This is a genomic window from Myroides albus, from assembly GCF_009711045.1.
GTDB lineage: Bacteria > Bacteroidota > Bacteroidia > Flavobacteriales > Flavobacteriaceae > Flavobacterium > Flavobacterium album_A.
The window spans coordinates 1-57,671 of record NZ_WMJX01000014.1 but is presented as its reverse complement, the minus strand read 5'-3'; the positions used below and the strand labels follow the sequence as shown (position 1 = coordinate 57,671).

Genomic DNA, 57,671 nt, shown 5'->3' with positions numbered 1-57,671 from the left:
AAGAAAAGATTTTAGTTGCTATATATCAAACGACTTACTCACAATCTATTGTAAATCACCTAAAATTGGCCATAATTAGCTATAATCAGGGATAACACAGCTCTCTTTTCAATAGACTTGCGTCCATTTACTCCTAAAAACTGCCTAAATCAATTTTACATATCCTTCTTAAAAATACCATAACAGCGATATTCACTGTCATTCTTATATAAAACAAACTCGACATGGTCACATTATTATCGGGTGATGATACCATAGTGGTCGCATGAAAATTAGGTTAAATCATGTGATCACTATGCGATCACTATGCGACCACTATGCGACCACCTCGAAAAAAAGCTGTCTCGTCCTAATATAGCTGTACAGTTATTGTTTATAATCCTATTATAACTATACAGGTACTTGTTGTTCTTTTTTGTTGGTATAGTAATTCTTCCATCTCTTAGTTAATATCCCACTCTTAAGATGTGCTTGTTCAGGAGTTAGTCTATCACAACTATCGTGAGGTCTGATTTCATTATACAACTTTATACTTCTTCTTATTTTTTCTTTGGTTTTCTTATAACCTAAGCTTGAATAGTTTAAATCAAACTCACCTTTAATTATTCCATTTACTCGTTCTGCTACTGCATTATCCTTAGGATTTCCATTCTGAGTTGTGCTTATTGCTATATTATTATCTTTTAACAATTTAGTGTAAATCTCGCTACAGTATTGACTTCCTCTATCTGAGTGATGGATAAGTTTTTCATTGTAGGCTCTATTACTTAATGCCATTCTTAGTACCTCTAAACATATGTCTCGTCCTAATATAGCTATACAGTTATTGTTTATGATTCAGTTGTTAATTATACCTTTTCTTTCGAGTTTATAAATGCAACATATAGGGAATACAACCTTGCCTAAAAAACCTGAAAGTCATTCTATACTCAACGAAATAGTAAAGCAAAAAGGTTATAAAAAAACTAAGCGAGGTGAAAGACATAAAGTTATTTGTTATCTTATACATAAAATAATTAAAAAAGAATACCCTATCTGATTCCTTTGTTTGCTACCTTGTCAAAGCTTTAATTATATTAATCCCAATGAACTTAAAATCACTTCTCATACAATCCAAAAGCAACATTACTTTCGATATACTTACCCAACTCGATTTTACGCTTTCAACAAAAGATGTAATAGATGAGTTAAAAGAAGATTTGCTTCAAGCAGCGTTTGACAACCAGATCATACTTGATATTGGCTGGTATCCAGAGTTTGATATCAATGGACATTTTAGCGTACAAGTTATTGCTAACTACAACTGGGAAGCACCACTGTATAAAGAGAACTGTAAGTCCTTTACCTGTTTAGAAACAGCTGTTATCTCTGCATTAAGGTACTGTCAGTAAACATACATTATGCCACAAACAGTTTATGCTATTAGCAGAGACTATTCGTTTCTTAATTTTAATAGATTTTCATGTGAATGCATCTCTCTAAACCACTGTTAGTACAGAGTAAATCAAGTTTATAATATACGATACGTAATACAAAAAAAGCGAAAGGTCGGAGAGTTCTCCAACCTTTCGCTTTTTCATATAATTGTAACATCTATACAATTATTCATCGAATGAATTCCATGGTATTAATACTCCAGTATTTTCTATTAAATCATATTCTAATTTATACATAGGAGTATACAGCTTTCGGTAACCTGCCTTGCTAATAATAGGATCACTACCTTGTCTAACTCTTACATCTTTAGGATCTGATTCAAAACTTAAGACTGGCATTTGCTCTTTTCCATCAAGCATGTTTACAAATCGTTTATCATTCTTTGGATCTATCACCATTTGCCCTCCTTTATACACTTTAATTGTGATTTTAGTTGGAGCAGTTAGTGGGGTAGAATTACCATAGTCAGTCCACCTTGCAGACATACCGAACTCAAACTGAGTAGAACTTTCAGGATACCCTTGTAAGACTGTATTCAAATTAGGAATATCGGCATAAGGATTTTCACCTCCACTTACTCTATCATCTCCTGGATATACTAATAAAGTCTTATTGTCTACTATCAGCTCATTCAAATAAAAGTAACCAACAACCTTCCCATCAATTTTAGCTACATTTGTTTTCATTAATTCAGTAGCAGAATCAATATCTGTTTTACCTCCGTCACTTGGTGGTGTTACATATCCATACTCCATAACCAAATAGTCAAATGGAGGTAGTAATCTATAATTAGCATTTTGCTCTACTACTATAGTTCTCACAATTTCAGGTTGATCAAGATGACGAACTTGTATATTACCACGTACAACCCCTGTTGCTTTAGCAACTCCTAACTCGAACTGAAGATGGCCATTTACATTTTTAGGTTCTTTCGTCCAATTGAAAGCGTTTCGATCATAATCGAATACTTCCCAGTTAGCACTTCCTCCTCCATAAGCCGTAACAATACTCGATGAATTTATTGCGCCATCTACACTACCAGACCCAACTCTTATGATTGGTTTACTAAGTACTAAATTCAAATTACTCACTTTTAATTGTGTGAAAACCTCAGGCTTATCAACCAATTTAAAAGTATAAATCTCATCACCAAAAACGGTCTCGCTTCTTGTAAATGACAATGTACTTACTTTGCCGTTTGTAACACTTTCAAATGTAGAAACAATGTCTCCTTCAACACTTTTCTCCCATGCTAAACCATCTTTTTTAGCCGTCAATGTCACTTCCCCTGTTGGGCTATTTTCCCACAGAAATAGTTGATCTGTACTAAGTGCCAATTCTAATATTTTACCTGGTCCACCAATAAAAACCCACGATTCTCCATCCCATGCATAAATTCCCTTTCCTTTACCATCTTGCAAATCTTCATTCACATTATAAACAACCAAGCCTGCGTGAGCCTCATCCTGAACACTTTTATCATAACCAGGTTCAAACATAGGATACAGCATCTCCACATCTGTTAAATCCACTCTCGGTAGACCAAGTCCTTTATTGGCATTTGCTTCTTCCCCTGTTTTATTCTCTAAGTTCTTTAACTCTAAAAGAGACCCTTCTACAGCAGGTTCACCAGTACCAATCGTAACCTGAGCTAATGCGCTATTAGTTATGACAAACAACATAAGCAAAACGAAAATGCATTGTCTTAATCCATGACATAGTAATATTTTTCTCATTTGTTTTTGTTTTTTTGTATTCTTACAATTCTTCTTCTTTACAAATATCGTTAAAATATCAACAATTAACCTATAATAAAACACATTAAATTATATATGAATAAAATAAAAACAAAAATTAACTATCAAAAATCAATTATTAACAATAATTAAATTTAAATAGAAGCTAAAACAATGAAATTCAGTTACAAAATTGTCAGATTCTTATTTATTAAATAATAATCAATATTGGAAAATACTAAGTATTTTAATCTTTTATAACTAATCTGTCCATTCAGAGAAAGAGCAAACCTAACATTACAGGTAAAAATGTTTATAGAATTAACTTTGGTTTATATATAACTCATTAATTTATAATTTAAATTAGCAAAAAATAAACACTATGCCTTTAGACAAAATTACGTTTCAGAACGCGGGCTATTTTTCAAAACTAATGGTAGATTACCTCAATCAAGAGGCTAATCTAAAACACTTATATAATCACTTCCCTACTATACAGAACTTCAAACAACAGATAGATGAAAAACGTACTAACTATCCGATAGAACACAGAAGTGTACTCTGTCAGGCGTTGTTAAGTCAATATAAGGACACGAAGACTTCTGAAAAGACTTTAGAGCATATAAATGCATTAGCAAAAGAAAATACATTTACAGTTACGACTGGACACCAGTTAAACTTGTTTACTGGTCCACTGTACTTCTTGTACAAGATTATATCGGTTATTAATTTAGCCAAAGAACTGAAAGCTAAGTATCCCAACGAAAACTTTGTCCCTGTATACTGGATGGCTACAGAAGATCACGACTTCGAAGAAATTAATCACTTCGTATTTGAAGAAAAAGTGATTTGTTGGAACAGAGAGAGCAAAGGACCTGTAGGCCGATTAAGTACTGAAGGATTAGATAAAGTATATGAAGTATTCCAATCACATATTGGTTTAGGTAAAAATGCTATGTACATCAAAGAACTATTTGAAAATGCTTATCTCAAACACGACAATCTAACAGAAGCTACGCGTTACTTAGCAAATGAATTGTTTGGAGAGTATGGCTTAGTAATCATAGATGGGGATGACGCTGGATTAAAAAAACTGTTTGCTCCTCATATCAAAGAAGAATTACTTCATCAGAGTGCTATCAAAGAAGTTGAAAAAAGCTATGATACACTATCAGAATACTTCATACAAGTGAATCCTCGTGATATCAACTTATTCTATATACAGGATAACTTGAGAGAAAGAATTATCTATGAAGATGAGGTATATAAAGTAAACAATACCTCGATCACCTTCACTAAAGAAGCAATACTAACAGAATTAGAGAATCATCCTGAATGCTTCAGTCCTAATGTGATACTGAGACCGTTATATCAAGAAGTAATATTGCCTAACCTATGCTATACGGGAGGTGGTGGAGAATTGGCATATTGGTTAGAATTGAAACAAGTTTTCGATTTACACCAAGTGACTTTCCCAATGCTATTACTGAGAAATTCAGTATTATTGGCCACTGCAAAACAAGTGGACAAGATGGATAAATTAGGGCTCTCTTGGCAAGATATGTTTAGCAAACAAGAGCAATTAATCAATGCTAAGACAAAAGAATTTTCAACAATACAGTTTGACTTTGATCAACAACGTCAAGTTTTAGAAGATCAATTCAAAATACTGGAAGATATTGCGCTGCAAACAGACAAATCATTCATTGGAGCAGTAAAAGCACAAAAAGTAAAACAGCTCAAAGGATTAGACAATTTAGAAAAAAGACTTCGCATAGCTGAAAAGAGAAATCACGCAGATAAATTAGAGCGAATTGCCTTACTTCAAAATGAATTATTTCCGAACAACAGTTTACAAGAGCGCATTGTGAATTTTTCAGTATATTACAAAGAATATGGAGAGGATTTGCTTACTGCATTATTCACAAAATTAAAACCGTTAAATCAAGAATTTGACATCATTATATTACAATAAAAAAGGCAGTTTTAAGTAGGTCAGGTACAATTTTAACATTTAACCAATTGACTTATAATATTTTTCATAAACTGTTAATAAATAAGATTTTATAAACTGATAAATAATCGTATTTTTACGACTTAATTAATTTCATTAACAGAATGGGAAAAATCATTGCTGTCGCAAATCAAAAGGGAGGAGTAGGAAAAACAACTACTTCAGTTAACTTAGCTGCTTCATTAGGAGCACTGGAGAAAAAGGTTCTTTTAATAGACGCTGACCCACAAGCGAATGCTACATCAGGCTTAGGCGTGGATGTAGATGCAGTAGAGATCGGAACTTATGAAATTTTAGAGCACAGTTGTACACCGGCAGATGCTATTGTTGATTGTACGGCTCCTAATGTTTATTTAATCCCAGCTCATATTGACTTAGTGGCAATTGAGATTGAATTAGTAGACAAAAAGAATAGGGAGTATATGCTAAAAGAGGCTCTAAAGTCGATTAAAGATAGTTATGATTACATCATTATCGATTGTGCCCCATCATTAGGATTACTAACTCTGAATGCACTAACTGCAGCAGATTCAGTTATCATACCAATCCAGTGTGAATATTTTGCACTTGAGGGATTAGGAAAATTATTGAATACGATAAAAAGCGTTCAAAAAATTCACAATCCTGAATTAGATATTGAAGGTTTATTATTGACGATGTATGATTCTCGTCTAAGACTTTCAAACCAAGTTGTAGAAGAAGTACAAAAACACTTTAACGACATGGTATTTGACACGATTATTCAAAGAAATGTAAAATTAAGTGAAGCTCCGAGTTTTGGAGAAAGTATCATAAACTATGATGCGACAAGTAAAGGAGCGACAAACTACATTAATTTAGCAGAAGAAATTATACTTAAGAATAACTAACAATTAGTTTAGTCGAGAATATAAGAAATTATGGCAAAGGCATTTAAAAAACAAGCTTTAGGAAGAGGATTATCGGCTCTATTAAAAGATCCCGACAACGATATTAAATCAATTGAAGATAACAATGCAGATAAAGTTGTTGGAAACATCATTGAATTAGATATTGATTCTATTGAAATAAATCCATTTCAACCGAGAACAAACTTCAATGAAGAATCATTAAATGAATTAGCGACAAGTATTAGGGAGTTAGGAGTTATCCAACCCATTACTGTACGCAAAATTGACTTTAATAAATTCCAATTAATCTCAGGTGAACGTCGTCTTAGAGCTTCAAAAATAGTAGGACTTGATACAATTCCTGCTTTTATACGCATTGCCAACGATAACGATTCACTGACAATGGCATTAGTTGAAAATATTCAACGCCATGACTTAGACCCCATTGAAATTGCCTTGTCTTATCAGCGTTTAATGGATGAAATAGACTTAACGCAAGAACAAGTAAGTGACCGTGTCGGAAAAAAGAGATCTACAATAGCAAATTATATTCGTTTGCTTCGCCTTGACCCAATTATTCAAACTGGAATTAGAGATGGATTCATTTCTATGGGCCACGGAAGAGCAATCATCAATGTAGAGGACTTAGATGTACAAACAACAATATACCATAAAATCATTATGGAAAACTTGTCTGTACGTGAAACTGAAGCATTGGTAAAACAATATCAAGAAGATCTAAAAGGTAATAAATCCCCAGAATTACCAAAGAAGACAAAATCATTTGAAGTACCAGCTGAGTACTCTAATTCTTTTGGAAATTTCTTTGGTGCAAAAGTAGATATAAAGGTTTCAGCAAATGGAAAAGGAAAAATTTCAATACCTTTCCACTCTGAAGAAGATTTAAATCGCTTAATCAAACTTTTAGAAAATTAGTGAAAAGCAAATTATTTATTTTAATATTACTTTTCTCTATTGTCGGGCAACAAGCATTTGCGCAGAAAAAAGACAAAGAGAAAAAAATCAAATCTGTAACTGAAGCTGAAGCAGATTATAAACCAATTGATCCCCTTGCTCCTGCTCGGGCTTCATTTTTTACGTCAATCGTTCCTGGCCTTGGACAAATCCAAAACAAAAGTTATTGGAAAGTACCTCTTGTATATGCGGGTATGGGTATTCCTGCTTACTTTTGGGCGGATAATCAACGTCAATATACCAGATACCGATCAGAGTATAAAAAGCGTTTACAAGGTATTCACGACAAAGAAGATCCTACTTTCGGTGGTCTAGACAATGAGCGCCTATTAGAAGCTCAGAAATTCTATAGACGCAATCGAGATTTATCAGTAGTCATTACAGTAGGTTTCTATGTATTGAGTATCATTGATGCAAACGTTGACGCTCACCTAACGCAATTTAACGTAAATGAGAAGTTGACTATCAGACCTGTATTTGATGTCAACAACAATTACTTACAACAAAATCAAATGCAACTTCAGTATGCAGTAAATATTCAATACAAATTCTAATCTTATACTTTTATTATGAAAATAGCGTTATTAGGCTACGGTAAAATGGGTAAAATAATTGAGCGTATCGCCTTAGAAAGAGGACATGAAATTGTACTTAGAAAAGGAAGCGAAAATTCATTTGAAGGATTAGAAAAAGCTGATGTAGCAATTGATTTTAGCATTCCTACCTCTGCTGTTGTTAATATAAAATCTGCAATAGACTACCATGTTCCCATTATAAGTGGAACCACAGGTTGGCTGGAGCAATATGATGACATTGTAGCGTATAATCAATTAAAAGGTGGTGCATTCTTATATGGTTCTAATTTTAGCTTAGGAGTGAACGTTTTCTTCAAATTGAATGAATACCTTGCTAAAATGATGAGTCAACTCAAGGAATACAATGTTTCTATGGAGGAAATTCACCATACACAAAAACTTGATGCACCAAGTGGAACAGCTATTTCCTTAGCTAATGGCATTATCGAAAATTCTGCTTACAACAAGTGGACATTGGATCAACCAAAGGAAAACGAGATTCATATCGATGCTATACGCCAAGATAGCGTGCCTGGTACACATAGCGTTTTTTATGATTCATCCATTGATCAAATTGAAATAAAACACACAGCACATTCAAGAGAAGGTTTTGCCCTTGGAGCAGTAGTTGCGGCGGAATGGATTCTTGGTAAAAAAGGTGTTTTTACAATGAGAGATGTATTAAACTTAAATGACAACTAAATAAACCTACTAAACATAGAGATTATGACAATGATGCAATGGTTCTTATTTTTTCTACTTGTTCAAGTAATTCACTTTGCAGGAACATGGAAACTATATATTAAAGCAGGATACAAACCTTGGCAGGCAATAATACCTATTTACAATGCTGTATTGCTAATGCGTATTATCAATCGCCCAGGTTGGTGGGTTATACTGCTATTTATTCCTATAGTTAACTTAATTATGTTTCCCGTAATTTGGGTGGAAACCATTAGAAGTTTTGGAAAAAACTCTACTATTGACACGATTTTAGTAGTGCTTACTTTAGGCTTCTACATCTACTATATCAATTATGCCACAGATGTTCAACACATTAAAGATAGAAGCATTAAGGCAGCATCTGAAGCAGGTGAAACTATGAGTTCTGTTTTGTTTGCAGTAGTTGTAGCAACAATAATACACACCTATGCAATACAGCCCTACACTATTCCATCTTCTTCATTAGAAAAAACTTTATTAGTTGGTGATTTTTTATTTGTTAGTAAATTTCATTACGGAGCACGTACTCCTATGACAACTGTTGCATTGCCAATGGCTCATGATACATTGCCTTTTGTCAAAAAGAAATCATACTTAACTAAACCTCATTTACCATACTTTAGACTACCAGGTTTTCAAAAAGTACAACACAATGATATTGTTGTATTTAACTGGCCTACAGATACTGTATATACTTTTAGAGATCCGTTGAGAAGACCTGCTATAGATAAACCAATAGACAAAAAAACAAACTATGTCAAAAGAGCTGTCGGTTTGCCAGGAGAAAACTTAGAAATAAAGAATGGATATGTATTTATCAACGGGGAACAATTAAAACTAAACGACAGAGCTAAAATTCAATTTGCTTATGTTGTAGAAACAGATGGTCGTCCATTTGATGTTATGTCAGTTGTGAAAAAGTTTGATATAACAGAAATGCCTTCTCAAGCCAATAATGCACCAAAGACATTGTTTATTTTCCCAGCTTTGACTGATGAGGCAGTTGAGTATATCAAAACATTTAGTGCAGTAAAAGCAGTTCACCGCTTTCCTGATCAAGCTATACCTGGATATATCTTCCCACATAATCAACCAAAGTGGACAACAAATAACCTTGGCCCTATACACATCCCTGCAAAAGGAGAAACAATCACCTTAACGGAAGATAACATTCCTCTTTACAAACGCGTTATCACTAAATACGAAAACAACACATTAGAATATAGTAATAATCATTTCTTAATCAATGGAGTTCAAACAAACTCTTATACATTCAAGCAAGATTATTATTATATGATGGGAGATAATAGAGATAACTCAGAGGACAGTAGATTTTGGGGATTTGTACCAGAAGATCATATTGTTGGTAAGCCCGTATTTATTTGGATGAGTTTAGACCCAAACGTTCCTTGGTCTAAAGCACTTGATAAAATACGCTGGGACAGAATGTTTACAACTGTTAATGGAAATGGAGAAAAAATCTCATACTTCCCATATTTTGTAGTGCTTTTAATTGGATACATTGGATATAGCACTTACAGAAGTAGAAAAAAGAAAAAGAATTTATAATTAAATAATAGTAATGAATAATATAGTTATTCACCCTACTTATTTTCCATCAATTAGTCACTTTGTTGCTATGTTGCAATCTGAAAAGATACTATTTGAAGTAGAAGATAATTTTCAAAAACAAACGAATAGAAATAGAATGTACATCTATAGTGCCAATGGAATACAGATGTTGAATATACCAATTAAGCACAGTAATGAACTTCACCAGAAGTTTAAAGATGTAGTAATAGAAGATGCTTTTGGATGGCAGAAACAGCATTTTAAGAGCTTAGAAGCTGCTTACAGAACTTCTCCTTACTTTGAGTTCTTTGAAGATGATTTAAGGCCTCTATTCGAAGAAAAACAAAAATACATGCTTGATTTAAACTTCAAGATACACGAAGTAATAACATCTTGCTTGGGAATAGAACTCCCTTTTGAAAAAACGATTGAATTTCACAAGGACTATTCACATACAGATATACTGGATTTAAGAGCACTAGCGAATGGAAAAAAAGATGTGAATGAATTCGAGCCTTATACGCAAGTATTTGAAGAAAAAGAAGGATTTATAAATAACCTTAGTATACTAGACCTCCTTTTTAACGAGGGTAGACATGCTATAGATTATTTAAAAACTCAATCTCTAAAATAGTAATGAAAAAAGGTAAGCTATTAGCTTACCTTTTTTTGTCATAGTGTTTTGAATAAGAATAATTCCCCTTATTGTAAATAGATGTAATAGTACACAAGCTATTTAGAATCTTACTCAACATTAAGACAACTAAGTAGTTAAAAAGTCACAATAAAATTTATATTTTTAAAAAATATAGGTATAGATAGAAAAGATTTAATTACAGTATATAGCAGAGCAATACAAGTAAATTAAAAGTCAGTAGACAATTCGATAAGCATAAGTATTAACTCGGGCACAGATAACGTCATTAATAAAGTGCTACTAAATACTCTAAGATTTTACTCAATCCCCAACTTTTGTCACTGATCCAAAAAAACTTTATCAGCAAGTACGAATATTCAGAAAATAAAAAAAGTAGGTCAAAGACCTACTTTTTTTACTTTTTCTTTTCATAGCTACTACTAAGTGATTTATCACTAAGTAATTGAACAAAATTATCAAACTCTTTTTCATAGCATATTAGTTCATTCTCTGTTCTGTTCTTTAGACAACCTATTTAAAAAAAGTCACAAATAATTTCAGATTAGGACAAATAAAAAAAGTAGATCAAATAGATCTACTTTTTTTATCTTTTTCTTTTCATAGCATTAGAACAAATTCAATAAATCCTTTTCATAGCATATTCTTATTTTCTTTGTTCTATACTTTAGACAATGCTTTATAATAAAGTCACATATTTTAACACAACTCTAACATGTAGCGTCAGCTTTTACAAACAAATTCAATGTATCTGGAGAAAGAAAAGGAATGTCTAATCCTAATCCTCTAACGATAAATAGCATCCCAAAAATAACAATAACAATAGGGTAATACTTCATAATTGCACTTCGAACTTTGACCGAAAACATTTCCCTAACATAAATCATCATACTCATCAAAGGAATAGTTCCTACGCCAAACAAAGCCATATACAAAGTTCCATAAAGTAGGCTTTGGGTTGCTAAAGCTCCAAAAAGAGCTACATAAACCATTCCACAAGGTAAAAACCCATTAAAGAAACCAATTGTATAAAGAGAGGCAGTAGTTTGCTTCTTGAACTGATTACCTAAAGAGCGCTGAATCTTACTAACAAATTTGTAAAAAGGCATCATAAAATTCAGTTTACCTAATTTACTCTGAGGTATTAAAACAAAAGCAATCATAAGAATCCCAACAACAATAGACATTTGTTGTTGTAAACCTGCTAAGAATAAACCTTTGCCAAAAACACCAAAGACAAGTCCTAAAATAGAGTATGCAGATATACGACCTAAGTGATAGGTCAATATCTGCATAACTTTTTTCGCTTGATTATCTTTAGAAACAGGTAACATTAATGCAATTGGACCGCACATACCAATACAGTGTAAACTACTTACTAATCCAAATATCAATCCTGTTAAAATCACAAGCTAATCAATTATAACTACTACTTTACTACTTTATCGTTCAAATTCAAACTTCCTAAATTTCTATAAGAAGTTCCTTTATATTCCCATTCAATAGAAATATCCCAACGACCGCCCGATCCCAGCTTTGTGTTAGGTATGAGCAAATTGGAAGAAGACAATGATATTGGAATGTCAAAGTCTAATGTCTGGTCAGACGGTCGATATAGAGATATTTTACCTTTTATATTTGAGTAATCAAATTCTTTTGGAAATACAACTAAAATCTCCTTATCATCTGTAATTGACAATTTCAAAGGTGTTTTTAGTTTCTTAGCATTAAGTTCTCTTTCAGCTTTACCATCAACCTCTATCTCTTGTTGATAATAATTCTCAGTCACTAACTGATTATCGTATTTGCTATCTAACTGAACTCTAATGACGTACTGCAAAATGAATATCATGAATATACCCATCGCAATAACGATTCCTGTTCCAAAATTGAATTTCATACCTATAAATTTTATTAATATTATTCCATAATTCTTGGGCCTAAGAAGTTGGTAGAAGTAGTATGAATCAATTTATCTCCATCATACACTTCAATTTTAATCTTAGTACGATGACTCTCTAATACAAGTTCTGGAATCCTAACAAATAAAGATCCTTCTGCATAGCCTTCCTTCTTAACACTAATAATATCTTTACTAATAAGTTGAACAGAACCACTTTCAGGATCTACAACTTTGAAAGTAATATTGTCGAAGTCTTTCATCGTTTTATTAACTACCTTATAAGTATACAAATTAGTAACTTGATCACCCTGGTGTTGATATGTCTGTCCAGCTACACGTAGAATGGTAGCTTCTATATCAGTACGCAAGAACAATAATCCTACTAAGACACTAATTAAAATAAATAATACAGCAGTATACCCTTTTTGACGAGCTGTAAACTTCGTCTTTTTATTCTCAGAGATTTCACTCTCTGAAGCATATCTAATTAATCCTTTTGGCAAGCCAACTGATTCCATCATGTGATCACATTCGTCAATACATGCAGTACAGTTCACACACTCTAATTGAGTACCATTACGAATATCTATACCAGTAGGACAAACATTCACACATTGTTTACAATCAATACAGTCACCAAATCCTTGAGCCTCTCTATCAATATCTTTCTTAAACTTAGCTCTACCATTAGTTCCCTCACCTCTCACATAATCATAAGCCACAATAATTGACTTATTATCTAAAAGCACACCTTGTAAACGCCCATAAGGACAAGCAATCACACAAACCTGCTCTCTAAACCAAGCAAAGATGAAGTAAAATGCACCAGTAAAGATTAGTAGTCCTACAAACTTACCTAAGTGTAAAGCTGGGCCATCTTTCATCATTTGAATTACAACGTCACTTCCAATAATGTAGGATAAAAAGATGTTTGCAATAATAAATGATATGATAAAGAAAATAAACCATTTTAAAAGTCTCTTTCTAATTTTCTCACCATTCCAGTTTTGTTTTCGAAGTCTAGCTTGAGCACCTCTATCACCGTCAATCCAGTATTCAATACGTCTAAAAACCATCTCCATGAAGATCGTTTGTGGACATATCCAACCACAGAAAATACGACCGAATGATACTGTAAATAAAGTTACGAAAACAACCCCAATAACTAAGGAAATAACCACTAAATAAAAATCTTGTGGCCAGAAAGGAAAACCAAAAATATTAAACTTTCTATCAATTACGTTGAATAGTAAAAACTGATTACCATTAACTTTTATAAAAGGAGCCGCAAACAAGAAAGCAATAAGCAAATAACTTACAATTTTTCTCTTGTCATAAAATGGTCCTGAAGGCTTTTTAGGAAATATCCAAGCTCTCTTACCATCTTTATCGATTGTTCCAATGGAGTCACGGAAACTTTCGTCTTTCATTGTAGCCATAGTGTAGTGTTTTAAAAAAAGCAGAGCAAATGAGTACCACCTACTCTGCTTTTATGTTTTTATTGTTAGTTTATAGCTTTTATAAAAAAAGCTACAAAAATGTATAATCTAATAACTATACCATCTTCATTACTAAATAGTTGTCGCTAGTAAGCATGAAGAATTTTTATTAATTATTACTCCTCGCTATCCGCTTCAGGAGCAACAACTTCTGATTCACTTGTCTCACCTGATTCAGGAGCCACATCTGATACAGGTGCACTTTCTTCAGCAGGAGTAGCCTCACCACCTTCTAAATCAGCTTTAGACCAAATAATATCACCTTCAGGACCTTTTGCATCAGCAGGATTAGTTCCGTTTAATGAAATTACATAAGAAGCTAACTTCTCGATTTCAGAAGGTTTGAAGTTATTCTTCCAAGGCACCATTCCTTTACCAGGACGACCTCCTTCAGAAATAGTATGGAAAATATTTTTCACACCACCACCTAAAATCCAATGATCATCTGTCAAGTTAGGCCCAATAGAACCACCACCATCAAGCTTGTGACAAGCCATACAGTTGGCATCAAACAGCTTTTTACCAGCAGCTAAATCAGCTTCATCAGTCAAGTATTTTGCATCATCAGCTGTTAACATATCAGGAGCAGTTTTCTTATACTCCTCAATTTGCAATTGAGCTTCAGCTACTGACTTTTCATATTCAACAATTTGATTATCTCCGTCAAACACGTGGAATCTCAACAAATAGATTACAGAGAATATGATCGTAACGTAGAATAACCCAACCCACCATGGTGGTAACTCGTTATCTAACTCTTTAATACCATCATAATCGTGATCCATCATTACATCAGATTCTTCTTGGATTCCCTTAGTTTTAGTTAATTTGCTCATTAAGCTTTTAACCCAAGGAAGATCAGAAAAACGCTTGTTTTTTTCTGCCACTCGCTCTTCTGGAGTCATTAATCTATCTAAAATCTTATTTGTAGACGCTACTACAATCTCAACTGCAATTAAAGCGAACAAGAACAAACCTAATAAGATTAGTACCTGTGGGTACTCCATAAAGGCTGGTTTTTCACCTTCTCCGCCTACTAACCATTCTACTAAAAGGAAAAACAACCCAAATAGTAGTGGTACTCGTACATATACTGGAAAATATTTTTTCATAATTTTTCTGAATTAGGATCAACATTATGCTCTTCATCATCCATGAATGGCATATTGCTCAATTCTTGAATGGTTTCCTTTTTGTAGGTAATTACCCATACAAAAAGCCCAACAAAGAAGGTAAAGAAGATAATTAAGGAAATAATTGGAAATACTTCTACTCCTCCTATTGTTTCCATAGTATGTTTAATGAACTTTAGCATATTGATTCACTTAATAAATTATTCTTCTACTTTTTTAATATCAGTTCCTAATCTCTGTAAGTATGCAATTAAAGCAACGATTTCTCTATCACTCATTGGCACAAACGTTTCGCCTTTAGCTTCAGCACGTTCTATACTTTGTTTATAAGACTTAATATAATCTGGATCACTCTCTAAGTTTAGAGCTATCAATTCAGCTTGATCAGCAATACTCTCCTTAGCATTTGCAATATCTTCATCAGTATAAGGAACACCTAATGTTCTCATTACACTCATTTTCTTCTCAATCTTAGAATAATCCGCTGCTTCATTTCTAAATAACCATTTATAACCTGGCATGATAGAGTTTGGAGATGTAGATTGAGGGTCAAACATGTGGTTGTAATGCCAGCTGTCTGAATATTTACCACCTACTCTAAATAAATCTGGACCAGTTCTTTTTGAACCCCATAAGAATGGGTGATCGTAAACATATTCTCCTGATTTTGAATACTGACCATAACGTTCAACTTCTGAACGGAACGGACGTACCATTTGAGAGTGACATCCAACACATCCTTCTCTAATATACAAATCACGACCTTCTAACTCTAATGGTGTATAAGGTTTTACACTTGTAATAGTTGGAATATTAGATTTTACAAATATTGTTGGTAAAATTTGAACCATACCACCAATAAGAATAACTACCGTAGTAAGAATAGTAAATTGAACAGGTCTTCTCTCTAAATGAGCGTGCCATCCTTCTCCTTTTAATCTACCAGAAGAAATTCTTTGTAACGCAGGTGCTTCAGCTAATTCATCTTCAACTTTTTGACCAGCAGAAACAGTTCTAGCGATATTGTAAATTAACACGAATACCCCTGCTAAATATAATGTACCACCAATTGCACGCATAATATACATCGGCATAATAGCAGTAACAGTTTCTAAGAAGTTACCATACATTAAAGTTCCATCAGGGTTGAAGTCTTTCCACATCAAGTGTTGAGAGAAACCTGCAACATATAACGGAATTGTGTATAAAATAATACCTAAAGTACCAATCCAGAAGTGGAAGTTTGCTAACGATTTAGAGAACAATTCAGTTTTAACCATACGTGGGATTAACCAGTACACCATACCAAATGTCATAAATCCATTCCAAGCTAATGCACCAACGTGAACGTGAGCTACGATCCAGTCAGTATAGTGAGCGATAGCATTTACGTTTTTCAACGATAACATTGGTCCTTCAAATGTAGCCATACCATAACCAGTAATACCTACAACGAAGAATTTCAATACTGGCTCAACTCTAACTTTATCCCAAACACCACGAAGTGTTAATAAACCGTTGATCATACCTCCCCAAGATGGCGCAATCAACATTACAGAGAACACAACTCCTAAGTTTTGTGCCCATTCTGGTAAAGCAGAATACAACAAGTGGTGAGGTCCAGCCCAAATGTATAAGAAGATTAATGACCAGAAGTGAATAATAGAAAGTCTATATGAATAAACTGGTCTATTAGCCGCTTTAGGTAAATAGTAGTACATCAACCCTAAGAAAGGTGTTGTTAAGAAGAATGCTACCGCATTATGCCCGTACCACCATTGTACTAATGCATCTTGTACCCCTGCGTAAACTGAATAAGATTTCAATCCACTTACTGGTAACTCTAATGAGTTAAAAATGTGTAATACAGCTACTGTCACAAACGTTGCTAAGTAGAACCATATTGCTACATAAATATGACGCTCTCTTCTTTTGATGATTGTCATAATCATGTTTACACCGAAAGTTACCCAGATTAATGCAATTGCAATATCAATTGGCCACTCTAATTCGGCATACTCTTTTGAAGTTGTGAAACCTAATGGTAACGTAATCACAGCTCCAATTAAAATTAATTGCCATCCGTAAAAGTGAAGATTACTTAAAAAATCACTGTACATTCTGGCTTTACATAATCTTTGTAAAGAATAATAGATTCCTCCAAAAATAGCGTTACCAACAAACGCAAAAATTACAGCGTTGGTGTGTAATGGTCTTAATCTCCCGAAACTTAACCACGAAATACCGTCAGTTATGTTAGGAAATATAAACATTACCGCTAATAGTAAACCTACAAGCATACCTACCGCACCAAAGAATATTGATGCATAAAGGAATTTCTTTACAATTTTGTTGTCATAGTAAAATTGTTGCACTTCCATAGTTGTTTATATTTGATTTTCTCTTTGATTTTTATTTAAACTCTCTTTATTTGATTTTTGGGACGAAGGCTCTTTATCGCTAACCTTTATCTCATCGTCAAACAGCATGCGTACCGAAGGTGTATAAGCATCGTCGAACTGCCCATTCTTCACTGACTTGATGAACAAGTACAGAAAAATGCCAGCTACAACTACACTGATACTAATTAAGAAATATATAACACTCATACCTAAAAATTATATGTCAAAATTAACATTATCGAAATTGGTAAAATATGATAATCGTCAGTTTATCGATTTATATGATCCTCATTAAGATTTTTTCTCGCAAAATAATTAGTCATAATCGTCACGAAACTGATGATTGATATCGTACTTGCAGGCATTATAATTGCTGCAACTAACGGCGACATTTTGTTAAACAAACAAACCGTTATACCAATAACATTATACGTTAATGCTAATATATAACTTAATTTAATAATTTTAACAGAATTAATCGAGTATTTAAGAAAATTATCTAAATATGAGAACATATGAGCATCTAAAATCGCATCACTTGCAGGTGTAAAAACATTAACATTCTCAGAAATGGACACCCCTACATTACTTTGAGCCAAAGCTCCAGCATCATTCAAACCATCTCCTACCATCATAACATTTCCACCTTCTTCTTGTAAAGACTTCACATATTCTAACTTTTCTTCTGGCTTCTGATTAAATGCTAAAACAGTACTCTCAGGTAACAATTCTCTTAACACAACAGCTTCCCCATCGTTATCTCCCGATAGAATAACTAATTTATAACCTGACTTGTCTAAACTTTCAAACAAATCAATTACACCTTCTCTATAGTGGTTAGCAAATATAAATTTCCCCTTATACTTACCGTCAACCTGGATGTGTACTGCAGTTTCGTTGATTACTTTGTCATCATGTATACCGACGAGTTTAGGTGAACCTATTAAGTAATTTTTACTGTTAATTGTACCATTTAATCCCAAACCTGGTATTTCTTCAAACCACTCAGGTTTAGCAATAACCTTCGTCTTTAAAAAGCTATATAATTTTCTACTTAAAGGGTGATTTGACCCCCTAATAATATTGCGAATATCACTCTGTTCTTCTCGTGTAAGATCACTACCTACGTACTGAATAGTCGAAGTTGCATTTGTAGTAATAGTTCCCGTTTTATCAAAGACAACAGTATTTACTTTTGCCATTTGCTCGACAACAGTCACATTCTTTAAGTAAAACTTTTTTCTACCCAATATTCGAATTGCATTTCCCAAAGTAAATGGAGCAGTCAAGGCTAAAGCACAAGGACAAGCGACAATTAAAATAGCAGTAAATACATTGAAAGCACTATTAAGATCAACAATCGACCAACCGACAAACCCCAAGATAGAAATAGTCAATAGTACAGGCGTAAAATAGTGACTAATAGTATCTGTAATCGTCTTGTATTTCATATCTACTTTCTTTTGAAATACATCGTTACTCCACAGTTGAGTTAAGTAACTTTGAGAAACAGAATTAACAACCTCTACCTCTATTACATCTCCCACTTGTTTTCCACCTGCAAACAATTTATCTCCAGATTTCTTTTCAACTGGAACAGCCTCTCCCGTCACAAAACTATAGTCGATGAAAGCTGATTCAGAAATTAATATAGAGTCAACAGGTAACAATTCTTGATTTCTAATGAGAAGACGATCGCCTTTTTCTACATCGTAAATTTGGATAGGCTCTTCTACATTATCACTTCCCAATTTGGTAATAGCAATGGGAAAATACGATTTATAATCGCGTTCAAAAGAAAGGAAATTATAGGTTCTTTGTTGGAATAGTTTCCCTAATAACATAAAGAACACCAACATGGTCATACTGTCAAAAAATCCTGGCCCTAAATCGAATACGATATCTACAGTACTGCGAATAAACATAACGATAATACCGAGAGCCATGGGAATGTCAATCGTGTAATTCTTAGATTTAATTCCCTTCCAAGCTGCTATATGATAAGGAGAAGCGGAATAAAAGAAAACAGGAAGAGAAATGATCAATATCAACCAACGAAAGAAATCTTTATACTGACGCATCCAAACGTCATCTATGTTAAAATATTCCGGAAATGACAACATCATAACGTTGCCAAAAGCAAAAAATGCAATTCCGATTTTATATATTAAACTACGGTCAACATTTTGTGGTTTATCATCATAGTTCTTTAAACTAATATAAGGTTCATAACCTATTTTATTAAGCAATAATACAATCTCTTTTAAAGTCGTCTTTTGCTTATTAAACGTGATAGTTGCCTTCTTTTCAGGGAAATTAACTAAAACGCGATAGACCCCTTGATTTAGTTTATTCAAGTTCTCCAAAATCCAAATACAAGAACTACAATGAATATGTGGAATATAAAGAGAAACAATTGAAGTTTCTCCTTCGTCAAACTCGAGTAACTTACTAATAATCTCTGTTTTATCAAGAAAATCATACTTGCCATTTGCTTCTTCTGGGGTTGCTCCTGGCGATTGTTGCATGTCGTAATAGCAGTTCAAGTCATTTTCACTGAAAATTTCATATACTGTTTTACATCCATTACAACAAAACTCTTTTCCATCAAAATCGATTCGATTAAAAGTAGTTACCTCATTACCACAGTGATAACATCCTTTTTTACCCATAATATTTGCTCATTTTACCTTATACAAATTTCAAAGTTTATATTAGTAGAATATATGATATTTATCATAAAAAAAACCTATCTTTGTATAATATTTTAACAGATATAAAAAAATTTATGAGCAGATGTGAGCAATGTATTATAAGGGAATTTAGTTCTTTAAAAGCTTTAACTCGAGATGAGCTTGAAACTATTTCTGAAACAAAAACCCATTTCATTGTAAGAAAGGGTGAAATTCTCTTTTTGGAAGGTGATAACCTAAATGGAGTATATTGTGTTAAATCAGGTTTCTGTAAGTTAACCAAATTGAATTCTAACGGAAAAGACACAATTATTAAGTTAGCGAAAAGCGGTGAATTACTTGGTCAGAGATCAATTATCAATGAAGAAACTTCAAATCTTACTGCTACTGCATTAGAAGATATGCAGGTTTGTTTTATCCCTAAGAAAGAAATGTTAGACTACTTCTCTGACAACAACAAGTTCTCTCTATTAGTAACAAGGGATATCTGTAATCACTTAAAAGATGCCGACAAAGGCCTTGCAGATCACACCCATAAAACTGTAAAAGAGCGATTAGCTATTATGCTACTGAAACTTGAAGAACTTGGTGGTGTTGATCCTGAGACTAAATCTTTAAATATTCAACTGTCGCGTGAAGACCTTGCGAATATGGTGGGTACTGCAACAGAAAGTTGTATCAGACTTTTATCTGACTTAAAGAAAGAAGGAATTATTCAATTATCTGGTAAAAAGATAATTTTAGTTGACAAAGCTGAACTTAAAAATTTAGCACAATAATTACACTCTTTACTTTATTTAACGGTCGTTTATTATGATTTTAATATAAATATGCCTTATTTTAGCATCCAAATTTGTATCACATATCATGATAAATGAAAATAAATTAGAAGCATTAAAATCTATTATTGCCTCTGGAAATAACTTTGTAATAATTCCTCACCGCAATCCTGATGGAGATGCTATTGGTTCAACTCTTGGACTATACCATGTACTTACTAAATTAAATAAAAAAGCAACTGTTATAACGCCTAATGATTTTCCAAACTTCCTTTCTTGGATGCCTGGTACAAATAGCATTGTAAACTTTGAATACCACAAAGATAAAGCCTCAAAGCTTATGCAAGCTGCTGACTATATCTTTACCTTAGATTTTAATGTTCTACTGAGAACTGGAGATGAAATGGAGAAATACTTGTCAAACATCGACAAGCCATTTATCATGATCGACCACCACCAAATGCCTGGCGATTATGCAGAACTAACTTTCTCTCATCCTGAATTTGGCTCTACTTGTGAATTACTATACACTATACTTAGCAAATTAGACTTTGCCAAATACATAAGCAAAGATGCTGCTACGTGTATCTACACAGGTATAGTGACCGATTCTGGCTCTTTTCGCTTTCCAAAAACAAATGCGGCTACGCATAGAGCTATTGCAGATTTAATTGAAAAGGGAATTGACAACCCTCAAATTCACAATAATCTTTTTGACAACAGTAGTTATAATAAACTACAGTTAATGGGAAGAGCGCTTCAAAACCTGATAGTATTACCAGAGTACAACACTTCCTTTATCTTTCTAAAAGATAGTGACCTAAAAGAATTCCAGCACGAAAAGGGCGATACGGAAGGTTTAGTCAATTATGGTTTAAGTATTAAAGGCATTGATTTCACAGCCTTCTTTATCGAAAGAACGGAAGAAAACATAATTAAAATTTCCTTTAGATCACAGGGCAACTTTGATGTCAATAAGCTTGCAAGAGCCTATTTTGAAGGAGGTGGTCACGTTAATGCTGCTGGTGGAAAATCAACCAAATCCTTAGCAGACACAATTGATTATTTTAAAGATATTGTTTCAAAACATAAAAATGAGTTTTATGATTAAGACTTTAAAATTTGCTTTTTGCTTACTTTCTCTATTCACGCTAACCGCTTGCTTTCAACAAGAACAAGCGAGAAAGCCTATTAGCGAAAAAAGAAGTACTGTTATAGATAACTCAATAGACAGAAATAAAAATCTATTGGAAAGTGAAGAAGCAGTTCTTTCGCATTACATTTCATCAAATAAAGATCAACAGTTTTTAAATTCTAAAAACGGCTTTTGGTACGCTTATCAGAACAGACAGATCAAAGACTCTATCCTCCCTCAAAAAGGCGATAAATTGATCTTTACCTATGAAGTCAAAAGTATGAATGACAGCCTGATTTACGACAAAAGTGAAATTGGCAACATTGAATACACAGTAGATCAAGATGAATTACTACCGATTTTACGACAAAGCTTAAAGCTGATGAAGCAAAAGGAAATTTTAAAGGTTTTAACCCCTTCTTCTTTAGCCTATAGCTACTTAGGAGATAAAGACAAAATCCAAAAGAATCAACCGTTAATATTTGTAATCGAATTAAAATCAATAGAAAAATAAAATTAAATATGAAAAATATGACTAGTCTATTTTTAAGTCTTGTAGCTGTCTTTGCTTCATGTACTTCTCAGAAAAGCGACTTACCAGATGGTCTTTATGCTGATATAAAAACCAACAAAGGACACATCGTGATTGAGCTTGAGTACGAAAAGGCACCTATTACAGTAGCTAATTTTGTGAGCTTAGCTGAAGGAACAAATCCATTAGTGGATAAAAAGTTCAAAGGGAAACCATTCTATGACGGATTGACTTTCCACCGCGTAGTAGCGGATTTTGTTATCCAAGGAGGAGATCCTGATGGAAATGGTGCTGGCGGTCCAGGGTATGTATTTAAAGATGAGTTTGACCCAACTTTAAGCCACGATAAACCTGGAACTGTATCTATGGCTAATAGCGGTCCTTTTACAAACGGAAGCCAATTCTTCATTACTCATAAAGAAACACAGTTTTTAGATAATCGCCATAGCGTTTTTGGTTATACTGTAAAAGGAATGGATATCGTAAACCAAATCCAAGAAAAAGATAAAATTGAATCTGTAAAAATCTTAAGAGTTGGTAAAGCAGCTAAGAAGTTTAATGCAGAAAAAGTTTTTAAAGAATACTCAGAGAACGAATCTAAAGCGAAAAAAGAAAAAGAAGAAAAGTTAGCAGCAGTTCAAAAGGAATACGCAGACAAATTTGCTACTCTAAAAGCACAAGCTAAAAAAACTGATTCTGGGTTACTATATGTGATCACTGAAACTAAAGAGGGAGCAAAAAAACCAAATATTGGCAATCAAATAGCTGTGCATTACGCAGGTTTCTTTGAAAATGGAACCCTATTCGATACAAGTGTTGAAGAATTAGCTGAAAAATTTGACATACACGATGCACAAAGAGCTGCTTATAATCAATATATCCCTATTCCATTCAAATATGGTACTAAAACAGGACTATTACCTGGTTTCATAGAAGGTTTTGAACAAATGAAAATAGGCGACAAAGCAGTAATCTTTATCCCTTCCCATTTAGGTTATGGAGAAAGAGGTGCTGGTGGAGTTATTCCTCCAAATACTGACTTAGTTTTTGAGTTAGAATTGGTAAAATAACATCGCGATATAAAATAGAAAAAGGTTAGCTTAAAATAAGCTAACCTTTTTTATTTCCCAAGTAACTAAAACTTACTTAGAGAAACTATTTATGCTTTTTTACTCAATTTCACTTTCAAAAATTCGTAAACAATTGGCAAGACTGACACCACTATTATCAACAAGACAATCTTTGAGAAATGCTCCTGTACAAACGGAATATTACCTAAGAAATAACCTGCCAAAGTTAAACTTAATACCCAAATCAAACCCCCTATCACATTATAAGTCATAAAGACAGAATACTTCATCTTTCCAACACCTGCTACAAAAGGCGCTAAAGTACGTACAATAGGGATAAAACGAGAGATAACAATAGTTCGTTCACCATACTTCTCATAAAAAGAATGTGTTTTATCAAGGTGTTCTTCTTTAATAATTTGCTTTCCAAAAAGTTTCACTCTTGTCAAGCGCATACCGACTTTATTACCAATCAGATAATTCAATGAATCCCCTCCAATAGCTGCTACTAACAAGATAATAATAGCCAGCGTAATACTCAATTCATCTGATTGAGCAATGAGCATTCCTGTTGCAAATAACAGAGAATCCCCCGGTAGAAAAGGCATTACAACCAAGCCAGTTTCAACAAAGACAATAAGAAATAAGATAACATAAATCCAAGTACCATACTGTTCTATAAACAAGTGCAGATACTTGTCTATATGCAAAAGATAATCTAATAATTCCATAAGATTACATAAAAGTGTTTTCTGTTTCTTTCAAAGATAAATATCTCTATTTCTCTCTTAACAAATTTCACAAAACAATAACAAAAAAACTCTTGAAAAGCCTTATAGTATAATATATAAAATAAAAAAGAGGTAAATTACTTTACCTCTCTTACTTTCTATAATAGAAAAACAATTAAAATTCAAATTTAAGCATTTACTTGACCACCTTCTTCTGGTACTTGTTGAACAGGTAAATCTGCTCTTGTCAAGAAAGTAGTAACTTCAGAGTCAATTTCTCCAATTGTCTTTCTAAACAATTCGAATGCCTCAAATTTATAGATCAACAATGGGTCTTTTTGCTCGTGTACTGCTAACTGCACAGATTGTTTAAGCTCATCCATTTTTCTCAAATGTTTCTTCCATGCTTCATCTAAGATCGTCAAAGTAATATTCTTTTCAAAATCCTCAATTAACGAAGCTCCTTCAGTTTGATAAGCCTTTTCTAAATTAGTTACAACGTTGATAGTCTTAATACCATCTGTAAATGGTACAACGATGCGTTCAAAGCTTCCACTGTTATTCTCATAAACGTTCTTAATCACTTTGAAAGCTTCAGCAGCACTACGTGCAGACTTATCACGATAAGCTGTAAACACAATATCGTACTGTTTGTTCGCAATAGCTACAAAATCTAATTTATTAAAATCATCTTCTGAAACTACGGTATTAATTCCAAAGTTGCGAATAATATCTAACTCAAAGTTTTTGTAGTCATTAGCCATTTTGTTAGACTCAACGATACGCTCACATAAGTCATACATCATATTGGCGATATCTACTTTTAAGCGCTCACCGAATAAAGCGTGCTTTCTTCTTTTATAGATAACCTCACGCTGTGCATTCATCACGTCATCATACTCTAACAAACGCTTACGAATACCGAAGTTATTCTCCTCTACTTTCTTCTGTGCACGTTCGATTGACTTGGTCATCATAGAGTGTTGGATAACTTCTCCATCCTCTAATCCCATTCTATCCATAATCTTAGCCACTCTTTCTGAACCGAAAAGACGCATTAAATTATCTTCTAATGACACATAGAACTGAGAACTACCTGGATCCCCTTGACGTCCCGCACGACCTCTTAACTGACGGTCTACACGACGTGAATCATGTCGCTCTGTACCAATAATTGCCAAACCTCCACGATCCTTAACTTCTTGTGATAATTTAATATCCGTACCACGACCTGCCATATTCGTTGCAATTGTAACAATTCCAGGTTTTCCTGCTTCTTCTACAATTTGCGCCTCTTGCTTGTGTAATTTTGCATTCAATACATTGTGTTGAATTCCACGCATCTTAAGAGATCTACTTAAAAGCTCTGAAATCTCAACTGAAGTTGTACCAATAAGTACTGGTCTTCCCTCTTGTGATAATTTAACAACATCGTCAATTACTGCTTTGAATTTCTCACGTACTGAACGGTAAATCTTATCTTCTTTATCATCACGAGCGATTCCTCTATTGGTAGGAATTTCCACTACATCTAACTTATAGATCTGTAGAAACTCTCCTGCCTCCGTTGTAGCCGTACCAGTCATACCTGCTAATTTATTGTACATACGGAAGTAGTTTTGAAGTGTGATTGTAGCAAACGTTTGTGTAGCCGCTTCAATTTTCACATTCTCTTTTGCTTCAATAGCTTGGTGTAACCCGTCCGAGTAACGACGACCATCCATGATACGTCCCGTTTGCTCGTCAACAATCATAATCTTATTATCCATTACCACATACTCTGTGTCTTTTTCAAACAAAGTATACGCTTTTAGTAACTGACTTAACGTATGGATACGCTCTGATTTTACACCAAAGTCTTGGAATAATTTATCCTTAGCTTCTGCCTCTTCTTCTTTAGATAGTTTTAAAGCTTCAATTTTTGCAATCTCAGTTCCAATATCTGGAAGAACAAAGAAAGTTTCGTCACCTCCTTGAGATAAGTATTTAATTCCATTATCAGTCAACTGAACAGAATTGTTCTTTTCTTCGATAACAAAGTATAGAGCCTCGTCTACAACGTGCATTTCTCTATTGTTATCTTGCATATAATGGTTTTCTGTTTTCTGAAGAATTTGCTTAACTCCTTCTTCACTCAAAAACTTGATTAAAGCCTTATTCTTAGGTAAACTGCGGTAAGATCTCAACAATAAAAATCCACCCTCTTTTGTATTTCCTTCGCGAATTAATTTACGAGCTTCAGCTAAATAACCATTTGCTAATTTTCTTTGAATCTCAACCAAACCAGCTACTGCAGGTTTAAGTTCATTGAACTCATGGCGATCTCCTTGAGGAACAGGTCCAGAAATAATCAAAGGCGTTCTTGCATCGTCAATTAAAACCGAGTCAACCTCATCGACAATAGCAAAGTTATGAGCTCTTTGTACCAATTCGTCTGGCGTATGTGCCATATTATCTCTAAGGTAATCGAAACCAAACTCATTATTAGTTCCATAAGTAATATCCGCAGCATAAGCAGCGCGTCTTCCTGGAGAGTTAGGTTGGTGATTATCGATACAATCCACTGTCATACCGTGGAACTCAAACAAAGGAGCTTTCCACTGGCTATCCCTTTTAGCAAGGTAGTCATTCACAGTTACAAGGTGTACACCTTTTCCTGTAAGCGCATTCAAATACAATGGAGAAGTTGCTACTAATGTCTTACCTTCCCCTGTCTGCATCTCAGCAATTTTACCCTCGTGAAGTACAATACCACCAATTAACTGAACGTCGTAGTGGATCATATCCCAAGTAACTTGCTTTCCAGCTGCACTCCATGAATTTGCCCAATATGCCTTATCCCCTTCGATAGTAACATATTCTTTACTCAATGCAAATTCTCTGTCTTGCTCTGTTGCAGTTACTTCAATCACTTCGTTTTCTTTGAAACGACGTGCTGTTTCTTTCACTACTGCAAAAGCCTCTGGCAAAATATCAAGCAATACTTTTTCTGTATTGTTGTATGCTTCTTTCTCTAATGAGTCAATATTTGCATAAATAGACTCTCTTGCATCGATATCTTGTGTCTTCTCAATCTCTTCGCGATAAGATGCAATCTTAGCATCTTGATCAGCACGAGATTGCTGAATAATATCTTTAAAATAAATGGTTTTAGCTCTTAGCTCATCATTCGACAAGCTCGCTAAACTACCTTCGTAGGTTTTTATTTTTTCTATTATAGGCTTTATAGCTTTGATATCTCTCTCCGATTTATCACCTACAAAAACCTTTAATATAGTATTTATAAGACTCATAAATTATATAGTTTATAATATTATAACTTTCAGTTTCTAAGTTTAAACAAAAAAAAAGCCTTGACTGAGGCTTTTTTCATTTTTATTATTTTTTCCTAGTACTCATCCTCGTTCCAAAGGTAATCTTCGTCAGTTGGATAGTCTGGCCAAATTTCTTCCATCGACTCATAGATTTCACCTTCATCCTCGATGGATTGTAGATTTTCAACTACCTCTAGAGGAGCACCTGTTCTAATTGCATAGTCAATAAGCTCATCCTTTGTTGCCGGCCAAGGTGCATCACTTAAATAAGATGCTAATTCTAATGTCCAATACATCTCTAATCCGTTTTTAATTTTAATGCAAAAATAAATTTTATTATGAAATTAACAAGCGTTTTTTATTTTATTTCATCCAATAATAAGAACGTAACTGCTTTTTCAAGCTATTTTATGAATATTTAAAAAACTTTTAACCTTGTTTTCTCGGTATCCACTTCACTTCTTCCGCGTGTAAATCAAAAGTCAACTTTCGTGCCAACACAAAAAGGTAGTCAGAAAGTCGGTTTAAGTATTTCAAAACTGACTCATCTACGGCTTCTATTTCATTCAAATGTACTGACAAACGCTCAGCTCTACGACACACACATCTTGCTATATGACAATATGACACCGTAGTATGCCCACCTGGCAAAACAAAATGTGTCATTGGAGGCAAAGATTCTTCCATTCTGTCAATCTCATTCTCTAACAAGGCTATATCTTCCTCTGATATCTTTGGAATATTCAATCTTTCCTTGCCGTTCTTCAATATGGCTTTATCTGGATCAGTAGCTAATATAGCCCCTACTGTGAATAAGCGATCTTGGATCTCTATCAACACTTCTTTGTACAACTGATTCATCTCTTGATCGCGAATTAAACCAATATGTGAATTTAATTCGTCTACAGTTCCGTAACTCTCTATTCTAATATGGTGTTTCGGTACTCTTGTGCCACCAAAAAGTGCAGTTGTACCTTTATCTCCTGTTTTAGTATATACTTTCATAAATATATTTGTGGGTTGTCTAATCTTTTAATAACTGTACAAGTTAACAATAAAAAACTATTTAATGCGGTCATCACTTTCAATTAAACCATCTCTTAGGCGAATGATACGATGTGCATGAGCAGCAATATCCTCCTCATGGGTTACTAAAATTACGGTATTGCCCTTTGAATGAATCTCGTCAAAAAGATTCATAATCTCAATTGACGTTTTCGTATCTAAATTACCCGTAGGTTCATCTGCTAAAATAATAGCAGGGTGATTAACCAAAGCCCTCGCAACTGCTACACGCTGTCTTTGCCCTCCTGAAAGCTGATTCGAATGGTGATCCATACGATCGCCTAATCCTACTTGTCCCAGTACTTCTTTTGCGCGTTCATATCGCTCTTCTTTTGACTTTCCAGCATAGACCATTGGCAAAGCCACATTGTCCAATGAAGTGGTACGAGGCAGTAAATTAAAGGTTTGAAAGACAAAGCCAATATCTTTATTCCTAATATCAGCTAATTGATCATCGTCCAACGAGCTGACGTCTTTGCCATTGAGTGTATATTCTCCTGAAGTTGGAGTATCAAGACAACCTAAGATATTCATCAAAGTAGACTTGCCTGATCCCGAAGGCCCCATCAAAGCGACATAATCTCCTCGTTTAATCTGAAGATTAACTCCCTTTAGCACTTTTACGGTTTCAGATCCAAGTTTGAAATTGCGCTTTATTTCTTTAATATCGATAATGTATTCTGTCATAAATTAAAATAGCTAAAGCCTTGTTACTTGTCACAAGTATTCATACAAGTAATAAAAATAAGAAACCTTAACTACACTATCGCTATATATCGCGTAAAAAATCACATGCGAAGTACAAAGTGCTGTTTTAACTGCTCTTTTCTTATAAATGCTAAACCGAAATAGTAAAAGTCTATTGTAACAGTGAAGTTGTCATCCTCTACTATACTTTTCCACAACTTCTCAGTGCTTTCACAATCTACTCTCCTATCAATAATCAAAACAGAATCATTGTGCATTGCATCAACGATACAACTATCAGAAATCGAATTTCCTCCCTTACCTTGTCCGATAAAAATTAAATCAACCTTCCCTTGAACAGAGGCAAAGTCAACATATTCATAACCTCTTTCGAGAATATCCGAAGTAGGATTAATATAAGTCAAAGTCGAGGGTTTAAAATAACGGTAAATACGATCAAAGAAAACATGACGCTTCTTGAACTTACGCCATCTATTATCTTTAGGATACAATCCCTTTGTCAACAGACAAAACACAAAAGGGGAATGGACACCGTGTTCATTGGTGGATTTTTTCCAAAAACTAAAATAACTTTCTTTACTTGTCATACCTCCTGATTAATTTTAAACAAAAGTATAGAAATAAAAAAAGCTCCTAAGAAAGGAGCTTTTCGTGACCACGGCAGGATTCAAACCTGCAACCTTCTGAGCCGTAATCAGATGCGCTATTCAGTTGCGCCACGTGGCCGAAATATTTTATATTATTCACTAAATTTAGTGACCATGGCAGGATTCAAACCTGCAACCTTCTGAGCCGTAATCAGATGCGCTATTCAGTTGCGCCACATGGCCTATTGCTTAATTGCGAGTGCAAATATATAACGTTATTCTATAAATACAAACTATAAATCTAAAAAAATATAAAGTATTTCCTTCTCATTCCTTTAAAACTCTCACTTTAAATATTTTATAAATTTAAAAAAAATTAGTTTTTATTGTTTTTAACATAATCAAAAATCCCAAACAACTTAAAACTTATTGCTCGGTGGCATATAGTACAAATACAAAATAGCAGTGATCACAAATAAAATTAAGATGAAGTAAATGGTATTTCCCGTAAATAAACCAAAAAACAAAAATAAAATGGTTGCTATAGCACCGACAAATAGAAAATTAAAACTCTTTTTATCGATTAATTCATCATCCCATTCTTCATCATCTTCCAAAAAATCTTCCTCCTCCTTCTCCTTCTTATATTCTAAATACTCCTCTGTACTATTAAATCGCTTAATAGTAACAAACCTCTTGACAACAAAAAAAGCAATCAAAACAACCCCAATAAACACAATGATATCATTCATTTCTTCGCTTCTTATTCTCTCATTATAGCATCGAAATTACTCAAATTATATAAAGACACAAAAGTTTTTTAACATTCCATCTAAAAAATTAAATATCTATTATACAAAAAGAGAGAATAAACACACTTGTATTTATTCTCTCTTTATTCATATGATGTATAATGAATTATCCGTTCAATGTTTTTAGGAATTCTTCATTATTATCTGTTTTCTTCACATTGTCAATAATAGATGTCATCGCTTCGACCGAGTTCATATCATCAATATACTTTCTAACAGCCCATAAGCGTTGTAGTGCACCTGGTTCTAATAACAAGTCATCTCTACGCGTAGAAGAAGAAGTAATGTCAATCGCAGGGAAAATGCGCTTATTTGCAAGCTTGCGATCCAACTGCAACTCCATATTACCCGTTCCTTTAAATTCTTCAAAGATAACCTCATCCATTTTAGATCCCGTATCAACTAAAGCAGTTGCTATAATACTCAATGAACCACCGTTCTCAATATTACGAGCAGCTCCAAAGAAGCGTTTTGGCTTTTGTAGAGCGTTGGCATCTACCCCTCCACTCAACACTTTACCAGAAGCTGGCTGAACAGTATTATAAGCCCTTGCCAAACGTGTAATAGAGTCTAAAAGTATCACTACATCATGACCACATTCTACTAATCGCTTAGCTTTTTCTAAAACGATATTAGCTACTTTCACATGGCGTTCTGCTGGCTCATCAAATGTAGAGGCAATTACCTCTGCATTTACACTGCGTTGCATATCTGTTACCTCCTCTGGACGTTCGTCAATTAAAAGAACGATTAGATACGCCTCAGGATGATTGGCCGCAATGGCATTTGCCACGTCTTTTAACAACATAGTCTTACCTGTTTTTGGTTGAGCTACGATCATACCACGTTGCCCTTTACCAATAGGTGAAAACATATCCATAAGACGAGTAGATACCGTACTGCGCTTTGCATCCAGATTGAATTTTTCATCTGGAAATAGCGGAGTTAAGTGCTCAAACGATACTCTATCTCGAACAGCTTGAGGATCATGTCCGTTAATTTTTACAACTTTTACCAGTGGGAAAAACTTCTCTCCTTCTTTCGGAGGGCGAACTACACCTTTAACAGTATCTCCTGTTTTTAGACCAAATAATCTAATTTGGGATTGTGATAAGTAGATATCATCAGGTGACGATAAATAGTTATAATCAGCTGAACGCAAAAATCCATAACCATCAGGCATCATTTCTAACACCCCTTCACTCTCAATAATTCCATCAAACTCATAATCCGGTTCTCTGTAATTATTCTTTTTGTTATTGTTGTGGTTTTGCTGATTGTTCTTATTTTGATTGGTATTTTGTTTCTTTTGTTCTTGTTCAACTCCAGCATCTACATGACTTTGAGCTTGAACATTCTCGTTTGATACAAAAGTTTCTTTTGAAGTAGTTTCTATTTGAGTTGACTCACTCTCTTTTGAAGTAGCTTGATTAGACTGGTTTTGTGGACGATTATCGCGTCTTTGATTATCTCTACGATTATCGCGATTGTCCCCTTTTTTCTTTCCAAAGTCCCTTCTGTTTTCCTTAGGCTGATTTCTATTCTCTCCTGTTTTCTCTTTCAGAGAATCAGAATTTCCTTCTCTTGCCTCAGCTACTTTCTTGCGCTGCTGCCCATCTCCTCTGTTATCAGCTTGAGTTGTAGCCTCTGCAACTTGTCCAGCATTAGCTTCAACTTTCGGTGTAGATTCTATACGAGGTCTTTTGCCTTTTTCTTTTACTTGTTCCTTCTCTTTTGCAACTACTACCTTCATTGCAGCTTTCACAGATTCTTTAACCTTATCTGCTACTCCTTCATTATTCTCTTTCTTAATTGCTTTTTTCTCTGTGACTTTTGAAGCCTCACTTTTTGATGCGGTTGCTTTTTCTTTTGGAGCATTTGTAGTTTGATGCTCAAGAATCTTCCCGATTAGTAAATCTTTTTTTAAACCAGAAGTACCTGCAATATTGAATTTTTTAACAATGTCTTGAAGTTCTGAAACCTTCAACTTTTGTAATTCGGAAATGTCAAACATATAAATGTTTATAGATTATAAAAATAAATTGAGTTGTGTTCTTTAAATAAGAATGGAAATTTTATTCATAGAATTGCCGTATTATGAAGAACTTACGGCAGAACTAATGCAATATTACGAATTAATTTTAAAAAACAATAGGTTTTAATAAAAAAGAAACGTTATTTTTGTAATTCCTAAGCGGACAAAGTTATGATACAAAGAATTCAAAGCATTTATTTATTACTTGTTTTTGTTATAATGGGAATCTTATCATTATTCATTCCATTATGGACAAACGGCCTAAATGAAACGATAATGGTTGGACACAGCCCTATCACGGCAATCCTTTTTGGGATTAGTGCTGCTTTGAGTATCATCAGCTTACTTGGTTATAAAAATAGAAAACGTCAATTCATGATGAATCGACTTAATATGATATTAAACGTTTTACTATTAGGATTATTTGTATTCCGCTCTCTAACTGTATCTGGAGAAGTAGCAGAAGCTATTTCAGAGAAAGGTATTGGGATGTTCCTCCCTATTGTTTCTATCCTGTTGCTTGTATTAGCCAACAGAGCCATCAAGAAGGATGAAGATCTTGTAAAATCTGTAGATCGCTTACGATAAACCTAACATCTTAGTTTATTAGTGCGTTAAAAAAGCCGAACTTAAAGAAGTTCGGCTTTTTTGTTTTTAGGCCATTCTACAATTTCTAAATTGCTAATTTTCCCTTTGTCAATTTCAAAACGCAACATCGTCCTTACTTGATGAAAACCACTTATTCCTGCCGCACCTGGATTCATATGCAACACTTGGTACATCTGATCATATTGCACTTTTAAGATATGTGAATGTCCACAAATATAGATATCTGGCTTCTCACGCATAATAGTCGCCTTTACATTTGATCGATACTTCCCAGGATACCCTCCAATGTGAATCATATACACCTTCATGCCCTCACAATCAAAGATGTTTTCTTCTGGAAATTCAAGCCTTGCTTCTTTGTCGTCTATATTGCCATAGACTCCTTTTAATGGCTTTAGCGCTTTGATTGCATCAGTGACTGACAGGTCACCTATATCACCTGCATGCCAAACCTCATCAGCTTCTCTCACATACTTCAAAATATGCTCATCCACACAACTATGTGTATCTGATAATAATAATATTTTTTTCACCTTTATTATTTTTACAAAAAAACAACCTCCCTTAAAGAGAGGTTATACCTTTATTACTCTGTATAAAACAAAATTAATTCTTCTATTGCATGCTGACAAACAGGGCAGAACTCAGGATACTGATTTGTCTTCATTCTACAATCAAGTGTCCCTTTGTAAATCTTGCGCCCTTCTAACCCTTCGTACACCCCTAAAGGGAATTTTTTATTGTCTTTTTCTAAAGTTGGAATTGGCGTTCCTTTCTTCAACATCTTTTTCCACTTGCTGTCAAAATCAACTAATGTAGTAATATTCTGTTCCCAAGGTTCTGTCTGATTGGAAATCAAATCACTCAATACGTCATTTGGATAAAAATACTCATCTGCTAAACCTGCAAAACTATGACCAAACTCGTGTACTACTACAGGTTTAAAATCTTTGTGTCCCGTCGTTGTCAAAGTATATGAGTTGTAAATTCCACCTCCACCATATACATCTGTGTTAGCCAAAATAATAATGTGCTCATAGGGAATCCCCGCTAATACATCGTGTAACTTCTTAATTCTATTCGTCGTCAAATAACGCTCCGAATAAAAAGTATCAAAGTTAGACTCTATAGCCGTTTTCTTCCAGTCTCCTTCTCGTGGAACACTTACCCCTGAATCCTTTGAAACACTCTGAACTGCTATGAAATTGAAGTTATCTGCAAACTTATCAAATGGTTTGTGGGCAACTAATTGCTCAATAGAAACCTTCACAGCATCCATAAACTTGCCCATTTCTTCTTCTTTAAACCCTTCTGCTACAAAGGCAACATTAATCGCTTTTGAATTATCCTTGGCTCTGTGTACATATTCATGTTTAGTCACATCCTTAGCTCCCTTTGCATGGATTAATATATCTGTAGGATCCACCTGGTGCACTAACTTGTCTTTTTCCTTGCCATCTGCATCGAACAACACCAACTCAATGCGCACATTACTTTTTGGATACGGAACTAAAAATACATTCTCGAAGCTCTTAGTAGTCTTCTGTGCCTCCTCTGTAGATAACCACTCTTGGAATAGTGTACTAAAACTGTTCGTATAGATCAACGTATTGGTCTTTTCATCATATACGCGTACTTGTCCATTTCCCTTTAAGGCATTCTCTCCTAAATTATGTGTACGCCCAGCCCATGAAGGCAAAGAAATTAACTCATCTAATAAAATAAATTGCCTTTCGCTATTTCCTCCAAATACATAATCTAAACGCAGTGTCTTATCTTCAAAATACTGATTAAAATCTTGTGCATATCCAAGTGAGCCAACAAACAAGCCCAATAACACGAATAGTTTCTTCATTCTTATATAATTATAGTTAGGTTAATTAGTTAATCACTGTGATTGTATGTTATCACAGTTTGGGTAAAAATAAACATTATTGTTTTAAAAAATCACATATATGACCCGTCCTGAAAAAACTGTACAGTTTTAAATACCAATAAGAGATAGAAGAATTACTATACCAACAAAAAAGAACAACAAGTACCTGTATAGTTATAATAGGATTATAAAACCAAATGTACAGTTAAAAGCAGGATTATAAACAATAACTGTACAGCTATATTAGGACGAGACAAGCTATATTAGAACAATATAGGAAGTGGTCGCATAGTGATGCCATAGTGGTCGCATACTTTTGTGCTAAAAAGATGCGACCACTACCCTATCAACTTTCTATCACTATGCTATCGACACCTAACTACTTATAACGAAAACAAAGAAACAATACAGTTCTAATCCACCTACTATCAGACAATTAATGGTAAATCATTTTCCTTTTTTTCCCTACCTTTAAATCAAAAAATATGAAAACAGGACATTTTATCTGGCTTACACTTCTATTTATTTTCTCTTACATACCTTCTAATGCCCAAATAAACACCTTCTATGATGAGCATTACCAGACGAGAATACCAGAATACACCTTTAAAAATGAAAAAGATATTGATCGTTATTTTGATGAGCTTGTAGGAGATAGCTATATGGCAGGTTACACTAAAACGTATACTCGAATCACAAAATCTAAAAAGGACCTACTCTATATATTAGCTTATGGAGAACAAGATTGTTTTTTCTTATTTTACTACGACAAGTATGAAGAAAACTATACCCTTGTGACAACGAGTTACTTTAACAATTTTTATCTATCTCCTCGTTTCCATACGATTACTTATACAGAAACAAGCTGTTGTGGTGAAAGCCCATTAATGGGAAATGTAGTTCTTGAGTTAAATGAAGAAGGCGCAACGGTCAAAGAAAATTACGCAATAGCAAACCTTGACATTCCTGAATCAGACATCCAATATAGCGAGTTAATACAGAACACGTCATGGGGAATAGTTCAGAACGAAGCATACAACCTTCGCATTTATCCTTCAGTAGAAAATAAATATCCAGATAGCGATGATTTCTACAATTACTTCTCAGACAACCTTTTCGGAAAGTTAAAGAAAAATTCAAAAATTAAGATCTTAGGTGAACGCTATAGTGAAGAACGCAAATGGTATTATGTAGAAGTCGAATCTCAACAACTATCAACAAATTATACTCAACATGCTATTCACAATGAGTCACAAAATATCAGAGGCTGGGTATCGTCTAATTTTATTACAGTGCTATAAAAGTTTTGCACCCCTACCTTATTTCTAATTTTATAATAACATAAACAACCTACTCGTGATTTTGAAGTATATTTGCTCTTTGTAAAAAACAATAGATTTATTTTGAGATATTTTTTAGAATTTTCTTACAACGGAACACATTATCACGGCTGGCAATTACAACCTAACGCGAAAACAGTACAAGAAACACTCACAAGAGCTATTTCTACACTTTTGCGTACACCTATAGAATTAATAGGTGCAGGTCGCACAGATGCTGGAGTTCACGCTAAGCAAATGTTTGCTCATTTTGACTATGAAGCAGACTTTGACAAAAATTCTTTGATTCAAAAAATGAATTCATTTTTACCAGAGGACATAGTCGTTTATAATATTCACCCTGTCGATGATCAGGCGCATGCGCGTTTTGACGCTACTGCTCGCACATACGAATATCATATACATTTATATAAAGATGCCTTTTGCAACAGTCAAAGTTTTTACCACTTCAAGCCATTGAATGTTGATCTAATGAACGAAGCAGCTAAAGTTTTGTTTGAGTATGAAGACTTTGAGTGTTTTTCAAAAACACATACAGATGTATTCACTTTTAATTGTACTATCTACCAAGCTGAATGGAAACTCATCGATCACAATAGATTAGTTTTTACCATCTCGGCAAATCGCTTTTTGCGCAATATGGTTAGAGCTATTGTCGGTACTATGGTCAATGTAGGTCTAGAGAAAATAACTGTGAATGACGTACGCAAAATCATTGAAAGTAAAAATAGAGGTCAAGCGGGATTCTCTGTCCCTGGTAAAGGATTATTTTTAACAAAAGTAAGTTATCCTTATCTATGAAACGACTGAAATCACTATCACTAAAAAAAATATTAAGCTACGCAAAACCTTATCAAAGACGTTTTAACTGGGTAATCGTATTTGCGATTACACTATCAATCTTTGCTGCTGTTCGTCCATATATGGTAAAGCAAACAGTAGATAGCTATGTGCAAACAAGAGATCAAGAAGGACTCTTAATGTACGTTTTGCTTATGGCAGTTGTCCTTATAGGCGAAGTATTGTCTCAATTTTACTTCTCTTATTGGGCAAGTTGGTTAGGACAAGATATTGTCAAAGATATTCGCGAGAAACTCTTTGACAAGATTGTTAGTTTTCGCATGCGCTATTTTGACAATGAACCAGTAGGAAAACTTGTTACCAGATCTGTATCTGATATTGAATCGATCGCGAGTATTTTTAGTCAAGGACTTTTTATGATTGTCAGTGACGTTCTGAAAATGTTTGTCGTTTTGGCTTTTATGTTTTACATGAACTGGAAGCTGAGTCTAATTGTTCTGGTTGCCATGCCTATCCTTGTCTATGCAACGCGAATATTTCAATTAAAGATGAAGTCTGCCTTTCAGGAAGTCCGAACGCAAATTTCAAACCTGAATACATTTGTACAAGAGCGATTAACAGGTATGAAAATCGTTCAATTGTTTACTCGTGAGCATATCGAATATGAAAAGTTCAAGGAAATAAATGAAAAGCACAACCAGGCTTGGCTAAAAAATATACTTTACAACTCTATCTTTTTCCCTATCGCTGATATTGTTTCTTCACTGACCTTAGGTTTTGTGATTTGGTATGGAGGAATGTCAATTGTACAGGGAGACAACCTAACAACATTTGGAGATTTATTTGCCTATACAATGCTAATCACAATGTTGTTTAATCCATTGAGGCAAATTGCTGATAAATTTAACGTCATGCAAATGGGAATCATTGCGGCAGAAAGAGTATTCGATGTATTAGAAACGGATGAACAGATGAATGATTGTGGAACTAAAATAGCTCCTCAATTCAATGGAGAGATTGAGTTAAACAATATCCGCTTTAGCTATATACCAGAAGTCGAAGTATTAAAGGGAATCACCTTACACATCCCTCCAGGTAATACGGTAGCAATTGTAGGATCATCTGGAGCAGGTAAATCGACAATTATCAATTTACTAAATCGATTTTATGATATTGACAGTGGACAGATACGGATAGACAATACGGATATCAATGAATTTACGTTAGCTTCTCTACGCAGACAAATCGCTGTCGTGTTACAAGATGTATTTTTATTCAGTGATACTATCTTCAATAATATTACTTTGCACAATCCAGCTATTAGCAGAGAGCAAGTAGAAAATGCGGCTAAGCAAATAGGGATACACGATTTTATTATGAGTCTGCCAGGAGGATATGACTACAATGTAAAAGAAAGAGGAGTAATGCTCTCGTCTGGGCAACGACAATTAATTGCCTTCCTAAGAGCTTATGTAAGTAATCCAAGTATCTTGATATTAGATGAAGCTACTTCTTCGATTGACACTCATTCTGAAGAACTACTTCAAAAGGCAACCGAATATCTAACGCAAGATAGAACGTCTATAATCATTGCTCACCGCTTGGCAACAATTGTCAATGCAGATCAAATCATTGTGATGGACAAAGGACTCATCGTAGAGAAAGGTACACATCACGAACTCTTGCAAATTGAAAATGGATACTATAGAAATCTATATGAATCACAATTCAAAATGGCAGTAGAAGAATAGTATTTTAAAAAGAGTTTCTCTATCCAAAAGCTAAATAGTAGAACCTTAAGTTCTAAAGTTTTAAATAAAAGTCACAAAAATAACTTAGCTAAAAAAGCTAACTTAAAAACCCTTGTTTTTTTCACATTTTGTCAAAAAAAACAAGGGTTTTATTTATATATTACAACAATCCAATAGATTGTTAGCTGCTACACTTACAATTCATTAATTGTCCACTATTCAACTTTTCAATGGGAAAGTTTTAAGTACAAAAATAAATCTGTATTTTCGTAGCATTAAATATAGAAATATATACATATGAAATTCGATATTATTGTTTTAGGAAGTGGCCCTGGAGGTTACGTGACTGCAATCAGAGCTTCTCAGTTAGGCTTTAAAGTTGCGGTAGTAGAGAAAGAAAACTTAGGTGGAATCTGCTTAAACTGGGGGTGTATTCCTACAAAAGCACTATTAAAATCTGCTCAAGTATTTGAATACCTTAAACACGCATCTGATTATGGATTGACAATCAATGGTGAGGTAGACAAGGATTTCAATGCAGTAATAGCACGTTCACGTAGCGTTGCAGATGGAATGAGCAAAGGTGTTCAATTCCTAATGAAAAAGAATAAAATCGAAATCATCGATGGTTTTGGAAAAGTAAAACCAGGAAAGAAAGTAGAAGTTACAGATAAAGATGGTAAGGTAAGTGAGATCTCTGCAGATCACATCATCATCGCAACTGGAGCACGTTCAAGAGAATTGCCAAACTTACCACAAGATGGTAAAAAAGTAATCGGATACCGTCAAGCATTAACTTTACCTCAACAACCTAAGAAAATGATTGTTGTTGGTTCGGGAGCTATCGGAGTAGAGTTTGCTTATTTCTACAACTCAATGGGAACTGATGTTACTATTGTTGAGTTTATGCCAAATATCGTTCCTGTAGAAGATGAGGATATCTCAAAACAATTCGAGCGCTCATTGAAAAAAGCAGGAATCAAAATCATGACAAATGCTTCTGTTGAAAAAGTAGATACAACTGGTGAAGGAGTAAAAGCTACTGTTAAGACATCTAAAGGAGAAGAAATTTTGGAAGCTGATATCGTATTGTCTGCAGTAGGTATCAAAACAAACATTGAAAATATTGGATTAGAAGATGTAGGAATCGCTACAGATAGAGATAAAATCTTAGTAAACGAATACTACCAAACAAATATCCCAGGATACTATGCTATTGGAGATGTTGTACCTGGACAAGCTTTAGCACACGTTGCTTCTGCTGAAGGTATCTTATGTGTAGAAAAAATTGCTGGACACCATGTTGAGCCATTAGATTATGGTAATATTCCTGGATGTACTTACGCTACTCCAGAAATTGCTTCTGTTGGTATGACAGAGAAAAAAGCAAAAGAAGCTGGATATGAAATCAAAGTAGGAAAATTCCCATTCTCAGCATCTGGTAAAGCAAAAGCTGCAGGTACTCCTGATGGATTTGTAAAAGTTATCTTTGATGCTAAATATGGAGAGTGGTTAGGATGTCACATGATTGGAGCTGGAGTAACTGATATGATCGCTGAAGCAGTAGTTGCACGTAAATTAGAAACTACTGGATACGAAATCTTAAAAGCAGTACACCCACACCCTACAATGAGTGAGGCTGTAATGGAAGCTGTTGCTGATGCTTACGGAGAAGTAATCCACTTATAAGAATCAAAATCAATTAAAATACAAACGGGCTACCTTAAAGTAGCCCGTTTTTTTATCTTCCTTAATTTCCCCTATACTCATTGTTCTGAATTTCTTCGCCCTAAACCTATCCTAAGGAACATAAGAAATCTAACTATCAAATATTTGTACACTTCGCTCAGGTTTTGAAAATAAGTATTACCTTGATAAAAAAAATGAAAAACGGATTACACACAATCGAATATTACCCAAATGGGAATATCAAAATAGAAGGATACTTTGTCAATGATATATTACATGGAGAGCACAAAGAATATCATGAAAATGGTATGTTATTCCAATTGTACAACTACGAAGAAGGGCGAAAAGAAGGAGTTTACACAAATTATTACGATACAGGGGAATTAGAAATGAAAGGGTTTTATAGCAATAATCAATTAGAAGGCCCTCATACTATGTATTACCCAAATGGTCAAATAGAATGTCAAGGCTTCTATAAAAATGACCAACCACATGGCAAATGTACAGAGTACTTTCAAAATGGAAATATACAGATTGTCATCAATCAAATCGAAGGACGCTTACATGGTCAACAACTCGCCTATTACAAAAACGGTGTATTAGCAAGAGAACAGTATTTCGAAAATGGAGTTCTGCATGGACCAATAAAGCTATTTAATCCAAAAGGGATATTAATAATGGAAATGACTGTACAAAATGGAAAAAACAGAGGTCCTTTTAAAAAGTATTATGACAATGGTAGCCTAATGTTTTCATGTACTCAAGTCAATGATTTCTATAGAAAAGACATCAAAGTATTTAAAAAAAACAAACAAATCGACAAAGCTATCTCGACAAAACTATCCTATATGTTTGGTTCAGAACCTATCAGCTTAATCCCTTATATGGACTATGATTAGCAAAGCCCAGTCAGGGCTTAAATAAGATAGCTACAACTATCTTATCAATCTGGTTTGATAAATTTATTTACTCGCTATAAAAGATAGTGTCGTGATTATAAAATAATTTATCAATCTGCTTGCCTTGCTTGTAGTGGGAGACACTAATCACCTTTTCATCTTCCCCATACAGCCTTACCATGCCATCCAACTGACCATCAACAAAGGTAAACTCACTTAGTAGTTTACCATCCTTATATATTTTTGTAACGCCATTCTTTAGGTTATTTCTATACATAATACTCGTAAATAGCTCTCCTTTATCATTGTAATACTTTAACTCTCCTTCCAGTTGACCCTGAACATAGTTTCCTTCACAAACAAGTATTCCTTTATCTGAATAAGCCTCAACCTTACCATGATTTACACCGTCGTGTTGTTCTTGAATTTCTTGTAGCTCGCCATGCTCATAAAAGGTTTTCTTTACATTCAAATTACTTCCTTCTATGCCAACAATAACCTCTTTTACCTCTCCCGTAGAATAATATGACAGAATCTCTTTACTGTCGATGTTAGCACCATACTTTTCCTTTAAAGTTTGACCTTGAACGTTTCCTATCAGGTAAAAGAAAAAGATCATTAGATAGATTATTCTCATTACTACAATTGACTAAATTTTACTACTATATCTAAAAATGCGAAGTCACAAAGGTACAAATCACTGTCCTTTAATCCAATATTGAACGGGATAGATTATCATCTTTATTAATTACAAGACAGTACATATCAATTTGTTAGAAAACAAACCAAATTTAGATAGCGTCAGACTTCAAACAGTAAAAATATCAGCACTATACCTTCTAGTGCCTTTGAACATACTATTTTATTTAGTACATTTAGTGAATGTTAACCAAAAAAATATTGAGAATATGGGTCGGACAAACCTAAATTTATTAAAGACCATGGCGTTTTTTGTGCTGGTCGTCGGCGTGATATTGTTTGTAAAGAATGTTGATTCAGTCATCTTTAAAGACGAATTAAATATTCTAAGTTCAACGATATCACTTTTGTTAATCACATTAGGCTTTATAGGTAACAAAAAAGCCAAATCGTATAAAAAGGTAAGTATATAAATAAAAAAGAAAGCGAACCTATTTTATACTTCAATAGGTTCGCTTTACATATTCAATCTTGCACACTGCTAAACTCTTTCCTTATCGTTATTCTACTCCAAGGTAATTAGCAGGTGAAATTTGTTTTAATTCTTCTTTAATCATTTCTGACACAGCAAGTGTATCTATAAATGAGTGAATAGACTCTTTGTTAATCACTGTATTGGTACGAGTCAAATCTTTCAAAGCTTCATAAGGATTAGGATAACCTTCTCTTCTCAATATCGTTTGAATTGCCTCTGCCACTACTGCCCAATTGTTTTCTAAATCTTGCGCAAACTTTGTTTCGTTAAGCAATAATTTGTTCAATCCTTTTAATGTAGATTCAAATGCAATAAGCGTATGCCCAAGAGGTACTCCAATGTTGCGCAAAACAGTACTGTCAGTTAAATCACGTTGTAGACGTGATATCGGTAACTTAGCCGCTAAGTGTTCAAAGATTGCATTGGCAATCCCCAAGTTTCCTTCAGAGTTTTCAAAATCAATAGGGTTCACTTTATGAGGCATTGCAGAAGAACCAATCTCCCCTGCTTTAATCTTTTGTTTAAAGTAATCCATAGAGACATAAGTCCATATATCCCTATCTAAGTCAATTAGAATATTATTGATGCGCTTTAATCCGTCAAAGAAAGCAGCAAAATGGTCATAATGCTCGATTTGTGTTGTTGGAAAAGAATGTTTTAGCCCTAATGTTAGCTCCACAAAATCAGTTCCGAACTGTTTCCAATTATGCGTAGGATATGCAACGTGATGCGCGTTAAAATTTCCTGTGGCACCACCAAACTTAGCAGCAAATGGGACATTTTGGATTAGTCTAAGTTGCTCTTCCAAACGCTCAACAAAAACAAATATTTCCTTTCCTAAACGCGTTGGAGAAGCAGGTTGTCCATGCGTACGAGCCAACATTGGAACATCTTTCCACTCTTTTGCTAACTCTTTTAACTTGTTTACCACCTTAATAAATAAAGGCATATATACATCGTGGAAAGCCTCTTTGGTCAATAAGGGAATAGACGTATTATTAATGTCTTGTGAAGTCAATCCAAAATGAATAAACTCTTTATATTGCTCTAAACCTAAACGATCAAATGCGTCCTTAATAAAATACTCAACAGCCTTGACATCGTGATTAGTTATACTCTCTTTATCTTTAATCCACTGTGCGTTTTCAGTAGTAAAGTTTTGATAGAGTTTGCGCAATTCAGGAAATAAATCTGCTGATACATTTTTCAACTGCGGAATACCGTGTTCGCATAAAGCAATAAAATACTCTACTTCGATTAATACGCGGTACTTAATTAAAGCCTCTTCTGAAAAGTAAGCAGCAAGGCTTTCTGTTTTGCTACGATAACGCCCGTCAATAGGCGATATAGCATTTAATGGTGTAAGCATAATTTTAGAAAGTGTTGTTAAGCAACAAAGATAGGACAATACCAAAAAAAGTAAAACAAAAAAACACAGTTCTAATCATCTTTTAATGTAAGAAGCCAAATGTTTCCCAGCTCTATCTTTGTAGCAAAATAGTTTATAACGAATATTTTAAAACAAAATAAGACAGCCTAAGCTGTCTTATATCTATTTTGACCATTCTTTAATCGCATCTTTATTAATCTTGATATAATCAAGGTTATTCGCTTTTTCCGCTAACTCTAATGCCCATTTGGCAGTTTCTACAGCAGCTAACTTATCACCTAACTTAGCTTGAATTTGCGATTTTAGGCGAACAAAGTAATAAGGTATTTGCTCTCCTGACTTTTCAATTGCCTTATTGATCCAATCTAAAGCCTTGTTGTAATCTTTATTGGTTAAATAATAATACTCCGAAGCAGCGTAATAATCAACAATCTTAGGCCCTGCAAATGTCTCGTCTATCGTTTCCATCGCTAACTGATCCGTTGGTACTTTGAAGCGAACAGGAACTACTGTTTTCTCCCACATAATCTCAAGATCTGCATAGTCTATATTTACGTTGTTAATTGCCAAGGTAAATGTCTCGTAATTTCTATTGGAATTAATCACTTTCACCTTTGTTGTCAAAGCAACTTTTGAATCATCCCACTTCTCAGGTAATCCCCAGTTATTTGTATCACTGTAAAATATTACTTCCCATTCTTCAACTTTCGGAACAGTGAAAATGGCATAAGAACCTTTTTTAAGTGTTTTCCCATCAATCACGACATCATTGCCAAAAGTAATGACAGAATTCATGTTTGCTCCTGTTCTCCAACGACGACCATAAGGAACTAAATCACCGTAAATTAAACGACCTCGCATATTAGGCCTTGAATAATCTATTTTCACATCGGTTAATCCAACCACTTGATGAATCTCTGATTTAGTACTGGTAGGTGGAGTGTGTACTTGTGCATATGAAGTACCTAAAGTAAACATAGCAAAAGCTGTAATAATTAAACTCTTCTTCATTAAAATAGCGTTTTAAAGTATTTTTATTAATTGAATTTCTATCATTAGTAATGTGAGTACTATAGAAACCAAAAAGTAGCCTATAAATTGTAGTATTATACCATATAACACTAATTATGAGCCTTTCAAAGATATTAACTTATATCTTAAAATTTTCTCAAAACACAAGCAAATGAAAAGAAAAAACAAAAAATAAAGCCCTTGAAAATCAAATCTCAAGGGCTTTCTCATATCGTTAAATAATCCAAAGATTACTTGTGTTTACTAATTCCTGTTTTTAACCATGTCTTATATTCTTCTACATCTGGCATATATCCAACAGCATCACTTAAACGCGATTCATCTGTATCAAGTATGATATAATACGGTTGTGCATTAGCGTGATAATGTTTCATTTGGAAATCACTCCATTTATTTCCAATCGTCTTTACTTTCTTACCACTTGTATCTGATATATATTGCTCGCTCTCTGGCAATTTTTTAGGGTCATCAACATACAATGAAATTAAGACAACTTCATTCTTTAGGATAGATAATACAGCTGGATCTGACCATACGTAATCTTCCATCTTACGACAGTTAACACATGCAAATCCAGTAAAATCTAATAAAACAGGTTTGTTTATAGATTTAGCATACGCCAATCCTTTTTCATAATCTGTAAAAGCAACAATGTCATGAGCTCCTAATTTAGCCCCATCAGGTAGTTCTCCCAAAGTAGCTCCTGAATTAGAACCACCTTTTCCTCCGCCAACACCATAAGGACTTTCAGCGTAAGTTAATGGAGGTGGGAATCCTGATATAATTTTCAATGGAGCTCCCCATAATCCTGGAACCATATAAATAGTAAATATAGAAACCAATAAAGCCATAAATAATCTACCTACTGATATATTGTCTGAAGGTGAATCATGTGGCAATTTAATTTTACCAAATAGATATAATGCCCAAGCACCAAATATGGCTATCCATATTGCTAAAAACACTTCTCTTTCTAAATAATGTGCTTGCAATACAAGATCTGCATTTGACAAGAACTTAAATGCTAAAGCCAACTCTAAGAATCCCAATGAAACCTTCACTGTGTTTAACCATCCACCCGATTTAGGCATTGAGTTTAACCAACCTGGGAACATAGCAAAAAGCATAAATGGCAATGCTAGTGCTAAAGAGAACCCAAGCATACCTATAACAGGTGCTAAACCTCCTTTAGAAGCCGCTTCTACTAATAGTGTTCCTACAATAGGCCCTGTACATGAAAACGAAACAATAGCCAAAGCTAATGCCATAAATACTATACCTATTAATCCTCCTCTATCTGCTTGCGAATCAACTTTATTTGCCCATGAATTAGGTAACATAATTTCAAATGCCCCTAAGAAAGAAGTAGCAAAAACAACTAATAGCAAGAAGAAGATGATATTAAAATAAACATTTGTCGAAAGCGCATTCAGAGAATCAGCTCCAAACAAAGCAGTAACAATAGTTCCTAAGATTACATAAATTAGGATAATTGATACTCCGTAAATGATAGCATTCTTGATTCCTTTGGCACGAGTTTTACTTTGTTTTGTAAAGAAACTAACCGTCATAGGAATCATAGGGAACACACAAGGTGTCAATAATGCTGCAAAACCAGAGAAAAACGATAAAATAAATATGGTAAATAATCCTCTATTCTCTTGTTTTTTATTGCTTTCTATAGCATCCTTAGAAGAAGAATCACCTGCTTTAATCTCAGAAGAAGCCTCTGCTTTATTACCAAGTTCAAACTCCTCGAAGTTAGCAACCTCTTTTGAAGCTAAGGTTTTTAGGTCATAGACGAACAAATTACTTTGTGAAATACACACTTCCTCACACACTTGATATTCCATTTCAACCTGAATATTCGAAGTTTCAGGATTCGTCAATGTAATCTTTTGAACTAAGGTAATTGGACCTACAAAATAGGTTTCATCTACTTCAAATATATCGTTGTATTCCTTTACAGTTTCACTTTCTGTAGTTGGTCCATTTAGAACATAGTTCCCCTCCAAGTTATTATAGGTAAAAGCCAAAGGTAGAGCTCCACCTTCTGATGTAAACTGAGAGTATAAATGCCAGCCCTCATCCACAACACCATTCCATGTGATTGTGTACTCTGTGTCTGACTCCTTCTCTATCTTTGTCGTCCATACGGCAGGATTCTTCATCATCTGCGCCTGTACAGTAATTGTCGACACTAATAGAAGTAGCAAATAAGCTAATTTTCTCATACTGTTATCTGTATTTTAATAATGTTTGTAGTTGTACTTTTTATCTTAAATCGTTCATCCATTCGACTACCAATAATCCATACAATTTCATTTTCTGAACACAAAAGCCAAGTATTTTCTTTCTCAAACTGATTAAACTTCTCGTCTTTAAAATACTTACTTACCTTCTTAGTTCCTTTCATTCCAAAAGGGATAAACCTATCACCCTCAACAAATTTTCTAATTACCAATGGAAATTTTAGCATAGCCTCATCTACTAAAATCGTATTTGAATCGACGACTAAATCACCTCCATTATATGGCAAAGTTTTAATTTGTATTGGATACTTCAATTCTTCTCCTTTTTCTAAATAATATATTTGTTCTTTATTCTTCTCTAATTCTGTTCTTTTTTGCAACACAAAAACACTTCTATCCTTCAACAGGATATACTCTTTTGCATAAATCACTTTACCACTTTTAGCTTCTAAAAGATGGATAATATCCTTCCAAGCAGTAAAACCAAAAGGCTTAAGCATCTCGTATAAATAAGCTTTTGGCGAAGATAATTTCTTTATTTCATCTATTAAAAAAATAATACTACCATCTTCTTGGTATCGAGCAACTCTACTAAAAGCAAAATCTATTGCGTCTTTTGCTAATTGATTTGTATCACTCAAATTGCTAATTGTATCCAAAAAGCTATTTGAAAATTGTGGATTAATCTCCTTGAGAATTGGCACGACTAATTTTCGAAACTTATTTCTCAAATACTTCGTTTGCGCATTCGTATAATCTTCTCTCCATTGAATATTGTGCTCTAAGGCAAACTGATTGATCTCATCCCTTGTAAAAATCAATAGAGGTCGTACGATGTAGGCATTAACTTCAGGAATACCCAGCAAACCTTCAACGCCTGTCCCCCTCGAGAAATTAATTAAAAAAGTCTCTATGGAATCATCTAAATGATGCGCTGTCAACAAATAATCATACTTCCCTTCCACTACTAAAGACTCAAACCAATTATACCTCAATTCTCTTGCAGCAATTTGGATTGACACTTTATTGTTATTTGCATAGGTTTCTGTATCAAATTCCTTTACTAAAACATCTACACCTAAGCGCTTTGCTAAATGCTCAACAAACACCTGATCTTCAATGCTATCCTCTGCTCTTAGATGAAAATTACAGTGTGCCATCGTAAAGGGTATCTCGCACATCTTACATAAGTAACATAAAACGACACTGTCAATACCTCCACTTACAGCTATTAATAACTGTTTATTATTCAAGTAATCAAACCTCTCTTTAAAATGTTGTTTAAAATCCTCTAACATTTTTACTTTATTAATTTTTATATCCAAAATAAACAGGGTTTTCAATAAAAAATAATTACTAATATAAATACATTCTATTAAAAACCTAATATCTATTTTTTGCTTATAAGCGTAAATTTATAAAACACAAATAGAATACAAACAATTACTATCATATCTTTAACAAATAACAGAAAAAAACATAAAAAAAAGCTGTATCTTTTCTGATACAGCTTTTGTTTTTTTACTATTCTAAGTCGTGAATTGAATTATGAGCGTAATTTCTCCACTTTTCAATACACTGTTGCATATCTTGAGGTACCTCCGAATCAAATCTCATAAATTCTTTTGTCACTGGGTGTTCAAATCCCAATGTCTTAGCATGAAGAGCTTGACGAGGTAAAATTTGAAAGCAATTCTCTACAAACTGCTTATATTTAGTAAAGGTAGTCCCCTTTAATATTAAATGTCCTCCATAGCGTTCATCATTAAATAAAGTATGACCAATGTGCTTCATGTGTACTCTAATCTGATGAGTACGACCTGTTTCCAATTTACAAGCTACTAAAGTAACATACCCTAATCTCTCAAGTACTTTGTAATGAGTTACTGCCCATTTACCTTTTTCTTCATCATCGAAAGCAGCCATTTGCATGCGGTCTTTTACATGACGGCCGATATAACTTTCAATAGTACCTTCCTCCTGCTCCACATTTCCCCAAACAATAGCTACATATTCTCTTTCTGTTGTCTTTTCAGCAAATTGCCTTTGTAAATCAGCCATTGCCCATTCTGTTTTAGCAATTACCAATAATCCACTTGTATCCTTATCAATACGGTGTACTAAACCAGGTCTTTCACTACTATTTAATGGAAGATTTTCAAAGTGATAAGCCAAAGCATTAACTAAAGTTCCCGTGTAATTCCCATGACCAGGGTGTACTACTAAACCAGGTTCTTTGTTGATTACTAAAACTGTATCATCTTCGTATACAATATTTAAAGGGATGTTCTCAGGAATAATAATATTTTCAAAAGGCGGTTGCTTCATCAAAACTCGCACTACATCATTAGCCTTAACCTTATAATTAGATTTTACAGGTTCATCATTGACAAAGATATTTCCATTAGCTGCAGCTTGCTGAATTTTATTTCGAGTCGCATTCTCAACTAAGTTCATTAAAAACTTATCAACACGCAAAGGAGCTTGTCCTTTTCCTGCTTCAAATCTATAATGTTCAAATAACTCTTCATCAAAGTCTTCAAACATATCTGCGTTATTTTCTTGCATTTAATATTATCTATAATTCTCTTAATTATTCAATCTCAGGTGCAACATCTAATTCTTCTTCTGATAAAGTAGCACGTCCGTCACCTAAAACAAAGTCTATCACTGAATTCTTTTTAATTCTATCACCTTGTTTCAACTCTTTGCCATTTTGCAAAACTTGTAACACAACATCTTTACCGATATAAGTACGGTAAGACTTTTTCCCCTCTTTTAATCCCAAAGAAACAATTGTAGTCAATGCTTGACGATAAGTCAACTCACTAAGATTTGGCACAATTACATCTTTATAAGTAGCAGCATTAATTTTTACATAAATCTTTCTATTTTCCTTTACAAAGCTATTCGCCTTCGGATCTTGTTCTACTATAGACAAAGGAGGAACATTCTTATCAAAGTCAAGAGTATCAAGCACTACCATTTGTAGTTTACTTTCTTCTAATACCTTAATCGCTTGCTCACTCGTCAATTTACCAATATTCGGTACTGCTATTTTCTGATCGTGATTAGTTGTCTTTCCAAGCCATTGTAGAGCCAAATAAGCTCCAATTACTACAAGTAAAACGGCTACAATAACTGATACCCAAAATGCCTTACTAGTAAAAAACTTTAATAATTTCATAACTATTGATTTTAGGCAAAGATATAAAATCGAAAACATTTTTTGTTTCTATGTTTTATTATAAATTTGTTTGAATCCATAGGTAAGAAAAATAAATTAACACCTAACATTAAAATCATTAAGTATGAAGCATGTAGCTATTGTTATGGGAGGTTACTCAAGTGAATGGGAAATCTCTTTGGCAAGTGGTCAAGTAGTATATGAAAGCTTAGATCGAACTAAATATATCCCTTATAAAATACATATTCTAAAAGACAAATGGGTGTATGTAGATGAAAACAAACAAGAATACCCTATCGATAAAAATGATTTCTCTACAAACTGCCAAGGTAAAAAGATAACATTTGATGTTGTATTCAATGCAATCCACGGAACGCCTGGAGAGGATGGTTTACTTCAAGCATACTTTAACTTAATTCACTTACCTCATACTTCTTGTGATTTCTACCAAGCAGCCTTAACAATGAACAAAAGAGATATGTTATCTGTTCTAAAACCTTTTGGCATAAAAACAGCTATTTCTTACTATTTGAATTTAGGTGATAAAATTGATACTGAAACAATAATCCAAAGAGTTGGTTTACCTTGCTTTGTTAAACCTAATCGATCAGGATCAAGTTTCGGTATATCTAAAGTTAGAACATCTGAAGAACTTTTAAAGGCAATTGATATCGCCTATAAAGAAGATAACGAGATTATCATTGAGAGTTTCTTAAATGGTACTGAAGTTTCTGTTGGTGTGATCAAATACAAAGGAGAAGTAACTGTCCTTCCAATAACCGAGATTGTTTCAGAAAATGACTTTTTTGATTATGAAGCAAAATACCTTGGTAAATCGCAAGAGATTACTCCTGCAAGAATTGACGAAGTTACACAGCGAAAAGTTGAAGATATTGCTTCTCGTATTTACAAGATACTAAATATGGATGGCTTCTCTCGTAGTGAGTTTATTATTGTAGATGGTGTTCCTTTTCTACTTGAGATGAATACAGTACCAGGCTTAACAAGAGAAAGTATTTTACCTAAACAAGCGAAAGAAGCTAATATATCATTAACTGACTTGTTTGATAATGCAATTGTTATAGCTTTACAAAACCACTTAAAATAATAAGAAATGAGAAGAGCTGTACTACCTGGATCATTTGATCCTATAACCAATGGTCATTGTGATATTATTAAAAGAGCTTTACCCTTATTTGATGAAATAATTGTTGCTATTGGTGTTAACTCTGATAAGAAATACATGTTTTCATTAGAAGAGAGAAAACATTTTATTGAAGAAACATTCAAAGATGAACCAAAAATAAAAGTTGCTACTTATGAAGGTCTTACTACTGACTTCTGCTTTAAAGTAGATGCGCAATTCATTCTTAGAGGATTGAGAAACCCTGCTGACTTTGAGTTTGAAAAAGCCATTGCACATACCAATCGATTCTTAACTAAGTTAGAAACCGTGTTTTTACTAACGGCAGCAAGCACCTCTTTCATTAGCTCAAGTATTGTGCGAGATGTAATACGAAACAAAGGAGACTATTCTAAATTAGTACCCTCTACTGTCAAGTTATAATTCATTAATAAAGAAATAAGAAAGCCCTTTGAATTCATTTTTATCAAAGGGCTTTTTATTTTTTGTTGTTGTAACACTAAGAGATTACTCCGTATTATCAAAGACCAAACATATATTGCGAAATAAAACTTAATCTTCTAAAACTCCTAACTCGTGAATTAACAACTTAATATTCTCATACGAATTATCCATAGCCTCGCGAATCTGTTCTTTATTTAACCAAGCAACTTGCTCTATCCCCTCCTCTATTTGACCAACTAATTCGCCTTCAAAAGAACTCTTCATTTCGTACCAGGTTGTAATTTTCAACTTATACTTGCCATTTCGCTTAAAAATGTGATAAGTTTTAGGAAGCTTTCTAATAATTTTCAATTGAGATACGCCAGTTTCTTCTTCCACCTCACGCATAGCAGTTTCTTCCATTTCTTCATTCTTTTCAACTCCTCCCTTAGGTAAATCCCATTTTCCTCCACGCAGAATAAACAGTATTTCACCTTTATCATTAAAAACGACTCCGCCTCCAGCTTTTTGTACTGGAATCTTCTCTTTAATCTTTTTCAAGATCTGTTTTTCATCCGGATGATATAAAAAAGCCTTATCGATTTTATTTTGAAAATATTTAATGATAATTTTGTCAATATCGACACTATCTAATAAGAACAGTTGAAAATCGGTTTCTTTCTCGATTTTATCTGTTAAGAACAATGGTTTGTCGTTTACAAAAACTTTATACATTTGTATTATGATTTTTAATAAAGAAACAGCACACAAAACTGCCGAGTCGCTTCTGCAAATTAACGCAATTAAATTAAATCCTAAAAATCCTTTTACTTGGGCTTCAGGATGGAAATCTCCAATTTATTGTGACAACCGTATTACATTGTCTTATCCTGAGATCAGAAAATTCTTGCAAAAAGAGTTTGCTGAGAATATCGTAGCTAAATATGGCAAACCAGATGTTATCGCTGGTGTTGCAACTGGTGCTATAGGTATTGGTCTTTTAGTAGCAGAAGCCTTAGAATTACCATTTGTATATGTTCGTCCTGAACCAAAAAAACACGGAAGACAAAATCAAATCGAAGGTCAATTAGAAGCCGGAAAAACAGTTGTAGTAATTGAAGACTTAATCAGCACAGGAAAAAGTAGTTTACAAGCTGTAGAAGCACTAAAGGAAAATGGTGCAAATATCTTGGGGATGGCTGCTATCTTTACGTATGAATTTCAAGTAGCAGAAGATAACTTTAAAAATGCAGGAATAGAACTAACAACATTAAGCAACTATTCTTCTTTATTAGAAAACGCAGTAAATCAAAAATATATTTCTGACGGTGATTTAGACACATTACAAGAGTGGAGAAAGAATCCTGCAGAATGGAATCAATAATAATATTCTAAAACTAGACTATATGAACTTAGAAAGCCCAAAAGTAAGCGTAGCTAAATCAGCTGAATATATCTTTAACGCATTAACGGACGTTAAAAATTTTGAAAAATTAATGCCTGAGTCTATAGCTAAATTTGAAGTTACGGGTGATGATTCTTTTATTTTCGCACTAAAAGGAATGCCTGAAATCAAATTAAAAAAGAAAGAACAAACGCCAAACTCTAAAGTAATCTTAGGAGCAGCAAGCGATAAACTTCCTTTTACATTAACGGGAAATATCACAGAAATAGATGCCAATAATTCTGAAATCCAACTTCAATTCGAAGGAAGTTTCAATCCAATGATGGCAATGATGGTAAAGGGTCCTATCGGAAAATTTATCGAAGCTTTAGCTGGAAACATGAATAAGCTATAATCTATTTTAGTATACCTATAAAAAAACCGAACAATATTGTTCGGTTTTTTTATAGGTATACTTTACTTCAATTCTACTGTATAGCCGAGTACACTCGGGTCCTTTATGATATCCCCCATCTTAATCTCTTTAGTAAAACTTTTACCGTCCTTGCTAATTTTAGCATCATCATAGGATACTGATTTAATCTTTTTGTCAAAGCTAACTACCATTACATAAGTGAACATTTGTTCCATCCCTTCCATCGTCGGTTTCTCCCCTTCCTTATTACTTGGCTTTACCTTTCTCTCAAATACATTATTTTTAAACTCGTAATAAGTTTTATCGCTTATAACAGAGTTTACACTTAAACTCTCTTTAGCTGCTTTATCATTTTTTCCTGTCAATTTACCTATCTGTTCTAATCCTTTCAAAGCATTATTCAACTCTGTTACGTCTTTTGAATCTATCTTAAAAGAAATATCTCCTATACTGTCGTTTACAGTAAACTGCATACGTAGATTCTCTAAATTCGCAAATATATCTGGATGAGCAGCCTTTAAACTATCTTTCTTAAATGCTGCGTTATCTTCCTTAGCTAAAATAATATCCAAATACTGATCTATTGTAAGCTCCTGTCCATTAAAAAAATCAATTGCATTATCAATATCTTTTCCCATGCTTTTACTCGCACCTGGAGAGACCTTCAAAAGCTCAGAAAAGTTTATATTAAAAGCATAGTCTACTTTTCCTTTTTTACTCACATGTATCTCCTCTTTCATTACACATGATTGAAACGTTGTTAGCAAAATGCCTAACAATAATAAAGAAATCTTTCTCATTTTTTTATTTTTTAGATACACAAATATAAGGCTTAGTTGCCCTTAAAATCAATTTTATCATTTATTTCCATTTTTAAATACACTTTGATCTTATCTCGACGCATTAAAATAAACTACACACAAATTGTTCTTTTTTAAATACTGTTTATTTTCCTTGCACAATTCAAATATTTTACTGAATATTTGCAACGAAATAAAGTTTAACCATTAAAAACGAAGAACAATGTTTGTACTAAATTATACTTCTACATCATTCGCATCAGCAGGGATTGCTGGGGTGTGTCTTCGTGCTACTTTTATCTAAAATATCTAAATTTTACATATAATAGAAAAGCCCGAAGATTGATTCGGGCTTTTTTTTGTTTATTCCGGACCCTTAACGAGATTAACCCCGAATTGACTGATAGATGCTAAAGATCTTCAGTAAAAATCAAATCAGTCCTATATACATGGACTGAGCATTTAGTCAATTTAAATTTTACATCATGGGAAGGAAACTTTCTGGGAGAGACTTTATTAAAATAGGGTTTCCTCAAAATAATACCATAAACATCGCCTTAGGGCAAGTAAATAGATATAAGAAAAAAGAGAATAAAAACAGCATACTTGAAGAAGCTAAACTTGTACTACAGAATCCTGAATCTTTTATAGGAGATGGTATCTGGGGAAAAGTAGCAGAGAGTATGATCAAACAAGTAGAAGTCAAAAAACATCAACTCAATACCAATAGAGTTCCGTTCTCTATTTATGGGGAAGATGCTATTGACGAACAGACGAAGTATCAACTGTTCACTACTTTAAAACTACCTGTAGCAGTACAGGGGGCACTAATGCCTGACGCACACTATGGATATGGTTTACCTATAGGCGGGGTATTAGCTACTGATAACGCAGTTATCCCTTATGGAGTTGGAGTAGATATAGGCTGTCGCATGAGTATGTCAGTCTTTAATTTACCTGCTAATTTCCTAAAAGGTAAAGACCATCAGTTACTAAACATTTTGTCAGAACACACTAAATTCGGTATGTACGAGACACATAAAATAAAAGCTGATCACGAGGTATTCAGTAGAGATGAATTTAAGAATATCCCCTTTGTCAAAGGTTTATTAGACAAAGCTTATAAACAATTGGGAACATCAGGTGGTGGTAATCACTTTGTAGAGTTTGGCATCGTCAGATTGACAGAGACTAAACCTGAGTGGAAACTCGAGCCTGGAGAATATATTGCAGTTCTTTCACATAGCGGATCAAGAGGATTAGGGGCAAACATCGCTAAACATTATACATACTTAGCGACTAAACAATGTCCCCTACCAAGCAATGCTCAGCATTTAGCTTGGTTAGACCTCAACACACATGATGGACAAGAGTATTGGTTAGCCATGAATCTTGCAGGAGATTACGCAAAAGCTTGCCACGATGATATACACCGTCGCATTGCTAAAGCATTAGGTAAGCAGATAGCTTTCACCATAGAAAACCATCATAACTTCGCTTGGAAAGAAGTCATTAACAACAAAGAATTAATTGTTCACCGCAAAGGGGCTACTCCTGCTGCAGAAGGACAATTGGGAATAATACCGGGATCTATGACTACTAATGGCTATATAGTCGAAGGTCTGGGAAATGCAGAGAGCTTAAATTCTGCCTCTCATGGAGCAGGACGCCTACACTCACGCGCGGCATGTAAACAGAAGTTTACCAAGAGTGAGATTAAAAAAGAACTTAGTTCTACTGGCGTACAGCTTATAGGAGGTAGTGTAGATGAAGCCCCAATGGCTTATAAAAACATCAATGCAGTAATGCAAGCTCAAAGCGAATTAGTAAAAGTATTGGGAAGCTTTACCCCAAAATTTGTAAGAATGGATAAGTAATTATGGCAAAAGTTATTCAGATTACATCAGGTAGAGGTCCTCAAGAGTGTGATTTTGCCGTTAAGAAAATCGCACAGCTTTTTATAGACGCCGCTGTTGAGTCCAATATTAAAACAAGGCGAATTGAAAGTGAAATAGATAGTTATGACTCATCTAATTTCATTGAATTAGAAGGATCCACTACTGTAGTGGATTCATTCTTAGCAAATTGGTTGGGTACTATACAGTGGATTTGTACAAGTCCCTTTAGACCTAATCACAAAAGAAAGAATTGGTATATAGGTATTTTTGAAAACAATCAAATAAGCGATATTCCTATCGCAGATAGTGATATTCAATACCAAGCTGTACGCAGCTCTGGAGCCGGTGGACAACATGTCAACAAAGTTAGCTCAGCTGTCCGAGCTACGCATATTCCTACTGGTATTACAATACTGGTTATGGATAGTAGATCACAGCACCAAAATAAAAAATTAGCTACAGAAAGACTTTTAGAAAAACTTCAGAATATGGCATTAAAAGAAGTCAAGTTACATGAAAAAAATACGTGGCTAAACCAAACAAAAGTTGAAAGAGGTAATCCGATTAAAACATTTGTAGGTATAAAATTCGATCTTAAATAACGTGAGTTCGACTTAAGCTATTAGTCTATT

General features: G+C 34.0%; 52 protein-coding genes, 2 tRNA genes and 1 pseudogene. 24 read left to right on the top strand and 31 right to left on the bottom strand.

Annotated features, from left to right (window positions below):
* Positions 1 to 390: 390 nt before the first annotated feature.
* Positions 391 to 798, bottom strand: a complete 408-nt coding sequence (locus GJV76_RS08475; protein ID WP_373425581.1) for a transposase — start codon at positions 796 to 798, stop codon at positions 391 to 393.
* 287 nt (positions 799 to 1,085) lie between these two features.
* Between GJV76_RS08475 and GJV76_RS08470 the strand changes: the two genes are divergently transcribed.
* The gene (locus GJV76_RS08470; protein ID WP_155092189.1) at positions 1,086 to 1,391 is read left to right on the top strand and encodes a hypothetical protein; all 306 of its coding nucleotides are present in this window, start codon (positions 1,086 to 1,088) and stop codon (positions 1,389 to 1,391) included.
* A 210-nt stretch (positions 1,392 to 1,601) separates the two neighbouring features.
* Here GJV76_RS08470 and GJV76_RS08465 read toward each other — a convergent pair whose 3' ends face one another.
* On the bottom strand, positions 1,602 to 3,173 hold the full coding sequence (locus GJV76_RS08465) for a hypothetical protein (protein ID WP_155092188.1): 1,572 nt from the start codon (positions 3,171 to 3,173) through the stop codon (positions 1,602 to 1,604).
* A 382-nt stretch (positions 3,174 to 3,555) separates the two neighbouring features.
* On the opposite strand from GJV76_RS08465, the gene bshC reads away from it, so the two are divergent.
* From bshC to GJV76_RS08430, 7 genes are all read left to right on the top strand, one after another.
* The gene (bshC, locus tag GJV76_RS08460; protein WP_155092187.1) at positions 3,556 to 5,148 is read left to right on the top strand and encodes a bacillithiol biosynthesis cysteine-adding enzyme BshC; all 1,593 of its coding nucleotides are present in this window, start codon (positions 3,556 to 3,558) and stop codon (positions 5,146 to 5,148) included.
* A 143-nt stretch (positions 5,149 to 5,291) separates the two neighbouring features.
* Entirely contained in the window at positions 5,292 to 6,056 is a 765-nt protein-coding gene (locus tag GJV76_RS08455) for a ParA family protein (RefSeq protein WP_155092186.1), read from the top strand.
* A gap of 30 nt (positions 6,057 to 6,086) precedes the next feature.
* Entirely contained in the window at positions 6,087 to 6,992 is a 906-nt protein-coding gene (locus GJV76_RS08450; protein WP_155092185.1) for a ParB/RepB/Spo0J family partition protein, read from the top strand.
* Positions 6,992 to 7,585 (top strand): DUF5683 domain-containing protein, encoded by a 594-nt coding sequence (locus GJV76_RS08445; RefSeq protein ID WP_258204059.1) that lies wholly within the window; start codon positions 6,992 to 6,994, stop codon positions 7,583 to 7,585. The genes GJV76_RS08450 and GJV76_RS08445 overlap by 1 nt, the downstream gene beginning before the upstream one ends.
* Positions 7,586 to 7,600: 15 nt before the next feature.
* Positions 7,601 to 8,308, top strand: a complete 708-nt coding sequence (gene dapB, locus GJV76_RS08440; RefSeq protein ID WP_155092184.1) for a 4-hydroxy-tetrahydrodipicolinate reductase — start codon at positions 7,601 to 7,603, stop codon at positions 8,306 to 8,308.
* Between the two features lie 24 nt (positions 8,309 to 8,332).
* On the top strand, positions 8,333 to 9,898 hold the full coding sequence (gene lepB / locus GJV76_RS08435) for a signal peptidase I (RefSeq protein ID WP_155092183.1): 1,566 nt from the start codon (positions 8,333 to 8,335) through the stop codon (positions 9,896 to 9,898).
* A 13-nt stretch (positions 9,899 to 9,911) separates the two neighbouring features.
* Positions 9,912 to 10,535, top strand: a complete 624-nt coding sequence (locus GJV76_RS08430; protein WP_155092182.1) for a WbqC family protein — start codon at positions 9,912 to 9,914, stop codon at positions 10,533 to 10,535.
* A gap of 731 nt (positions 10,536 to 11,266) precedes the next feature.
* Here the strand turns inward: GJV76_RS08430 and GJV76_RS08425 are convergent.
* The 8 genes from GJV76_RS08425 to GJV76_RS08390 all read right to left on the bottom strand — a co-directional run bounded on the left by GJV76_RS08425 (position 11,267) and on the right by GJV76_RS08390 (position 20,165).
* A complete protein-coding gene (locus tag GJV76_RS08425; RefSeq protein WP_160339303.1) occupies positions 11,267 to 11,962 on the bottom strand; it encodes a sulfite exporter TauE/SafE family protein in 696 nt (231 codons plus the stop codon).
* Positions 11,963 to 11,985: 23 nt separating this feature from the next.
* A complete protein-coding gene (locus GJV76_RS08420) occupies positions 11,986 to 12,456 on the bottom strand; it encodes a FixH family protein (protein ID WP_155092181.1) in 471 nt (156 codons plus the stop codon).
* Positions 12,457 to 12,476: 20 nt separating this feature from the next.
* Positions 12,477 to 13,898 (bottom strand): cytochrome c oxidase accessory protein CcoG, encoded by a 1,422-nt coding sequence (gene ccoG, locus GJV76_RS08415; protein WP_155092180.1) that lies wholly within the window; start codon positions 13,896 to 13,898, stop codon positions 12,477 to 12,479.
* 176 nt (positions 13,899 to 14,074) lie between these two features.
* Complete coding sequence (locus tag GJV76_RS08410; protein WP_155092179.1) at positions 14,075 to 15,070, bottom strand: cbb3-type cytochrome c oxidase N-terminal domain-containing protein; 996 nt, start codon at positions 15,068 to 15,070, stop codon at positions 14,075 to 14,077.
* Positions 15,067 to 15,273 carry a CcoQ/FixQ family Cbb3-type cytochrome c oxidase assembly chaperone gene (locus tag GJV76_RS08405; protein WP_155092178.1) on the bottom strand — a complete coding sequence of 69 codons (207 nt, stop codon included), beginning with the start codon at positions 15,271 to 15,273 and terminating at the stop codon, positions 15,067 to 15,069. Before GJV76_RS08405 ends, GJV76_RS08410 begins: the two co-directional genes overlap by 4 nt.
* An 18-nt stretch (positions 15,274 to 15,291) precedes the next feature.
* Complete coding sequence (ccoN, locus tag GJV76_RS08400; protein WP_155092177.1) at positions 15,292 to 17,472, bottom strand: cytochrome-c oxidase, cbb3-type subunit I; 2,181 nt, start codon at positions 17,470 to 17,472, stop codon at positions 15,292 to 15,294.
* A 6-nt stretch (positions 17,473 to 17,478) separates the two neighbouring features.
* Positions 17,479 to 17,700: a cbb3-type cytochrome oxidase assembly protein CcoS gene (gene ccoS, locus GJV76_RS08395; protein ID WP_155092176.1), complete on the bottom strand. Its 222-nt coding sequence runs from the start codon at positions 17,698 to 17,700 to the stop codon at positions 17,479 to 17,481.
* Between the two features lie 62 nt (positions 17,701 to 17,762).
* On the bottom strand, positions 17,763 to 20,165 hold the full coding sequence (locus tag GJV76_RS08390) for a heavy metal translocating P-type ATPase (protein WP_155092175.1): 2,403 nt from the start codon (positions 20,163 to 20,165) through the stop codon (positions 17,763 to 17,765).
* A gap of 116 nt (positions 20,166 to 20,281) precedes the next feature.
* Here GJV76_RS08390 and GJV76_RS08385 point away from each other — a divergent pair, with 116 nt between their 5' ends.
* From GJV76_RS08385 to GJV76_RS08370, 4 genes are all read left to right on the top strand, one after another.
* A complete protein-coding gene (locus tag GJV76_RS08385; RefSeq protein WP_155092174.1) occupies positions 20,282 to 20,965 on the top strand; it encodes a Crp/Fnr family transcriptional regulator in 684 nt (227 codons plus the stop codon).
* 88 nt (positions 20,966 to 21,053) lie between these two features.
* Positions 21,054 to 22,076, top strand: coding sequence for a DHH family phosphoesterase (locus GJV76_RS08380; protein ID WP_155092173.1), 1,023 nt, complete (start codon positions 21,054 to 21,056; stop codon positions 22,074 to 22,076).
* Positions 22,069 to 22,614, top strand: coding sequence for a gliding motility-associated peptidyl-prolyl isomerase GldI (gene gldI, locus GJV76_RS08375; protein WP_155092172.1), 546 nt, complete (start codon positions 22,069 to 22,071; stop codon positions 22,612 to 22,614). The genes GJV76_RS08380 and gldI overlap by 8 nt, the downstream gene beginning before the upstream one ends.
* 8 nt (positions 22,615 to 22,622) lie before the next feature.
* Entirely contained in the window at positions 22,623 to 23,702 is a 1,080-nt protein-coding gene (locus GJV76_RS08370; RefSeq protein WP_155092171.1) for a peptidylprolyl isomerase, read from the top strand.
* 89 nt (positions 23,703 to 23,791) lie between these two features.
* Here the strand turns inward: GJV76_RS08370 and GJV76_RS08365 are convergent, their stop codons facing one another.
* The 10 genes and pseudogenes from GJV76_RS08365 to rho all read right to left on the bottom strand — a co-directional run bounded on the left by GJV76_RS08365 (position 23,792) and on the right by rho (position 32,933).
* Positions 23,792 to 24,433 (bottom strand): DedA family protein, encoded by a 642-nt coding sequence (locus GJV76_RS08365; protein ID WP_155092170.1) that lies wholly within the window; start codon positions 24,431 to 24,433, stop codon positions 23,792 to 23,794.
* Between the two features lie 224 nt (positions 24,434 to 24,657).
* Positions 24,658 to 27,726 (bottom strand): annotated as a pseudogene (gene secA / locus GJV76_RS08360) (preprotein translocase subunit SecA); the annotation flags it as partial.
* A gap of 95 nt (positions 27,727 to 27,821) precedes the next feature.
* On the bottom strand, positions 27,822 to 28,043 hold the full coding sequence (locus GJV76_RS08355) for a DUF2795 domain-containing protein (RefSeq protein WP_002986941.1): 222 nt from the start codon (positions 28,041 to 28,043) through the stop codon (positions 27,822 to 27,824).
* A 133-nt stretch (positions 28,044 to 28,176) separates the two neighbouring features.
* Positions 28,177 to 28,752, bottom strand: coding sequence for a cob(I)yrinic acid a,c-diamide adenosyltransferase (locus GJV76_RS08350; protein ID WP_155092168.1), 576 nt, complete (start codon positions 28,750 to 28,752; stop codon positions 28,177 to 28,179).
* A gap of 57 nt (positions 28,753 to 28,809) precedes the next feature.
* The gene (locus GJV76_RS08345) at positions 28,810 to 29,499 is read right to left on the bottom strand and encodes an ABC transporter ATP-binding protein (protein ID WP_155092167.1); all 690 of its coding nucleotides are present in this window, start codon (positions 29,497 to 29,499) and stop codon (positions 28,810 to 28,812) included.
* A gap of 101 nt (positions 29,500 to 29,600) precedes the next feature.
* Positions 29,601 to 30,107: a hypothetical protein gene (locus GJV76_RS08340; protein ID WP_155092166.1), complete on the bottom strand. Its 507-nt coding sequence runs from the start codon at positions 30,105 to 30,107 to the stop codon at positions 29,601 to 29,603.
* Between the two features lie 65 nt (positions 30,108 to 30,172).
* A tRNA-Arg gene (locus GJV76_RS08335) sits at positions 30,173 to 30,246 on the bottom strand.
* A 30-nt stretch (positions 30,247 to 30,276) separates the two neighbouring features.
* Positions 30,277 to 30,350, bottom strand: a tRNA-Arg gene (locus GJV76_RS08330).
* 176 nt (positions 30,351 to 30,526) lie between these two features.
* Positions 30,527 to 30,859, bottom strand: a complete 333-nt coding sequence (locus tag GJV76_RS08325) for a hypothetical protein (protein ID WP_155092165.1) — start codon at positions 30,857 to 30,859, stop codon at positions 30,527 to 30,529.
* Between the two features lie 166 nt (positions 30,860 to 31,025).
* Positions 31,026 to 32,933 carry a transcription termination factor Rho gene (gene rho / locus GJV76_RS08320; protein WP_155092164.1) on the bottom strand — a complete coding sequence of 636 codons (1,908 nt, stop codon included), beginning with the start codon at positions 32,931 to 32,933 and terminating at the stop codon, positions 31,026 to 31,028.
* A 192-nt stretch (positions 32,934 to 33,125) separates the two neighbouring features.
* Here rho and GJV76_RS08315 point away from each other — a divergent pair, with 192 nt between their 5' ends.
* The gene (locus GJV76_RS08315) at positions 33,126 to 33,542 is read left to right on the top strand and encodes a DUF4293 domain-containing protein (RefSeq protein ID WP_155092163.1); all 417 of its coding nucleotides are present in this window, start codon (positions 33,126 to 33,128) and stop codon (positions 33,540 to 33,542) included.
* Positions 33,543 to 33,583: 41 nt separating this feature from the next.
* Here GJV76_RS08315 and GJV76_RS08310 read toward each other — a convergent pair whose 3' ends face one another.
* Positions 33,584 to 34,096 carry a metallophosphoesterase family protein gene (locus tag GJV76_RS08310; RefSeq protein WP_160339043.1) on the bottom strand — a complete coding sequence of 171 codons (513 nt, stop codon included), beginning with the start codon at positions 34,094 to 34,096 and terminating at the stop codon, positions 33,584 to 33,586.
* A gap of 53 nt (positions 34,097 to 34,149) precedes the next feature.
* Positions 34,150 to 35,418: a M64 family metallopeptidase gene (locus GJV76_RS08305; protein WP_155092162.1), complete on the bottom strand. Its 1,269-nt coding sequence runs from the start codon at positions 35,416 to 35,418 to the stop codon at positions 34,150 to 34,152.
* A gap of 506 nt (positions 35,419 to 35,924) precedes the next feature.
* On the opposite strand from GJV76_RS08305, the gene GJV76_RS08300 reads away from it, so the two are divergent.
* The 5 genes from GJV76_RS08300 (at position 35,925) to GJV76_RS08280 (ending at position 41,919) form a co-directional block, all read left to right on the top strand.
* The gene (locus GJV76_RS08300; protein WP_155092161.1) at positions 35,925 to 36,740 is read left to right on the top strand and encodes a hypothetical protein; all 816 of its coding nucleotides are present in this window, start codon (positions 35,925 to 35,927) and stop codon (positions 36,738 to 36,740) included.
* 102 nt (positions 36,741 to 36,842) lie between these two features.
* Positions 36,843 to 37,580 (top strand): tRNA pseudouridine(38-40) synthase TruA, encoded by a 738-nt coding sequence (truA, locus tag GJV76_RS08295; protein ID WP_155092160.1) that lies wholly within the window; start codon positions 36,843 to 36,845, stop codon positions 37,578 to 37,580.
* Positions 37,577 to 39,331 carry an ABC transporter ATP-binding protein gene (locus GJV76_RS08290; protein ID WP_155092159.1) on the top strand — a complete coding sequence of 585 codons (1,755 nt, stop codon included), beginning with the start codon at positions 37,577 to 37,579 and terminating at the stop codon, positions 39,329 to 39,331. Before truA ends, GJV76_RS08290 begins: the two co-directional genes overlap by 4 nt.
* 297 nt (positions 39,332 to 39,628) lie before the next feature.
* Positions 39,629 to 41,020, top strand: coding sequence for a dihydrolipoyl dehydrogenase (gene lpdA / locus GJV76_RS08285; protein WP_155092158.1), 1,392 nt, complete (start codon positions 39,629 to 39,631; stop codon positions 41,018 to 41,020).
* Positions 41,021 to 41,214: 194 nt separating this feature from the next.
* The gene (locus GJV76_RS08280) at positions 41,215 to 41,919 is read left to right on the top strand and encodes a toxin-antitoxin system YwqK family antitoxin (protein ID WP_155092157.1); all 705 of its coding nucleotides are present in this window, start codon (positions 41,215 to 41,217) and stop codon (positions 41,917 to 41,919) included.
* Positions 41,920 to 41,986: 67 nt separating this feature from the next.
* Here GJV76_RS08280 and GJV76_RS08275 read toward each other — a convergent pair whose 3' ends face one another.
* The 7 genes from GJV76_RS08275 to GJV76_RS08245 all read right to left on the bottom strand — a co-directional run bounded on the left by GJV76_RS08275 (position 41,987) and on the right by GJV76_RS08245 (position 50,954).
* Positions 41,987 to 42,556 (bottom strand): toxin-antitoxin system YwqK family antitoxin, encoded by a 570-nt coding sequence (locus GJV76_RS08275; protein ID WP_155092156.1) that lies wholly within the window; start codon positions 42,554 to 42,556, stop codon positions 41,987 to 41,989.
* 562 nt (positions 42,557 to 43,118) lie between these two features.
* Positions 43,119 to 44,462, bottom strand: coding sequence for an adenylosuccinate lyase (gene purB, locus GJV76_RS08270; protein ID WP_155092155.1), 1,344 nt, complete (start codon positions 44,460 to 44,462; stop codon positions 43,119 to 43,121).
* A 183-nt stretch (positions 44,463 to 44,645) separates the two neighbouring features.
* Positions 44,646 to 45,494, bottom strand: a complete 849-nt coding sequence (locus GJV76_RS08265; protein ID WP_155092154.1) for a DUF2911 domain-containing protein — start codon at positions 45,492 to 45,494, stop codon at positions 44,646 to 44,648.
* Positions 45,495 to 45,745: 251 nt separating this feature from the next.
* Positions 45,746 to 47,749 carry a protein-disulfide reductase DsbD family protein gene (locus GJV76_RS08260; RefSeq protein WP_155092153.1) on the bottom strand — a complete coding sequence of 668 codons (2,004 nt, stop codon included), beginning with the start codon at positions 47,747 to 47,749 and terminating at the stop codon, positions 45,746 to 45,748.
* The gene (gene tilS / locus GJV76_RS08255) at positions 47,746 to 49,092 is read right to left on the bottom strand and encodes a tRNA lysidine(34) synthetase TilS (protein WP_230381515.1); all 1,347 of its coding nucleotides are present in this window, start codon (positions 49,090 to 49,092) and stop codon (positions 47,746 to 47,748) included. Before tilS ends, GJV76_RS08260 begins: the two co-directional genes overlap by 4 nt.
* Positions 49,093 to 49,291: 199 nt before the next feature.
* Positions 49,292 to 50,335 carry an RluA family pseudouridine synthase gene (locus tag GJV76_RS08250; protein WP_155092152.1) on the bottom strand — a complete coding sequence of 348 codons (1,044 nt, stop codon included), beginning with the start codon at positions 50,333 to 50,335 and terminating at the stop codon, positions 49,292 to 49,294.
* A gap of 25 nt (positions 50,336 to 50,360) precedes the next feature.
* Positions 50,361 to 50,954, bottom strand: coding sequence for a PASTA domain-containing protein (locus GJV76_RS08245; protein ID WP_155092151.1), 594 nt, complete (start codon positions 50,952 to 50,954; stop codon positions 50,361 to 50,363).
* A gap of 124 nt (positions 50,955 to 51,078) precedes the next feature.
* Here GJV76_RS08245 and GJV76_RS08240 point away from each other — a divergent pair, with 124 nt between their 5' ends.
* Together GJV76_RS08240 and coaD are read left to right on the top strand one after the other, a co-directional pair.
* On the top strand, positions 51,079 to 52,062 hold the full coding sequence (locus GJV76_RS08240; protein WP_155092150.1) for a D-alanine--D-alanine ligase: 984 nt from the start codon (positions 51,079 to 51,081) through the stop codon (positions 52,060 to 52,062).
* A 6-nt stretch (positions 52,063 to 52,068) separates the two neighbouring features.
* Positions 52,069 to 52,521: a pantetheine-phosphate adenylyltransferase gene (gene coaD, locus GJV76_RS08235; protein ID WP_155092149.1), complete on the top strand. Its 453-nt coding sequence runs from the start codon at positions 52,069 to 52,071 to the stop codon at positions 52,519 to 52,521.
* A 129-nt stretch (positions 52,522 to 52,650) separates the two neighbouring features.
* Here the strand turns inward: coaD and GJV76_RS08230 are convergent, their stop codons facing one another.
* A complete protein-coding gene (locus GJV76_RS08230) occupies positions 52,651 to 53,256 on the bottom strand; it encodes an NUDIX hydrolase (protein ID WP_155092148.1) in 606 nt (201 codons plus the stop codon).
* 7 nt (positions 53,257 to 53,263) lie between these two features.
* Between GJV76_RS08230 and pyrE the strand changes: the two genes are divergently transcribed.
* A complete protein-coding gene (pyrE, locus tag GJV76_RS08225) occupies positions 53,264 to 53,905 on the top strand; it encodes an orotate phosphoribosyltransferase (RefSeq protein ID WP_155092147.1) in 642 nt (213 codons plus the stop codon).
* A gap of 22 nt (positions 53,906 to 53,927) precedes the next feature.
* Positions 53,928 to 54,320 carry an SRPBCC family protein gene (locus tag GJV76_RS08220; protein ID WP_155092146.1) on the top strand — a complete coding sequence of 131 codons (393 nt, stop codon included), beginning with the start codon at positions 53,928 to 53,930 and terminating at the stop codon, positions 54,318 to 54,320.
* Between the two features lie 62 nt (positions 54,321 to 54,382).
* On the opposite strand, the gene GJV76_RS08215 is transcribed toward GJV76_RS08220, so the two are convergent.
* A complete protein-coding gene (locus GJV76_RS08215) occupies positions 54,383 to 55,141 on the bottom strand; it encodes a hypothetical protein (protein WP_155092145.1) in 759 nt (252 codons plus the stop codon).
* Positions 55,142 to 55,626: 485 nt separating this feature from the next.
* Between GJV76_RS08215 and GJV76_RS08210 the strand changes: the two genes are divergently transcribed.
* Both GJV76_RS08210 and prfH read left to right on the top strand, forming a co-directional pair.
* Complete coding sequence (locus GJV76_RS08210; protein WP_155092144.1) at positions 55,627 to 57,018, top strand: RtcB family protein; 1,392 nt, start codon at positions 55,627 to 55,629, stop codon at positions 57,016 to 57,018.
* A gap of 2 nt (positions 57,019 to 57,020) precedes the next feature.
* The gene (gene prfH / locus GJV76_RS08205; RefSeq protein ID WP_155092143.1) at positions 57,021 to 57,641 is read left to right on the top strand and encodes a peptide chain release factor H; all 621 of its coding nucleotides are present in this window, start codon (positions 57,021 to 57,023) and stop codon (positions 57,639 to 57,641) included.
* Positions 57,642 to 57,671: the final 30 nt, after the last annotated feature.

Coding starts and splice junctions, on each gene's coding strand:
- GJV76_RS08470 (WP_155092189.1), top strand. CDS start 1,086: ATGAACTTAAAATCACTTCTCATACAATCCAAAAGCAACATTACTTTC.
- GJV76_RS08465 (WP_155092188.1), bottom strand. CDS start 3,173: ATGAGAAAAATATTACTATGTCATGGATTAAGACAATGCATTTTCGTT.
- bshC (WP_155092187.1), top strand. CDS start 3,556: ATGCCTTTAGACAAAATTACGTTTCAGAACGCGGGCTATTTTTCAAAA.
- GJV76_RS08455 (WP_155092186.1), top strand. CDS start 5,292: ATGGGAAAAATCATTGCTGTCGCAAATCAAAAGGGAGGAGTAGGAAAA.
- GJV76_RS08450 (WP_155092185.1), top strand. CDS start 6,087: ATGGCAAAGGCATTTAAAAAACAAGCTTTAGGAAGAGGATTATCGGCT.
- dapB (WP_155092184.1), top strand. CDS start 7,601: ATGAAAATAGCGTTATTAGGCTACGGTAAAATGGGTAAAATAATTGAG.
- lepB (WP_155092183.1), top strand. CDS start 8,333: ATGACAATGATGCAATGGTTCTTATTTTTTCTACTTGTTCAAGTAATT.
- GJV76_RS08430 (WP_155092182.1), top strand. CDS start 9,912: ATGAATAATATAGTTATTCACCCTACTTATTTTCCATCAATTAGTCAC.
- GJV76_RS08420 (WP_155092181.1), bottom strand. CDS start 12,456: ATGAAATTCAATTTTGGAACAGGAATCGTTATTGCGATGGGTATATTC.
- ccoG (WP_155092180.1), bottom strand. CDS start 13,898: ATGGCTACAATGAAAGACGAAAGTTTCCGTGACTCCATTGGAACAATC.
- GJV76_RS08410 (WP_155092179.1), bottom strand. CDS start 15,070: ATGAAAAAATATTTTCCAGTATATGTACGAGTACCACTACTATTTGGG.
- GJV76_RS08405 (WP_155092178.1), bottom strand. CDS start 15,273: ATGCTAAAGTTCATTAAACATACTATGGAAACAATAGGAGGAGTAGAA.
- ccoN (WP_155092177.1), bottom strand. CDS start 17,472: ATGGAAGTGCAACAATTTTACTATGACAACAAAATTGTAAAGAAATTC.
- ccoS (WP_155092176.1), bottom strand. CDS start 17,700: ATGAGTGTTATATATTTCTTAATTAGTATCAGTGTAGTTGTAGCTGGC.
- GJV76_RS08390 (WP_155092175.1), bottom strand. CDS start 20,165: ATGGGTAAAAAAGGATGTTATCACTGTGGTAATGAGGTAACTACTTTT.
- GJV76_RS08385 (WP_155092174.1), top strand. CDS start 20,282: ATGAGCAGATGTGAGCAATGTATTATAAGGGAATTTAGTTCTTTAAAA.
- GJV76_RS08380 (WP_155092173.1), top strand. CDS start 21,054: ATGATAAATGAAAATAAATTAGAAGCATTAAAATCTATTATTGCCTCT.
- gldI (WP_155092172.1), top strand. CDS start 22,069: ATGATTAAGACTTTAAAATTTGCTTTTTGCTTACTTTCTCTATTCACG.
- GJV76_RS08370 (WP_155092171.1), top strand. CDS start 22,623: ATGAAAAATATGACTAGTCTATTTTTAAGTCTTGTAGCTGTCTTTGCT.
- GJV76_RS08365 (WP_155092170.1), bottom strand. CDS start 24,433: ATGGAATTATTAGATTATCTTTTGCATATAGACAAGTATCTGCACTTG.
- GJV76_RS08355 (WP_002986941.1), bottom strand. CDS start 28,043: ATGTATTGGACATTAGAATTAGCATCTTATTTAAGTGATGCACCTTGG.
- GJV76_RS08350 (WP_155092168.1), bottom strand. CDS start 28,752: ATGAAAGTATATACTAAAACAGGAGATAAAGGTACAACTGCACTTTTT.
- GJV76_RS08345 (WP_155092167.1), bottom strand. CDS start 29,499: ATGACAGAATACATTATCGATATTAAAGAAATAAAGCGCAATTTCAAA.
- GJV76_RS08340 (WP_155092166.1), bottom strand. CDS start 30,107: ATGACAAGTAAAGAAAGTTATTTTAGTTTTTGGAAAAAATCCACCAAT.
- GJV76_RS08325 (WP_155092165.1), bottom strand. CDS start 30,859: ATGAATGATATCATTGTGTTTATTGGGGTTGTTTTGATTGCTTTTTTT.
- rho (WP_155092164.1), bottom strand. CDS start 32,933: ATGTTTGACATTTCCGAATTACAAAAGTTGAAGGTTTCAGAACTTCAA.
- GJV76_RS08315 (WP_155092163.1), top strand. CDS start 33,126: ATGATACAAAGAATTCAAAGCATTTATTTATTACTTGTTTTTGTTATA.
- GJV76_RS08305 (WP_155092162.1), bottom strand. CDS start 35,418: ATGAAGAAACTATTCGTGTTATTGGGCTTGTTTGTTGGCTCACTTGGA.
- GJV76_RS08300 (WP_155092161.1), top strand. CDS start 35,925: ATGAAAACAGGACATTTTATCTGGCTTACACTTCTATTTATTTTCTCT.
- GJV76_RS08290 (WP_155092159.1), top strand. CDS start 37,577: ATGAAACGACTGAAATCACTATCACTAAAAAAAATATTAAGCTACGCA.
- lpdA (WP_155092158.1), top strand. CDS start 39,629: ATGAAATTCGATATTATTGTTTTAGGAAGTGGCCCTGGAGGTTACGTG.
- GJV76_RS08280 (WP_155092157.1), top strand. CDS start 41,215: ATGAAAAACGGATTACACACAATCGAATATTACCCAAATGGGAATATC.
- GJV76_RS08275 (WP_155092156.1), bottom strand. CDS start 42,556: ATGAGAATAATCTATCTAATGATCTTTTTCTTTTACCTGATAGGAAAC.
- purB (WP_155092155.1), bottom strand. CDS start 44,462: ATGCTTACACCATTAAATGCTATATCGCCTATTGACGGGCGTTATCGT.
- GJV76_RS08265 (WP_155092154.1), bottom strand. CDS start 45,494: ATGAAGAAGAGTTTAATTATTACAGCTTTTGCTATGTTTACTTTAGGT.
- GJV76_RS08260 (WP_155092153.1), bottom strand. CDS start 47,749: ATGAGAAAATTAGCTTATTTGCTACTTCTATTAGTGTCGACAATTACT.
- GJV76_RS08250 (WP_155092152.1), bottom strand. CDS start 50,335: ATGCAAGAAAATAACGCAGATATGTTTGAAGACTTTGATGAAGAGTTA.
- GJV76_RS08245 (WP_155092151.1), bottom strand. CDS start 50,954: ATGAAATTATTAAAGTTTTTTACTAGTAAGGCATTTTGGGTATCAGTT.
- GJV76_RS08240 (WP_155092150.1), top strand. CDS start 51,079: ATGAAGCATGTAGCTATTGTTATGGGAGGTTACTCAAGTGAATGGGAA.
- coaD (WP_155092149.1), top strand. CDS start 52,069: ATGAGAAGAGCTGTACTACCTGGATCATTTGATCCTATAACCAATGGT.
- GJV76_RS08230 (WP_155092148.1), bottom strand. CDS start 53,256: ATGTATAAAGTTTTTGTAAACGACAAACCATTGTTCTTAACAGATAAA.
- pyrE (WP_155092147.1), top strand. CDS start 53,264: ATGATTTTTAATAAAGAAACAGCACACAAAACTGCCGAGTCGCTTCTG.
- GJV76_RS08220 (WP_155092146.1), top strand. CDS start 53,928: ATGAACTTAGAAAGCCCAAAAGTAAGCGTAGCTAAATCAGCTGAATAT.
- GJV76_RS08215 (WP_155092145.1), bottom strand. CDS start 55,141: ATGAGAAAGATTTCTTTATTATTGTTAGGCATTTTGCTAACAACGTTT.
- GJV76_RS08210 (WP_155092144.1), top strand. CDS start 55,627: ATGGGAAGGAAACTTTCTGGGAGAGACTTTATTAAAATAGGGTTTCCT.
- prfH (WP_155092143.1), top strand. CDS start 57,021: ATGGCAAAAGTTATTCAGATTACATCAGGTAGAGGTCCTCAAGAGTGT.